66 protein-coding genes and 1 pseudogene (1 of these 67 cut by a window edge) are annotated in these 53038 nt (G+C 63.7%); 48 read left to right on the top strand and 19 right to left on the bottom strand.

Going from position 1 to position 53038, the window contains the following annotated elements:
* The 25 genes from rplD to ACRECS_RS13760 form a co-directional block, all read left to right on the top strand.
* A protein-coding gene (gene rplD / locus ACRECS_RS13880; protein ID WP_431583548.1) for a 50S ribosomal protein L4 crosses the window boundary here: on the top strand, positions 1-364 show its 3' portion. 266 nt of this gene lie to the left of the window's left edge; only the last 364 of its 630 coding nucleotides appear in the window; its start codon lies off the left edge, out of view; the stop codon is at positions 362-364.
* The gene (locus tag ACRECS_RS13875; protein WP_431583547.1) at positions 357-677 is read left to right on the top strand and encodes a 50S ribosomal protein L23; all 321 of its coding nucleotides are present in this window, start codon (positions 357-359) and stop codon (positions 675-677) included. The genes rplD and ACRECS_RS13875 overlap by 8 nt, the downstream gene beginning before the upstream one ends.
* A complete protein-coding gene (rplB, locus tag ACRECS_RS13870; protein WP_431583546.1) occupies positions 677-1528 on the top strand; it encodes a 50S ribosomal protein L2 in 852 nt (283 codons plus the stop codon). Before ACRECS_RS13875 ends, rplB begins: the two co-directional genes overlap by 1 nt.
* Positions 1529-1532: 4 nt before the next feature.
* A complete protein-coding gene (gene rpsS / locus ACRECS_RS13865; protein ID WP_187760302.1) occupies positions 1533-1808 on the top strand; it encodes a 30S ribosomal protein S19 in 276 nt (91 codons plus the stop codon).
* Complete coding sequence (gene rplV / locus ACRECS_RS13860) at positions 1808-2191, top strand: 50S ribosomal protein L22 (protein WP_034161647.1); 384 nt, start codon at positions 1808-1810, stop codon at positions 2189-2191. Before rpsS ends, rplV begins: the two co-directional genes overlap by 1 nt.
* The gene (rpsC, locus tag ACRECS_RS13855) at positions 2191-2886 is read left to right on the top strand and encodes a 30S ribosomal protein S3 (RefSeq protein ID WP_187760301.1); all 696 of its coding nucleotides are present in this window, start codon (positions 2191-2193) and stop codon (positions 2884-2886) included. Before rplV ends, rpsC begins: the two co-directional genes overlap by 1 nt.
* Positions 2887-2898: 12 nt before the next feature.
* Positions 2899-3333 (top strand): 50S ribosomal protein L16, encoded by a 435-nt coding sequence (rplP, locus tag ACRECS_RS13850; protein WP_431583545.1) that lies wholly within the window; start codon positions 2899-2901, stop codon positions 3331-3333.
* A 1-nt stretch (position 3334) separates the two neighbouring features.
* Complete coding sequence (gene rpmC, locus ACRECS_RS13845; RefSeq protein ID WP_183108979.1) at positions 3335-3541, top strand: 50S ribosomal protein L29; 207 nt, start codon at positions 3335-3337, stop codon at positions 3539-3541.
* 11 nt (positions 3542-3552) lie between these two features.
* Positions 3553-3825, top strand: coding sequence for a 30S ribosomal protein S17 (rpsQ, locus tag ACRECS_RS13840; protein WP_034161651.1), 273 nt, complete (start codon positions 3553-3555; stop codon positions 3823-3825).
* 66 nt (positions 3826-3891) lie between these two features.
* Entirely contained in the window at positions 3892-4260 is a 369-nt protein-coding gene (rplN, locus tag ACRECS_RS13835; protein WP_183108978.1) for a 50S ribosomal protein L14, read from the top strand.
* A complete protein-coding gene (gene rplX / locus ACRECS_RS13830) occupies positions 4260-4577 on the top strand; it encodes a 50S ribosomal protein L24 (RefSeq protein ID WP_034161653.1) in 318 nt (105 codons plus the stop codon). Before rplN ends, rplX begins: the two co-directional genes overlap by 1 nt.
* 22 nt (positions 4578-4599) lie before the next feature.
* A complete protein-coding gene (rplE, locus tag ACRECS_RS13825; RefSeq protein ID WP_431583569.1) occupies positions 4600-5160 on the top strand; it encodes a 50S ribosomal protein L5 in 561 nt (186 codons plus the stop codon).
* Position 5161: 1 nt separating this feature from the next.
* Positions 5162-5467 (top strand): 30S ribosomal protein S14, encoded by a 306-nt coding sequence (rpsN, locus tag ACRECS_RS13820; protein WP_431583544.1) that lies wholly within the window; start codon positions 5162-5164, stop codon positions 5465-5467.
* Positions 5468-5477: 10 nt separating this feature from the next.
* Positions 5478-5873, top strand: coding sequence for a 30S ribosomal protein S8 (gene rpsH / locus ACRECS_RS13815; protein WP_034161656.1), 396 nt, complete (start codon positions 5478-5480; stop codon positions 5871-5873).
* Positions 5873-6406, top strand: a complete 534-nt coding sequence (gene rplF / locus ACRECS_RS13810) for a 50S ribosomal protein L6 (RefSeq protein WP_187760299.1) — start codon at positions 5873-5875, stop codon at positions 6404-6406. Before rpsH ends, rplF begins: the two co-directional genes overlap by 1 nt.
* A complete protein-coding gene (rplR, locus tag ACRECS_RS13805; protein ID WP_431583543.1) occupies positions 6406-6765 on the top strand; it encodes a 50S ribosomal protein L18 in 360 nt (119 codons plus the stop codon). The genes rplF and rplR overlap by 1 nt, the downstream gene beginning before the upstream one ends.
* 2 nt (positions 6766-6767) lie before the next feature.
* Positions 6768-7487, top strand: a complete 720-nt coding sequence (gene rpsE, locus ACRECS_RS13800) for a 30S ribosomal protein S5 (RefSeq protein WP_431583542.1) — start codon at positions 6768-6770, stop codon at positions 7485-7487.
* A gap of 5 nt (positions 7488-7492) precedes the next feature.
* Positions 7493-7696, top strand: coding sequence for a 50S ribosomal protein L30 (gene rpmD / locus ACRECS_RS13795; RefSeq protein WP_431583541.1), 204 nt, complete (start codon positions 7493-7495; stop codon positions 7694-7696).
* Positions 7697-7774: 78 nt separating this feature from the next.
* Positions 7775-8317, top strand: a complete 543-nt coding sequence (gene rplO, locus ACRECS_RS13790) for a 50S ribosomal protein L15 (protein ID WP_431583540.1) — start codon at positions 7775-7777, stop codon at positions 8315-8317.
* A 133-nt stretch (positions 8318-8450) separates the two neighbouring features.
* Positions 8451-9797: a preprotein translocase subunit SecY gene (gene secY / locus ACRECS_RS13785; protein ID WP_431583539.1), complete on the top strand. Its 1347-nt coding sequence runs from the start codon at positions 8451-8453 to the stop codon at positions 9795-9797.
* 33 nt (positions 9798-9830) lie between these two features.
* Positions 9831-10481 (top strand): adenylate kinase, encoded by a 651-nt coding sequence (locus ACRECS_RS13780; protein ID WP_431583538.1) that lies wholly within the window; start codon positions 9831-9833, stop codon positions 10479-10481.
* Positions 10482-10576: 95 nt separating this feature from the next.
* Complete coding sequence (locus ACRECS_RS13775; RefSeq protein WP_431583537.1) at positions 10577-11152, top strand: ATPase; 576 nt, start codon at positions 10577-10579, stop codon at positions 11150-11152.
* A gap of 120 nt (positions 11153-11272) precedes the next feature.
* Positions 11273-11428 (top strand): hypothetical protein, encoded by a 156-nt coding sequence (locus ACRECS_RS13770; protein WP_431583536.1) that lies wholly within the window; start codon positions 11273-11275, stop codon positions 11426-11428.
* Positions 11429-11533: 105 nt separating this feature from the next.
* A complete protein-coding gene (locus tag ACRECS_RS13765) occupies positions 11534-12226 on the top strand; it encodes a response regulator transcription factor (RefSeq protein ID WP_431583535.1) in 693 nt (230 codons plus the stop codon).
* Entirely contained in the window at positions 12223-13569 is a 1347-nt protein-coding gene (locus ACRECS_RS13760; protein ID WP_431583534.1) for an ATP-binding protein, read from the top strand. The genes ACRECS_RS13765 and ACRECS_RS13760 overlap by 4 nt, the downstream gene beginning before the upstream one ends.
* On the opposite strand, the gene ACRECS_RS13755 is transcribed toward ACRECS_RS13760, so the two are convergent.
* Both ACRECS_RS13755 and ACRECS_RS13750 read right to left on the bottom strand, forming a co-directional pair.
* A complete protein-coding gene (locus ACRECS_RS13755) occupies positions 13566-14045 on the bottom strand; it encodes an SRPBCC family protein (protein ID WP_431583533.1) in 480 nt (159 codons plus the stop codon). The genes ACRECS_RS13760 and ACRECS_RS13755 overlap by 4 nt on opposite strands.
* A 486-nt stretch (positions 14046-14531) precedes the next feature.
* On the bottom strand, positions 14532-15386 hold the full coding sequence (locus tag ACRECS_RS13750; protein WP_431583532.1) for an AraC family transcriptional regulator N-terminal domain-containing protein: 855 nt from the start codon (positions 15384-15386) through the stop codon (positions 14532-14534).
* A gap of 256 nt (positions 15387-15642) precedes the next feature.
* Between ACRECS_RS13750 and ACRECS_RS13745 the strand changes: the two genes are divergently transcribed.
* The gene (locus ACRECS_RS13745; protein ID WP_431583531.1) at positions 15643-16632 is read left to right on the top strand and encodes an aldo/keto reductase; all 990 of its coding nucleotides are present in this window, start codon (positions 15643-15645) and stop codon (positions 16630-16632) included.
* Between the two features lie 35 nt (positions 16633-16667).
* On the opposite strand, the gene bla is transcribed toward ACRECS_RS13745, so the two are convergent.
* The gene (bla, locus tag ACRECS_RS13740) at positions 16668-17546 is read right to left on the bottom strand and encodes a class A beta-lactamase (RefSeq protein WP_431583530.1); all 879 of its coding nucleotides are present in this window, start codon (positions 17544-17546) and stop codon (positions 16668-16670) included.
* Between the two features lie 96 nt (positions 17547-17642).
* Between bla and ACRECS_RS13735 the strand changes: the two genes are divergently transcribed.
* A complete protein-coding gene (locus ACRECS_RS13735; RefSeq protein ID WP_431583529.1) occupies positions 17643-18515 on the top strand; it encodes a LysR family transcriptional regulator in 873 nt (290 codons plus the stop codon).
* Positions 18516-18696: 181 nt separating this feature from the next.
* Here the strand turns inward: ACRECS_RS13735 and ACRECS_RS13730 are convergent, their stop codons facing one another.
* The 3 genes from ACRECS_RS13730 to ACRECS_RS13720 are packed head-to-tail and all read right to left on the bottom strand — an operon-like array spanning position 18697 to position 22477.
* Complete coding sequence (locus tag ACRECS_RS13730) at positions 18697-19380, bottom strand: hypothetical protein (protein WP_431583528.1); 684 nt, start codon at positions 19378-19380, stop codon at positions 18697-18699.
* Positions 19380-20684, bottom strand: coding sequence for an ABC transporter ATP-binding protein (locus tag ACRECS_RS13725; RefSeq protein ID WP_431583527.1), 1305 nt, complete (start codon positions 20682-20684; stop codon positions 19380-19382). The genes ACRECS_RS13730 and ACRECS_RS13725 overlap by 1 nt, the downstream gene beginning before the upstream one ends.
* Positions 20685-20728: 44 nt before the next feature.
* Positions 20729-22477, bottom strand: coding sequence for an ABC transporter permease (locus ACRECS_RS13720; protein ID WP_431583526.1), 1749 nt, complete (start codon positions 22475-22477; stop codon positions 20729-20731).
* Between the two features lie 259 nt (positions 22478-22736).
* Between ACRECS_RS13720 and ACRECS_RS13715 the strand changes: the two genes are divergently transcribed.
* From ACRECS_RS13715 to guaA, 8 genes are all read left to right on the top strand, one after another.
* The gene (locus ACRECS_RS13715) at positions 22737-22970 is read left to right on the top strand and encodes a hypothetical protein (protein WP_431583525.1); all 234 of its coding nucleotides are present in this window, start codon (positions 22737-22739) and stop codon (positions 22968-22970) included.
* Between the two features lie 155 nt (positions 22971-23125).
* The gene (gene rpsM / locus ACRECS_RS13710) at positions 23126-23494 is read left to right on the top strand and encodes a 30S ribosomal protein S13 (RefSeq protein WP_431583524.1); all 369 of its coding nucleotides are present in this window, start codon (positions 23126-23128) and stop codon (positions 23492-23494) included.
* An 84-nt stretch (positions 23495-23578) separates the two neighbouring features.
* Entirely contained in the window at positions 23579-23968 is a 390-nt protein-coding gene (rpsK, locus tag ACRECS_RS13705; RefSeq protein WP_034161671.1) for a 30S ribosomal protein S11, read from the top strand.
* A 95-nt stretch (positions 23969-24063) separates the two neighbouring features.
* Positions 24064-25128, top strand: coding sequence for a DNA-directed RNA polymerase subunit alpha (locus ACRECS_RS13700; RefSeq protein ID WP_431583523.1), 1065 nt, complete (start codon positions 24064-24066; stop codon positions 25126-25128).
* A gap of 151 nt (positions 25129-25279) precedes the next feature.
* Positions 25280-25702 (top strand): 50S ribosomal protein L17, encoded by a 423-nt coding sequence (gene rplQ / locus ACRECS_RS13695; RefSeq protein WP_187762564.1) that lies wholly within the window; start codon positions 25280-25282, stop codon positions 25700-25702.
* A gap of 150 nt (positions 25703-25852) precedes the next feature.
* On the top strand, positions 25853-28012 hold the full coding sequence (locus ACRECS_RS13690) for a prolyl oligopeptidase family serine peptidase (RefSeq protein WP_431583522.1): 2160 nt from the start codon (positions 25853-25855) through the stop codon (positions 28010-28012).
* An 84-nt stretch (positions 28013-28096) separates the two neighbouring features.
* Positions 28097-28519 carry a hypothetical protein gene (locus tag ACRECS_RS13685; protein ID WP_431583521.1) on the top strand — a complete coding sequence of 141 codons (423 nt, stop codon included), beginning with the start codon at positions 28097-28099 and terminating at the stop codon, positions 28517-28519.
* 65 nt (positions 28520-28584) lie between these two features.
* A complete protein-coding gene (gene guaA, locus ACRECS_RS13680) occupies positions 28585-30165 on the top strand; it encodes a glutamine-hydrolyzing GMP synthase (RefSeq protein WP_431583520.1) in 1581 nt (526 codons plus the stop codon).
* 50 nt (positions 30166-30215) lie between these two features.
* On the opposite strand, the gene ACRECS_RS13675 is transcribed toward guaA, so the two are convergent.
* Positions 30216-30968 (bottom strand): nuclear transport factor 2 family protein, encoded by a 753-nt coding sequence (locus ACRECS_RS13675; RefSeq protein ID WP_431583519.1) that lies wholly within the window; start codon positions 30966-30968, stop codon positions 30216-30218.
* Between the two features lie 88 nt (positions 30969-31056).
* Here ACRECS_RS13675 and ACRECS_RS13670 point away from each other — a divergent pair, with 88 nt between their 5' ends.
* Together ACRECS_RS13670 and ACRECS_RS13665 are read left to right on the top strand one after the other, a co-directional pair.
* The gene (locus tag ACRECS_RS13670) at positions 31057-31893 is read left to right on the top strand and encodes a LysR family transcriptional regulator (RefSeq protein ID WP_431583518.1); all 837 of its coding nucleotides are present in this window, start codon (positions 31057-31059) and stop codon (positions 31891-31893) included.
* Positions 31894-31924: 31 nt separating this feature from the next.
* Positions 31925-32125: pseudogene (locus tag ACRECS_RS13665) on the top strand (glutamine-hydrolyzing GMP synthase); the annotation flags it as partial.
* Positions 32126-32207: 82 nt separating this feature from the next.
* Here ACRECS_RS13665 and ACRECS_RS13660 read toward each other — a convergent pair.
* Positions 32208-32867 carry a TetR/AcrR family transcriptional regulator gene (locus tag ACRECS_RS13660; protein ID WP_431583517.1) on the bottom strand — a complete coding sequence of 220 codons (660 nt, stop codon included), beginning with the start codon at positions 32865-32867 and terminating at the stop codon, positions 32208-32210.
* 102 nt (positions 32868-32969) lie between these two features.
* On the opposite strand from ACRECS_RS13660, the gene ACRECS_RS13655 reads away from it, so the two are divergent.
* Positions 32970-33413 carry a hypothetical protein gene (locus ACRECS_RS13655; protein WP_431583516.1) on the top strand — a complete coding sequence of 148 codons (444 nt, stop codon included), beginning with the start codon at positions 32970-32972 and terminating at the stop codon, positions 33411-33413.
* 54 nt (positions 33414-33467) lie between these two features.
* On the opposite strand, the gene ACRECS_RS13650 is transcribed toward ACRECS_RS13655, so the two are convergent.
* Positions 33468-34313, bottom strand: a complete 846-nt coding sequence (locus ACRECS_RS13650) for an oxidoreductase (protein ID WP_431583515.1) — start codon at positions 34311-34313, stop codon at positions 33468-33470.
* Between the two features lie 48 nt (positions 34314-34361).
* Between ACRECS_RS13650 and ACRECS_RS13645 the strand changes: the two genes are divergently transcribed.
* Positions 34362-35000 carry a TetR/AcrR family transcriptional regulator gene (locus ACRECS_RS13645; RefSeq protein ID WP_431583514.1) on the top strand — a complete coding sequence of 213 codons (639 nt, stop codon included), beginning with the start codon at positions 34362-34364 and terminating at the stop codon, positions 34998-35000.
* Positions 35001-35336: 336 nt separating this feature from the next.
* The gene (locus ACRECS_RS13640; protein WP_431583568.1) at positions 35337-35852 is read left to right on the top strand and encodes a class I SAM-dependent methyltransferase; all 516 of its coding nucleotides are present in this window, start codon (positions 35337-35339) and stop codon (positions 35850-35852) included.
* On the opposite strand, the gene ACRECS_RS13635 is transcribed toward ACRECS_RS13640, so the two are convergent.
* Entirely contained in the window at positions 35831-36556 is a 726-nt protein-coding gene (locus ACRECS_RS13635) for a helix-turn-helix domain-containing protein (protein ID WP_431583513.1), read from the bottom strand. The two genes, ACRECS_RS13640 and ACRECS_RS13635, sit on opposite strands and share 22 nt — an antisense overlap.
* A 137-nt stretch (positions 36557-36693) precedes the next feature.
* On the opposite strand from ACRECS_RS13635, the gene ACRECS_RS13630 reads away from it, so the two are divergent.
* The gene (locus tag ACRECS_RS13630) at positions 36694-38064 is read left to right on the top strand and encodes an amidohydrolase family protein (RefSeq protein ID WP_431583512.1); all 1371 of its coding nucleotides are present in this window, start codon (positions 36694-36696) and stop codon (positions 38062-38064) included.
* Positions 38065-38068: 4 nt separating this feature from the next.
* Here ACRECS_RS13630 and ACRECS_RS13625 read toward each other — a convergent pair whose 3' ends face one another.
* On the bottom strand, positions 38069-38911 hold the full coding sequence (locus tag ACRECS_RS13625; RefSeq protein ID WP_431583511.1) for an SDR family oxidoreductase: 843 nt from the start codon (positions 38909-38911) through the stop codon (positions 38069-38071).
* A 90-nt stretch (positions 38912-39001) separates the two neighbouring features.
* Here ACRECS_RS13625 and ACRECS_RS13620 point away from each other — a divergent pair, with 90 nt between their 5' ends.
* Positions 39002-39940 (top strand): AraC family transcriptional regulator, encoded by a 939-nt coding sequence (locus ACRECS_RS13620; RefSeq protein WP_431583510.1) that lies wholly within the window; start codon positions 39002-39004, stop codon positions 39938-39940.
* On the opposite strand, the gene ACRECS_RS13615 is transcribed toward ACRECS_RS13620, so the two are convergent.
* Positions 39905-41035, bottom strand: coding sequence for an aminotransferase class I/II-fold pyridoxal phosphate-dependent enzyme (locus ACRECS_RS13615; RefSeq protein ID WP_431583509.1), 1131 nt, complete (start codon positions 41033-41035; stop codon positions 39905-39907). The genes ACRECS_RS13620 and ACRECS_RS13615 overlap by 36 nt on opposite strands.
* A 17-nt stretch (positions 41036-41052) precedes the next feature.
* Positions 41053-41688: a helix-turn-helix transcriptional regulator gene (locus tag ACRECS_RS13610; RefSeq protein ID WP_431583508.1), complete on the bottom strand. Its 636-nt coding sequence runs from the start codon at positions 41686-41688 to the stop codon at positions 41053-41055.
* Between the two features lie 114 nt (positions 41689-41802).
* Here ACRECS_RS13610 and ACRECS_RS13605 point away from each other — a divergent pair, with 114 nt between their 5' ends.
* Genes ACRECS_RS13605 through ACRECS_RS13595 form a run of 3 tightly spaced genes read left to right on the top strand, consistent with a single transcriptional unit; the run spans position 41803 to position 43052 of the window.
* Complete coding sequence (locus ACRECS_RS13605) at positions 41803-42135, top strand: ArsR/SmtB family transcription factor (protein ID WP_431583507.1); 333 nt, start codon at positions 41803-41805, stop codon at positions 42133-42135.
* Positions 42128-42592: an SRPBCC family protein gene (locus tag ACRECS_RS13600; RefSeq protein ID WP_431583506.1), complete on the top strand. Its 465-nt coding sequence runs from the start codon at positions 42128-42130 to the stop codon at positions 42590-42592. The genes ACRECS_RS13605 and ACRECS_RS13600 overlap by 8 nt, the downstream gene beginning before the upstream one ends.
* Positions 42593-42635: 43 nt before the next feature.
* Positions 42636-43052, top strand: coding sequence for a GFA family protein (locus ACRECS_RS13595; RefSeq protein ID WP_431583505.1), 417 nt, complete (start codon positions 42636-42638; stop codon positions 43050-43052).
* 8 nt (positions 43053-43060) lie between these two features.
* On the opposite strand, the gene ACRECS_RS13590 is transcribed toward ACRECS_RS13595, so the two are convergent.
* Positions 43061-43960, bottom strand: coding sequence for a LysR family transcriptional regulator (locus ACRECS_RS13590; RefSeq protein WP_431583504.1), 900 nt, complete (start codon positions 43958-43960; stop codon positions 43061-43063).
* A 101-nt stretch (positions 43961-44061) separates the two neighbouring features.
* On the opposite strand from ACRECS_RS13590, the gene ACRECS_RS13585 reads away from it, so the two are divergent.
* Positions 44062-45051, top strand: coding sequence for a zinc-dependent alcohol dehydrogenase family protein (locus ACRECS_RS13585; protein WP_431583503.1), 990 nt, complete (start codon positions 44062-44064; stop codon positions 45049-45051).
* Between the two features lie 4 nt (positions 45052-45055).
* Here the strand turns inward: ACRECS_RS13585 and ACRECS_RS13580 are convergent, their stop codons facing one another.
* Complete coding sequence (locus ACRECS_RS13580) at positions 45056-45673, bottom strand: NAD(P)H-dependent oxidoreductase (RefSeq protein ID WP_431583502.1); 618 nt, start codon at positions 45671-45673, stop codon at positions 45056-45058.
* A gap of 105 nt (positions 45674-45778) precedes the next feature.
* Here ACRECS_RS13580 and ACRECS_RS13575 point away from each other — a divergent pair, with 105 nt between their 5' ends.
* Positions 45779-46378 carry a TetR/AcrR family transcriptional regulator gene (locus ACRECS_RS13575; RefSeq protein ID WP_431583501.1) on the top strand — a complete coding sequence of 200 codons (600 nt, stop codon included), beginning with the start codon at positions 45779-45781 and terminating at the stop codon, positions 46376-46378.
* Here the strand turns inward: ACRECS_RS13575 and ACRECS_RS13570 are convergent.
* Positions 46369-46758: a hypothetical protein gene (locus ACRECS_RS13570; protein ID WP_431583500.1), complete on the bottom strand. Its 390-nt coding sequence runs from the start codon at positions 46756-46758 to the stop codon at positions 46369-46371. The two genes, ACRECS_RS13575 and ACRECS_RS13570, sit on opposite strands and share 10 nt — an antisense overlap.
* Before the next feature lie 92 nt (positions 46759-46850).
* On the opposite strand from ACRECS_RS13570, the gene ACRECS_RS13565 reads away from it, so the two are divergent.
* Positions 46851-47459 carry a TetR/AcrR family transcriptional regulator gene (locus ACRECS_RS13565; protein ID WP_431583499.1) on the top strand — a complete coding sequence of 203 codons (609 nt, stop codon included), beginning with the start codon at positions 46851-46853 and terminating at the stop codon, positions 47457-47459.
* Between the two features lie 497 nt (positions 47460-47956).
* Here the strand turns inward: ACRECS_RS13565 and ACRECS_RS13560 are convergent, their stop codons facing one another.
* The 3 genes from ACRECS_RS13560 to ACRECS_RS13550 form a co-directional block, all read right to left on the bottom strand.
* Positions 47957-48520: a methylated-DNA--[protein]-cysteine S-methyltransferase gene (locus ACRECS_RS13560; RefSeq protein WP_431583498.1), complete on the bottom strand. Its 564-nt coding sequence runs from the start codon at positions 48518-48520 to the stop codon at positions 47957-47959.
* 76 nt (positions 48521-48596) lie between these two features.
* Positions 48597-50003, bottom strand: a complete 1407-nt coding sequence (locus ACRECS_RS13555; RefSeq protein WP_431583497.1) for an efflux transporter outer membrane subunit — start codon at positions 50001-50003, stop codon at positions 48597-48599.
* Positions 49996-52899, bottom strand: a complete 2904-nt coding sequence (locus ACRECS_RS13550; protein ID WP_431583496.1) for an efflux RND transporter permease subunit — start codon at positions 52897-52899, stop codon at positions 49996-49998. Before ACRECS_RS13550 ends, ACRECS_RS13555 begins: the two co-directional genes overlap by 8 nt.
* Positions 52900-53038 lie beyond the last annotated feature (139 nt).

The raw sequence follows: 53038 nt of genomic DNA, 5'->3' as shown, positions 1-53038 counted from the left end.
TCACGGCGCCCGCGTCCGTGACTTCAATCCATCGCTCAACAAGAAGATCCGCGCACTCGGCCTGAAGATGGCACTCTCGACCCACGCTCAGGCGGGTTCGCTGGTGGTCATGGACAGCCTGGCGGTTGCGGAGAGCAAGACCAAGACGCTGATCGCGGATTGGGCCAAGCTCGGCCTCGGCAAGACTGCGCTCGTCATTGACGGCGATGCAGTCGATAACAGCTTCGCGCTGGCCGCGGGCAATCTTCACACGATCAACGTGATGCCGGCCGCCGGCGCCAACGTTTACGACATCCTGAAGCACGACACGCTGGTCCTGACCCGCGCTGCCGTCGAAAAGCTGGAGGCGCGCTTCAATGGCTAAGAAGCAGAAGGCGGACATCGATCTGCGTCATTACGACGTGATCGTTGCTCCCCACATCACCGAGAAGGCGACCTTGCTCAGCGAGAACAACGCCGTCGTGTTTCGCGTTGCTAACGATGCGACCAAGCCCGAGATCAAAGCTGCCGTCGAGGCGCTGTTCTCGGTCAAGGTGCTGGGCGTGAACACGATCGTCCAGAAGGGCAAGACCAAGAAGTGGAAGGGCGTGCCCTACACTAAGTCGGACATCAAAAAGGCGATCGTTACGCTGGCTGACGGCCAGTCGATCGACGTGACCCAGGGGGTTAGCGCGTAATGGCTCTCAAACATTATAACCCGACCAGCCCGGCACGACGCGGTCTTATCCTCGTCGACCGCAGCGGTCTGCACAAGGGCGGCCCGATCAAGGCGCTGACCGAAGGCAAGCGCAAGACTGGCGGCCGCAACAACAAGGGCCATGTGACCTCGCGCGGTATCGCCGGCGGTCACAAGCAGCGCTATCGCATCATCGATTTCAAGCGTCGCAAGTGGGACGTCGAAGGCATTGTGCAGCGGATCGAATATGATCCCAACCGCACCGCCTTCATCGCGCTCATCAGCTACGGCACCGATGATGCAGGCAAGGAAGATGTCGCTTACATCATCGCACCGCAGCGCCTCGGCGTCGGCGACAAGGTGATCGCGGCGAAGAAGACCGACGTGAAGCCCGGCAACGCGATGGAACTGGGTCAGATGCCGGTCGGCACGATCGTCCACAACGTCGAGATGAAGCCCGGCAAGGGTGGCCAGATCGCTCGTTCGGCCGGCACCTATGTGCAGGTCGTCGGTCGCGACAAGGGCATGGTGATGGTTCGCCTCAATTCGGGCGAGCAGCGCTATATCCACTCGAACTGCATGGCGACCGTCGGTGCGGTGTCCAACCCGGACAACGGCAACACCAACCTTGCCAAGGCCGGCCGCAATCGCTGGCTCGGCAAGCGCCCGCTGACTCGCGGCGTCGCCAAGAACCCGGTCGACCATCCGCACGGCGGTGGTGAAGGCCGGACCTCGGGCGGCCGTCATCCGGTTACGCCTTGGGGCAAGCCGACCAAGGGTGCGCGCACCCGTCACAACAAGTCGACCGACAAGATGATCATCCGGTCGCGTCACGCCAAGAAGAAGGGCTAACGCCATGGCTCGTTCCGTCTGGAAGGGTCCGTTCGTGGACCTCCATCTGCTGAAAAAGGCAGAAACCGCGCAGGAAGCCAATTCGCGCGCGCCGATCAAGACCTGGTCGCGTCGCTCGACGATCCTGCCGCAGTTCGTGGGCCTGACCTTCACCGTTTATAACGGTCGCAAGTTCGTGCCCGTCTCGGTCAACGAGGACATGGTTGGGATGAAGCTCGGCGAATTCGCGCCGACGCGCTACTTCCCCGGCCACGCCGCCGACAAGAAGGGCAAGCGCTGATGTCGAAGCCGAAATCCCCCCGCAAGGTCGGTGAGAAGGAAGCTCTCTCGGTCGGGACGCAGATTCGCGGCTCGGCTCAGAAGCTCGGTCTCGTCGCTGCGCTGATCCGCAACAAGCCGGTCGGCGACGCGATGAACATCCTCGCTTTCTCGACCCGTGCGATGGCCGTTGACGCTCGCAAGGTGCTCGCTTCAGCGATCGCCAATGCCGAGAACAACCACAATCTCGATGTCGATGCGCTGGTCGTATCGGAAGCGAGTGTTGGCAAGTCGATCGTCATGAAGCGGTTCGCCACGCGCGGTCGCGGTAAGTCGACGCGCATCCTGAAGCCCTTCAGCCGCCTGCGCATCGTCGTTCGCGAACAGCAAGAAGAAGAAGCCTAATGGGTCAGAAAAGCAATCCGATCGGGCTTCGGCTTCAGATCAACCGCACCTGGGACAGCCGCTGGTACGCGGAGGGCGCCGATTATGGCCGCCTTCTCCTCGAAGATCTCAAGATGCGCGCCTACATCATGAAGACGCTGCCCCAGGCCGCGATCTCCAAGGTGGTGATCGAGCGTCCGGCCAAGCTGTGCCGCGTGTCCATCTTCGCTGCACGCCCCGGCGTGATCATCGGCAAGAAGGGCGCGGACATCGAAAAGCTGCGCAAGACGCTCGGCAAGATGACCAGCTCTGACGTGTCGCTGAACATCGTCGAGATCCGCAAGCCGGAAGTCGATTCGAAGCTCGTCGCACAGGGTATCGCTGATCAGCTCGAGCGTCGTATCGCATTCCGCCGCGCCATGAAGCGTGCGGTGCAGTCGGCCATGCGTCTTGGTGCCGAAGGCATCCGGATCAATTGCGGCGGCCGTCTCGGCGGCGCCGAAATCGCACGGTCGGAATGGTATCGTGAAGGCCGCGTTCCGCTGCACACGCTGCGCGCGAACGTCGACTATGCCGAAGCGACGGCACACACCGCCTACGGCGTGTGCGGCGTGAAGGTGTGGATCTTCAAGGGCGAAATCCTCGGCCATGACCCGATGGCGACCGACCGGATCATGATGGAGGCTCAAACCTCCGGCGTGCGTCCGGCGCGCTAAGGAACATTTGACATGTTGCAACCGAAGAAGACCAAATTCCGCAAGGCGTTCAAGGGCCGGATCCACGGCGATGCGAAGGGCGGCACCACGCTGAACTTCGGCTCGTACGGGTTGAAGGCAATGGAGCCGGACCGGATCACCGCACGCCAGATCGAGGCGGCTCGCCGCGCGATCACGCGTCACATCAAGCGCCAGGGGCGTTTGTGGATCCGCATTTTCCCGGACGTGCCGGTCACGTCGAAGCCGGCCGAAGTCCGCATGGGCAAGGGCAAGGGTTCGCCTGAATATTGGGCAGCACGGGTCAAGCCCGGCCGCATCCTGTTCGAGCTGGACGGGGTTCCCGGCGACATTGCAGCGGTGGCGTTCAGCCGCGCGGCGATGAAGCTGCCGATCAAGGTAAAGGTCGTTGCCCGTCTCGGCGACACCTCGCACCTGGGAGTTGCATAAGATGGCTCGCATCGACGATTTGAAGGCGAAGACCGAGGACCAGCTGGGCGAAGAGCTCGGCAACCTGAAGCGCGAGGCGTTCAACCTCCGTTTCCAGGCCGCGACCAACCAGCTCGAAAAGCCGAGCCGGGTTCGTGAAGTCCGCCGCGACATCGCTCGCATCAAGACCCTGCAGACCGCGCGTTCGCGCGACGCTGCGGCTAAGTAAGGAACGATATCATGCCGAAGCGCGTGCTGACGGGGCTGATCGTCTCGGACAAGGGCGACAAGACGGTGGTCGTGAACGTGGAACGCAAGGTTAAGCATGCGCTCTACGGCAAGATCATCCGCCGTTCGAAGAAGTACCACGCCCATGATGAGGCGAACGAGTTCAAGCAGGGTGAAACCGTGCGGATCGAAGAGACCGCACCGATCTCCAAGCTGAAGACCTGGAAGGTGATCGATCGGGTTAACACCCATGCGACGCCGGAGCGGGTCGACGTCGACGCGTAAAGCGTCGCCATTGTTTTAGGCGGGGTCCGGTCGGAATCGGCCCCAGAGTGAGAAGGAACCGGATCGATGATCCAGATGCAGTCCAATCTCGAGGTCGCTGACAACAGCGGCGCGAAGCGGGTGCAGTGCATCAAGGTGCTTGGCGGGTCCAAGCGCCGCACCGCAGGCGTAGGCGACATCATCGTCGTCAGCGTCAAGGAAGCAGCCCCCCGTGGCCGCGTGAAGAAGGGCGACGTGCACCGTGCCGTCATCGTGCGCACGGCGAAGGACATTCGCCGCGCCGATGGCTCGGTGATCCGCTTCGACGGTAACGCAGCCGTGCTGGTCAACAAGAATGAGGAGCCGATCGGCACCCGTATCTTTGGCCCAGTGGTGCGCGAGCTCCGCGGCAAGAAGCACATGAAGATCATCAGCCTGGCGCCGGAGGTTCTGTAATGGCCGCAGCGAAGATCAAGAAGGGTGACCGCGTCATCGTCCTGTCCGGCAAGGACAAGGGCAAGACCGGTGAAGTGACCCAGGCCCTGCCGCGTGACGGCAAGGTTATCGTGTCGGGCGTGAATGTCGCGATCCGCCACACCAAGCCGAGCCAGGGCGACCCGCAGGGTGGCCTGGTCCGTTCGGAAGCGCCGCTGCATGTCTCGAAGGTTGCTCATGTGACCGCTGACGGCAAGCCGACGCGCGTCCGGTTCGAAACCCAGGACGGAAAGAAGGTCCGCGTGGCCGTCAAGACCGGGGAGAAGATCAGTGGCTGAAGCCGCCAATACCAAGCCGCGCATGCGGCAGATCTATGACGACAAGATCGTCAAGGCGATGACCGAGAAGTTCGGTTACAAGAACGCGATGGAGGTCCCGCGCCTCGACAAGATCGTCCTGAACATGGGCGTTGGCGAAGCGACGCAGGACAAGAAGAAGGTCGAGCAGGCCGCTGGCGAAATGGAGCTGATCGCAGGTCAGAAGCCCGTCGTCACCAAGGCGAAGAAGTCGATCGCGCAGTTCAAGCTGCGTGAGGGCATGCCGATCGGCGTGAAGGTCACCCTTCGTCGTGAGCGCATGTATGAGTTTCTCGACCGCTTCATCACGATCGCGCTTCCTCGCGTTCGCGATTTCCGTGGCCTGAACCCCAAGAGCTTTGATGGACGCGGCAACTATGCCTGCGGCCTGAAGGAGCAGCTGGTGTTCCCGGAAATCAACTATGACCGGATCGACAAGGTGCGCGGCATGGACGTGATTGTCACCACCACCGCCCGGACCGACGATGAAGCGCGCGAGCTGCTTCGCCTGTTCGGTTTCCCGTTCCCGCTGGAAGCGGCTGACGACGAAAAGAAGGCAGCGTAAGATGGCTAAAGTCAGTTCTGTAAACAAGAACGAGCGCCGCAAGCGGATGGTGAAGAAGTACGCCCCCGCTTATGCGAAGCTGAAGGCGATTGCGGGTGACGAGTCGCTTGACGATGGCGAGCGTCTGATCGCCCGCCTGAAGATGGCGCAGATTCCGCGTAACGGTAACCCGACCCGCGTTCGCAACCGTTGCGAAACCACCGGGCGCCCGCGCGCTTATTATCGCAAGTTCCGTCTCTGCCGTATTCAGCTGCGCGATCTGGCCAACAAGGGCCTCATCCCCGGCGTTACGAAGTCGAGCTGGTAAGGATCACGAGATGGCATTGACCGATCCCCTGGGTGATATGCTCACCCGCATCCGTAACGGCCAGCGCGCGCGCAAGGACTCTGTCCTTTCGCCGGCGTCGAAGCTGCGCGCTCGCGTGCTCGACGTGCTTCAGCGCGAAGGCTATATCCGCGGATATTCCGAAGAAGAGATGGGCCCAGCAAAGGGCATCCGTATCGAGCTTAAGTATTTCGAGGGCCAGCCCGCGATCAAGCACGTTGCGCGCGTCTCGAAGCCTGGCCGCCGCGTCTATTCGGGTTCGCAGGATCTGCCCCGCGTGATGAACGGCCTGGGCATCACGATCGTCTCGACGCCGCGCGGCGTTCTGTCCGACGCCGAAGCGCGTGAGCAGAATGTCGGTGGCGAAGTGCTGGCGGAGGTATTCTGATGAGCCGCATCGGTAAAAAGCCGATCACGATCCCAAGCGGTACCACCGCGACGATCGAGGGTCAGCAGCTCAGCGTGAAGGGCCCCAAGGGCACCCTCGCAATGCCGCTGCGCGAAGAGATCAGCTACACGCTCGAAGACGGCGGCATCTCGGTGCAGCCGGCCAATGCGACCAAGCGCGCTCGCGCGTTCTGGGGCATGCAGCGCACGCTGGTTCAGAACCTCGTCACGGGCGTGTCGGAAGGCTTCACCAAGAAGCTGCTGATCAACGGCGTCGGCTACCGCGCCGCCGCTTCGGGTCGCACGCTCAACCTGAAGCTCGGCTACAGCCACGACGTCAACATCGACGTGCCGGAAGGCATCGAGGTGAAGACGCCGGACAACACGACGGTTGAGATCTCGGGTTCGGATAAGCAGAAGGTCGGCCAGCTGGCCGCCGAAATTCGCCAGTGGCGCAAGCCTGAGCCGTACAAGGGCAAGGGCATCAAGTACGACGGCGAGTTCATCTTCCGCAAGGAAGGGAAAAAGAAGTAATGAGCACCAAAGGTCTCTCCCTTTTCGCGAAGCGCCGTCTTCGCAACCGTACCGCGCTGCGTGGTCGTGCCGCTGGCCGTCCCCGTCTCTCGGTGCATCGTTCGGGCAAGCATATCTATGCCCAGATCATCGACGACGCAGCGGGCAAGACGCTCGCTTCGGCATCGACGCTGGAAAAGGACGTGCGCGGCACGTCCGGCGCGAACATCGACGCGGCGAGCTCGGTCGGCACGCGGGTGGCAGAAGCAGCCAAGGCAGCGGGCGTGACCAAGGTCGTGTTCGATCGCGGTGGCTTCCTGTTCCACGGTCGAGTCAAGGCGCTGGCGCAGGCCGCGCGTGAAGCCGGATTGGAGTTCTAAGAATGGCTGACGAAATCATCCCGACCGAAGCCGCTGCATCGCCCGAGGGCGCACCGCAGGACGCTCCTGGTCGTGGCCCGCGTGGCGGCCGTGGTCGTGGCGGCCCCGGTGGCGGCGGTCAGAACCGTGGTGGTCGTGACAATCGCGGTGGTCGTGACAATCGTCGCGGCGCACCCGGTGGCGACGATGGCGGCGAAGAGCTGATCGAGAAGCTGGTCCACATCAACCGCGTCTCGAAGACGGTGAAGGGCGGCAAGCGCTTCGGCTTTGCGGCACTGGTCGTCGTCGGTGACGGCAAGGGCCGGGTCGGCTTCGGTCACGGCAAGGCGCGCGAAGTGCCGGAAGCCATCTCCAAGGCGACTGCCGCCGCGAAGAAGGCTATGGTTCGCGTTCCGCTGCGTGACGGCCGTACGCTGCATCATGACGGCAAGGGTCATTTCGGTGCCGGCCTCGTGACCGTGCGCTCGGCACCGCAGGGGACCGGCATCATCGCCGGCGGCCCAATGCGCGCCGTGTTCGAATCGCTCGGCGTTGCCGATGTGGTGACCAAGTCGGTCGGCACGTCCAACCCGTACAACATGATCCGTGCGACCTTCGAAGCGCTGACCTCGCAGGTCTCGCCCAAGTCGGTCGCGCAGCGTCGCGGCAAGAAGATCGCCGACCTGCTCGGCCGTGGTGGCTCGCAGGCCGCCGAGGCTGAAGCCGCAGCGATCGCGGAGTAAGACAGATGCCGACGAAGAAGAAAGAAGCCGCTGGCGGCACGATCAAGATCACGCAGACCGGTTCGCCGATTCGTCGTGAGAAGGATCAGCGCGCCACGCTGATTGGTCTGGGCCTCAACAAGATGCACAAGACCCGTGAGCTGCAGGACACGCCCGAAGTTCGTGGCATGATCCGCAAGGTGGCGCACATGCTGTCGGTCGAAGGCTGACAATCCTATCCGGCCCTTCCTCGCTAGCGGGGAAGGGCCATTTCCTTAGCGCGACAAAAGCGAAAGCGAGTGCACGACATGAAACTGAACGAACTCCGCGACAACGAAGGTGCCCGTAAGTCCCGCATGCGGGTCGGCCGTGGTATCGGTTCCGGCAAGGGCAAGACCTCGGGCCGTGGTATCAAGGGCCAGACCAGCCGTGAGGGCGTGTCCATCGCCGGCTTCGAAGGCGGCCAGATGCCGCTGCACATGCGCCTGCCGAAGCGCGGCTTCAACAACATCTTCGCCAAGGATTTTGCCGAGGTAAACCTGGGCGCGATCCAGAAGGCGCTCGACGCCGGCAAGATCGAAGCTGGTGCCACGCTTGACCATGCCGCGCTGAAGGCCGCTGGCCTGGCACGTGGCGGCAAAGACGGCGTCCGGCTGCTCGGCAAGGGCGATTTCTCGGCCAAGCTGAACTTCACCGTGGCCGGTGCGTCGAAGGGCGCGATCGAGGCGGTCGAGAAGGCCGGCGGCAAGGTCGAGGTGATTCACGTCGTGCCGGCAGCCGAGAAGGCCGCCGCCAAGAAGGGCGTGAAGTACAAGGAACGCCAGGCTCACAAGGCCTCTTTCAAGGCATAACCGAGCTTTCCCCGGCGATCTGCCGGGGAACATGCTAGGCAAGCCCGCTTGCATGACTATATGAGCGGCGGGGCGGTAAAACGTTTCCCGCCGCTTTTGTTTCCCCGTTTCGTTTTTGGGACGATAAATCATAATGGCATCCGCAGCCGATCAGATGGCCTCCGGCCTCAGCCTGTCGAAGTTCGCGCAGGCGACCGATCTCAAGAAGCGCTTGTGGTTTACGATCGGCGTGCTGATCGTTTTCCGGATGCTCAGCTATGTGCCGCTGCCCGGTATCGATCCCACCGCGCTCCATACGTTGGTGCAGAAGACCAGCGGCGGCGTGCTCGATTTCTTCAACGCGTTCTCGGGCGGCTCGCTGTCGCGCGCCAGCATCATCGCGCTCGGCGTCATGCCTTATATCACCGCCTCGATCGTGGTGCAGCTCGCGACCTCACTGTCGCCGACGCTGGCAGCGATCAAGAAGGACGGCGAAAGCGGACGCAAGCGGCTCAACCAGTACACCCGCTACGGCACGGTCGGCCTGACCGCGGTTCAGGGCTATTTCCTCGCTGTCGGATTCGAGAGCCAGAATGTCGTGGTCGATCCCGGGATGCTGTTTCGCCTCGCGGCGGTGCTGAGCCTGGTCGGCGGCACCATGTTCTTGATGTGGCTGGGTGAGCAGATCACCAGCCGCGGCATCGGCAACGGCATGTCGCTGATCATCATGGCCGGCATCGTCGCCAGCCTGCCGCGTACCCTGGTAAATCTGTTCGAGGGCGGTCGTTCGGGTTCGCTTGATTCGTTCAAGCTGATCGGCATCATCGCCGCGGTGGTGATCCTGGTGCTGTTCATCTGCTTCATGGAGCGTGCGCAGCGGCGCATCCTGATCCAGTATCCCAAGCGACAAACGCAGCGTGGGATGCAGGCGGACCGCAGCCATTTGCCGCTCAAGATCAACACCGCCGGCGTGATCCCGCCGATCTTCGCGTCGTCGCTGCTGCTGATGCCGCTGACCATCTCGCAGTTCGCCGGCCAGCGCGTTGCGGGCGAGAGCACCTGGGGTGACATCATCATCACCCTCAACCAGTATCTCCAGCACGGCAGCCCGGTGTACATGCTGCTGTACGGTGCGGGGATCATCTTCTTCTCGTTCTTCTACACCGCGGTCGTGTTCAACCCGGAAGAGACAGCGGACAATCTGAAGCGCTATGGCGGTTTCATTCCCGGCATCCGCCCGGGCAAGAACACCGAGACCTATTTCGATTATGTGCTGACGCGCATCACCGTGATCGGCGCGGCCTATCTGACGGTCATCTGCCTTTTGCCGGAATATCTGGTTTCGGCGCTATCGATCCCATTCTATCTCGGTGGCACCAGCTTGCTGATTGTGGTCAACGTGACGATGGATACGGTAACGCAGATCCAGAGCCATTTGCTGGCTCATCAATATGGTGACCTGATCAAGAAGGCGAAGCTGAAGGGCGGACGCCTCCGTTAAGACGGGTGATATGAAGTCTAGGGGAGTGCGGCCGTGAATATCATCCTGCTCGGGCCCCCGGGGGCGGGGAAGGGCACGCAGGCGAGCCATCTGGTGGCGGACCGCGGTATGCTTCAACTGTCGACCGGTGACATGCTGCGCGCGGCGCGCGACGCGGGGACGCCGGTCGGCCTCAAGGTCGCCGCGATCATGGCGGCGGGCGAACTCGTCTCCGACGATATCGTCTCGGCATTGATCGACGAGAAGCTGGCGACGATGCCGGCCGACCAGGGCGCGATCTTCGACGGCTATCCGCGCACCGCGGCACAGGCGCATTCGCTTGACGATATTCTCACCAATCATGGCCGCACGCTCGACCATGTGATCGAACTGGAAGTCGATGAGGACGCGCTCGTCGAGCGCATCACCGGCCGCTATACCTGCGCGAAGTGTGGCACCGGCTATCACGACAGCTTCAAGCAGCCCAAGGTGCCGGGCGTGTGCGACGTGTGCGGCTCGACCGAGTTCAAGCGCCGCGCCGACGACAATGAGGAATCGGTCCGTACCCGCATGGTCGAGTACCGCGCCAAGACCGCGCCGATCCTGCCGATCTACGAAGCGCGCGGGCTGGTCCGCCGGGTCGACGGCATGGCCGATATCGAACATGTGACTCAGGCGATCGAAGCGATCCTCGACGGGAAATAGCTTCCAGCACGTCATCCCGCCGATGCGGGATGACGGCAGAGGTTGCGGATCATCGGCGGGGGCATATGATGCGGCGATCCATCGGGGGCCGCCACATGAACCGCTTCGTCCTACTCTCTGCGCTGGCCATTCTGCCGTTCGCCACGCCCGCCGCCGCGGACGTCGTCCAGGCCACGCCCGCCGGGTTCGAGATCAAGCAGGTGGTCACCGTCGACACGCCGATCGCCCAGACCTGGTCCACGCTGATCGCGCCGCAGCGATGGTGGAGCAAGGAGCACACCTATTCGGACGATTCGGCCAATCTCTATCTCGACAGCCAGGCAACCGGCTGCTTCTGCGAACGGCTGAAGGGCACCGATCGGGGCGGGGGCAGCGTCGAGCATGCCCGGATCGTCTATATCGCGCCCGGCCGGATGATCCGGCTGAGCGGCGCGCTCGGCCCGCTTCAGGCCGAAGCGGTGACCGGCACGCTCACCTTCAAGCTCGACCCCGAAGGATCGAACGCGACGCGGGTGACGATGACCTATATCGTCGGCGGCTATGTCCGTGCCGGTGCCGACACGCTGGCGCCCAAGGTCGATGAAGTGCTGGCGGTGCAACTGCTCGGGCTGAAATCCGCCGCCGAATCCATGCCGGCCGCGGAGCCGGAAAAGAAAGAGAAGAAGAAATAGGCCCGGCGCCAATGCTTCATGACGCGCTTTTCATGTGGGCGTCATCGGAAAGCACCGGGTGCACCGGCTAATGTCCTGACTGTGGCTGGCGAGAGCGCCGGCCCGATCAGGAGAAAGCCGATGACCCTCCGCATTCTGCTCCCCGCCGCCGCAATGGCGATGATCGCCATTCCCACCGTCGCGTCGGCCACGACTGCGCACGCCGCGCCGAAACACGCCCATCATGCCAAAGCCACCACCGTCGTCAAATCGAGCACGGTGAAAAAGGCCCACTGATCCGTCACCATATTCCCGGTGGTGTCGGAAGAGCCGGCGGAAGGCGAGGCTTTCCGTCGGCTCGCTTCGTTCGTACAGTCGGGAACAGACATCGGATGCCTGCTCATGACCCGCAAGATTCTCATCGTCGAAGACGACCATGCGACGGCAAGCTATATCGCCAAGGGGCTGGCCGAGGCCGGCTATTCGGTCGAGACCTGTCATGATGGCCGCGACGGCCTGTTCCTGGCCAGCGAAGGCATCTTCGACGTGATCGTCGCCGACCGTATGATGCCGGGGCTCGACGGGCTTGCCATGCTCGCTGCGATCCGTGCCGCGGGGATCTCGACGCCGACTTTGATCCTGTCCGCGCTTGCGACGGTCGACGACCGGATCGATGGGCTGCAGGCCGGCGCGGACGATTATCTGGTCAAACCTTATTCCTTCGCTGAGCTCCATGCCCGGATTGAAGCGCTGCTACGGCGCACCGACCGTGTCGCGTCCGACCAGCAGACCGTGAAGCTGAATGTCGGCGACCTCGAGATCGACCTGCTCGCGCGCAGCGTGTCGCGGCAGGGGCGGACGATCCTGCTCGGCGCGCGCGAGTTCAACCTGCTCGAATATCTTGCCCGCCATGCCGGTCAGGTCGTCACCCGCACGATGATGCTGGAGAAGATCTGGAACTATCATTTCGATCCGGGATCGAATGTGGTCGACGTCCATATCGGGCGGCTGCGGCGCAAGCTTGAGGAGGGCTTTACCGTGCCGATCCTTCACACCGTGCGCGGTGCCGGGTACCGGCTGTCTGTCGACGGGTGACGCGGCTCTCGGTCACTGCGCGCATCGCGCTGCTCGCGATCGCGCTGGCGCTTGTTTCCAACCTCGCCCTGGTCGGGTTCGTCTGGCAGCAGATCCATGACGATGCGGTCGGCGCGTTGCGGCGCAATACGCTCGAACAATCCGATGCGCTGGTGGCAGTATGGCGCGGCGGCGGCATGCCCGCACTGACCCAGGCGATCGAGGTTGCCCGCGCGCCGGGCGATGAATCGCTGATTCTCGCAGTGATCGACCGGTCCGGCCGGCGCATCGCCGGCATCGGGCCCGATCGGGTTACGATCGAGAGCGACGGTACCTCGTTCCAGATCGGCAGGGCCGGGACGTCGGCCCCCTGGTCGGAACGCGATGCCGGCTATGCGATCCGCACGATCGGCGCCAACCGGCTGATCAGCGGCCGTCTTCTTGACGATTGGGAGCAGGAGCAGCGCGACCTGGAGGGCGCGCTGGCGCTCGCCGTCCTGCTGTCGCTGGCGCTCGGCATCGGTGGCGGGCTGGTGGTCGCGCGCTATGTCGGACGCCGGCTCAACGGCGTGGCGAGCGTGATCGAGGGCGTCGCGGACGGTGACCTGTCGCGCCGGGTGGTGACGCTGACCGGCAGCGGCGACCCGTTCGACCGGCTTGCCAGCCAGCTGAACGCGATGCTCGACAAGGTCGAACGGCTGATGGGCGAGCTGCGCCTGGTCACTGACAGCCTCGCGCATGACCTGCGCTCACCGCTGAGCCGGCTGCGCAGCAAGACCGAGGGCGCCGTGCTGATGGAGGACCCGATGCAGCGCGAAGCGGCGCTGGGTGGCCTGATCGCCGAAACCGATATCGTCATGCGTATGCTCACCACGCTGATCGAGATCAGCCGTGCCGAGTCCATTTCACGCGATCGCTTCAGCCCGGTCGATCCAGCCGAGCTGATCGAAGAAATTGCCGAGCTTTACGCGCCGGTCGTCGAGGATGCCGGCATGCGTATGATCGTCGCGCTCGATGCCCGCCCGCCCGCATTGCTCCTCCACCGCGAGCTGATCTCGCAGGCGGTCACCAACCTGGCCGACAACGCGCTGCGCCACGGCGCCGGGGGCGGATCGATCACGCTGCGTGTGTCGGCCGGCGCGGGAGAGGTGCGGCTGCAGGTCGAGGATCATGGCCCCGGCATTGCCGCCGAAGACCGTGCCCAGGCACTGCGCCGGTTCGGCCGGCTCGATAGCGCGCGGACCACACCGGGGGCGGGGCTTGGCCTGACGCTGATCGAAGCGGTGGCGCGGCTGCATGGCGGACGGTTCGAGCTGGGCGACAATGCGCCGGGGCTGATCGCGGCGATTGTGCTGCCCGCCTAAACGCCTTGCAAATAATGCGCCTTTTGCGACGGGTAGTAATCGTCGAATGACGGCCGCGCCGTGCCCTCGCGCGCGGCGACCAGCATGTCGAGATAATATTCCCAGCCCGGCCCGACATCGCCCGCGAGCTTCGGGTCGCTCAGGTAATGTACCAACGACAATTCGGTCGTCTCGTCGATCTGCGTCAACGTCAGCGCGATGCGCCACTCGCCATAATCGTCCTTCATCGCGACGACCAGGCGGCGTGACGCCTCGCATTCCTCGATCGTCAGGTTCGTCCAGGGCTGATCCTTCTCATGGGTCAGCTGCAGCCGCACGACCTTGCCCGGGCCGGCATCGCCTTCCCAACGGCCGAACCAGCGCGCGGTGCTCTCGGACTTCGTCACGCTCGCCCAGACGTCATTGATAGGCGCGCGAAAGGTGCGCGTGAGGATCAGGTCGTTGCCGCGAACATGGCCGGTAGGCTTGGCGCTCATGCCGTCTCCTTTTCCCCGTCGTTGCGTCGCTGTGCACGATCGTCACCCGTAAAGACGGAGGCCGTCTGAGAATTCCGGACGCGTCGCGATCATGGGGTGTCGCGACGCGATGACGGCGCATAATCCGGCCAAAGACATTTGATGCCGGGAGGTGTTTTCCTGGCTGTTTTCGGCGAATGTTAATTTTCTGGCTGTTATGTTGGATTCAAGGCGCGATTCCTCTTTTATTTTCAAGGGGTTGTATATGGCTGGCTGTTAATTCGGAACAGCCAGCTATCAGCCAAGATAACAGCCAGCATAACAGCCAGGAACAGCCAGCAGGCTGGCTGTTAATCCCGGAACAGCCAGTAACGGGCAGATCCAATATCCAACGATGAGAAAGAGCGTGGCGAGGCCCCGGGGGGCAGGGCTTCGCTCCTGACTGTGCTGCCATGATCTTCACAGGCATTGAATCGACATAGCAACAAACAATGCGGCCGCGCTGCGCTACAGCGGCACAGCCGGTTCGAACCGGCGCAGGCCCTTCACGTCGCGCAGCGGCGGCGCGCCGAACAAGCGCCGATATTCGCGGTTGAATTGCGTCGCGCTCTCATAGCCGACCTGGAATGCGGAACTGCTCGCCTCCACGCCCGTCAGCATCAGCCGCCGCGCCTCATGCAGGCGCAGATGCTTTTGATACTGCAGCGGGCTCATCGTCGTGACGTCCTGGAAATGACGATGCAGCGTGGAAATGCCCATGCCCGCCAGATCGGCCAACTGCTCGATCGAGAGCCGCTTCGCGTAGTTCGAGCGCAGCCAGGCAATCGCACGCGCAATACGCTGGCTGGGCGAGCCGAGCCGTACGATCTGCCTCAGCCGATCGCCGCTGGATCCGCTGAGCAGCCGGAACAGCAGTTCGCGCTGGATCAGGTCGCGCATGATCGGGATGTCCTGCGGGCGTTCGATCAGCCGGACCAGGCGTAGCACCGCATCGAACAGATCGGCGGTGATCCGGCCATAGGCCATGCCGGTTTCGACCTGCGGCGCGGCCTCGATCCGGTTCATGTCGATGTCCGCCATCACCTGACGCGCCAGGTCGAGGTCGAGATTGATCAGCATGGCGGTATAGGGTTTTTCCGGGCTCGCATCGTCGATCGTTACGATCGCCGGCATGTCGGCGCAGAAGAGCAGAAAGCTGTCCTCACCATGGGTGAAGCGCTGTTCCCCGACCACCATATGCTTGGAGCCGCGGATGCACAGGCACAGGCTCGGGTCATAAACCAGCGGCGTCGGTGGCACCGGCGCAGTGAGCCGGCCGACATGGAGGCCGGTAACCGGCATTGCCTCTGAATTGTCTCTCATGGAAAATCGGGCAATTATTGCCTCAATTTCGAGACGAGTTTCTGCTTCCCGATCCATAGATTGCACCTGATTTACGAAGGATTTCCTATGATACTCCGTATCGGGCTATGATGGTGCGCGCTTCAGAAAAAATCAATGATGAGAGAAAAAGGCAATTTTTAGGGAGGATCAGGCTGACGGTGCGCACGCTGCGCGGCCTAAAGGTTCACCAGAAGCTGCGGTCGGGCTGCAGCGACAGTGTGAAAGGATAAGAGACATGGCGACCAGCATCATTGAGCGCATCCCAACCGTACAACTGGGCAAGACCGGTCCGGTCGTCGGTATTCAGGGCCTTGGCTGCATGGCGATGGCCACCGGCTATTATGGCGGGCAGGACGATGCCGAGACCTATGCCACGCTTGACCGGGCGCTGGACCTGGGCGTGACCCTATTCGACACGGCCGATGCCTATGGCGACGGCAAGAATGAGGAATTCCTCCGTCCGTTCGTGCGGGCGAACCGTGACCGCATCGTCATCGCAACCAAATTCGGGCTGGTGCACAAGGACGGCGGCGTCGCGATCGACAATCGTCCCGCGCATATCCGTAGTGCCGTCGACGCGTCGCTGCGCCGGTTGGGGATCGACGTCATCGACCTCTATTACATGCATCGCCGCAACCCGGAGATTCCGCTTGCTGACTCGATCGGCGCGATGAGCGACCTGGTGACGGCGGGCAAGGTCCGGTACCTCGGCCTGTCCGAGGTGAACGCGGCGGAATTGCGTGAAGCGCACGCCATTCACCCGATCAGTGCGGTCGAAACCGAATGGTCGCTCTTCTCGCGGGAGGCCGAGAACGAGATCGTGCCGGCTGCGGCCGAACTCGGGGTCGGCTTTGTCCCCTATTCGCCGCTCGGGCGCGGGCAATTGACTGGCGGTCATGATGCCAAAAGCCTGGAGGCAGGCGATGTGCGGCAGGCGATGTCGCGCTTCAGCGACGAGCACCACGCCGCCAACAGCGCCCTGATTGCCGGGATCGGCGATCTCGCGGCAACGCGCGGGGCAACGCCGGCGCAGATCGCGCTTGCCTGGCTGCACCATCAGTCGAAGGTCTTCAACCTTGCCGTCGTGCCCATTCCCGGCACGCGCAAACCCGCCCGGATCGAAGAGAATGTCGGTGGCGCGCATCTCGAACTCAGCGATCGCGAGATGGAGGAACTCAGCCGGCTCGCACAGGCCGTTCGGGGCGACCGCAGCCGGCAGATCTGACCTGATCCGGGCAAGAGGAGGTGTGGCGATCCGCCCTAAAGCCTCGCGATGCTGAGGGCGAGGCGGGCATGGATCGCTTCACCCTCGGCGGTCGAAAGCGGGCTGCCGGTGAGGTAGCTGGTCACCAGCAGCGGCGGGCGCTTCGGCGGCCACAGGATCGCGATGTCATTGGTGGTGCCATGGTCGCCGGTGCCGGTCTTGTCGCCGACCCGCCATGTCGCGGGAAGGCCGGCGCGCAGGCGCCTGTCGCCGGTCCGGTTGTCGATCATCCACTGCGTCAGGCGCGTGCGCGAGGGGTTCGACAGGACGGAGCCGAGCAGGATGCGGTCGAGCAGGCCAAGCGTCGCGAGCGGGGTGGTGGTGTCGCGCGGATCGCCCGGCGTGCAAGTGCCGAGGTCGGGCTCGTAGCGATCGAAGCGAGTCGCCGTGTCGCCGAGCGCGCGGGCGAAGCGAGTCAGGCCGGCCGGGCCGCCGATCACCGGCAACAGCAGATTGGCGGCGGCGTTGTCGCTGTTCGTCATGGTGGCCTCGCACAAGTCGCCAAGCGAGGCGTTGCCGCCGACGCGCGTTTCGCTGAACGGCGAATGGTCGAGAATGTCGCGCGCGCTGACCGACACCTTGTGGTCAAGGCTGGTCCGGCCGCGATCGACATCGCGCAGGATGGCGGCGGCAAGGGGCAGCTTGAAGGTGCTGCACATCGGGAAGCGCTCGTCGCCGCGATGCGCGAAGCGGGCGCCGGTTGCGGTGTCGAGGATCGCAACGCCGAGCCGTCCGCGGCTGGCCGTCTCGCAGGCCTGCACGGCCATGGCCAGAGTCTCTCCGCCCAGCGGTGCGACCTTGTTCCGGGCCGCGGGCAGACTGGTCGACACCAATGTCGCGCCGGTAACGATGAGAAATTTGCGCCTGTCCAACATGATCACCTCCTGAGGCGCCCCGGATATCCGAGGGAAGGGCGTGGCGGCAAAGCATATGATCTCGACAGAAGCATGAATTGAATTCATGGGGAGCGCATGGATCGATCGCGACTGCCGCTGAATGCCCTGCGCTCGTTCGAAGCGGCGGCCCGGCATTTGAGTTTCACCCGCGCGGCGATCGAGCTGTGCGTCAGCCAGGGGGCGATCAGCCATCAGGTCAAGGCGCTGGAGGATTTGCTCGGTACGCCCTTGTTCCGTCGCCTGCCGCGCGGGCTGGCGCTGACCGATGAGGGGCAGGCGCTGATTCCGGTGGTGGCCGATTCCTTCGACCGGGTCGGGGCGATGCTTGACCGGTTTTCCGAAGGGCGATTCCAGGAAGTGCTGACGATCGGCGCGGTGGGGACGTTCGCGACCGGCTGGCTGCTTGGCCGGCTGCCGGATTTTCTCCAGGCGCATCCTGAGATCGACTTGCGGCTGATGACCAACAACAATCGGGTCGACCTTGCCGGCGAAGGGCTCGATATGGCGATCCGCTTTGGCGAGGGCGCGTGGCACGGCACCCATGCCGAGCGGATCATGGCGGCGCCGATGACGCCACTGTGCGCGCCGGGCGTCGCGGTGCGGCTGAGTGATGCCGCCGACCTGGTCCGCGAACCCCGGCTGCGCTCCTATCGCGCCGACGAATGGCCGCGCTGGTTCGCGGCCGCCGGGCTGCCGCCGCCGGGGATGCGCGGGATCGTGTTCGACACGTCGCTGGCGGCGGCCGCAGCCGCTGTGTCGGGTGTCGGCGTGGCGCTGTTGCCGTCGGCGATGTTCGCACGCGAACTCTCGGCCGAGCAACTTGTCCGGCCCTTCGCGTGCGAGGTCGATGTGGGGCAATATTGGCTGACCCGGCTGCAGTCGCGCGCCGACAGCCCGGCGATGACTGCCTTTCGGCGCTGGATTGTGGCGGCGGCCGGGGAGGATTGAGGTTGCCGGCCGGGCTGGCTGTTTGGATATCCTCTCTACGCCTCTGTCTTCTTCCCCGGCGAAAGCCGGGGCCCAGTTGGAAGATAGAAGGTAACGGGCGCAGCGCGTCACCGCAGACGTTCCTCGACTGGGCCTCGGCCTTCGCCGGGGAAGCAATTGAAAGTTACTGAGACAAACCCCTTTATCGCCTCAGCGTCACCCCAAAGGTGATCGCAATAGGCGTCGTACCATCGACATAGCGACCGACCAGCAAGTCGATATCGATCCGGCCTTTGCCCGTAGTCCAGCGCACACCGGTCTGGCCGCCAGCCTTGCCCCGATCCCGGGTGAAGGTTTCGGCCATCAGGCTCAGCGACGGTTTCAGCGCAACCATCATCTGGCCGCCGACGAACAGATCGGCACGGTGGCCGGCCCGCGACCATTGCCAGCCGCTGTTGAGGTTCAGCGTCACCTGCCGGTCGACCGGAATGGTGACCGGCACGATCAGCGACACTTCGTGGAAATGACCGCGATCGACCTGATAGGCGGCGCTGGTCGCGATGCCGAGGCCGAGGCCGCGTGTTGCGGAGCGCAGCTCGATCTTCGGTGACAGGCCGACCAGCGTGTCGTGCGATTCCGGCGACCAGCCATGGGTGACGAACCCGCCAAGCTCGAGATTGGGCCAGGCTTTGCGGGTGCAGGCCGGCGCGCTGTTGATCAGCCGGCCGTCACCGCTGCTCAGCGTGACCCAGCTTTCGAGATGGCAGGTGCCGGGCGTTTCCACGCCCGAGCCGTCGATCACATGTGCGCCGCCATCGGCCAAGGCCGGGCTGGCGGCGAGCAGTGCGGTGGACAGGGCGGCGACGGCGAGACGCAGCCAGCGCATCAGCTTGGATCGTCAAGGCTGAATTGATCGGCATCCTCGTCATAGGCGAAGATTTCGGCATAGCGGCCCCAATGCGTCACCGTGCCTAATGTCTCGGCGGCATAATCCGGCGACATATGATCCTCCAGCTCATCGCGGAAGCGGCGGGCCGGCGCGACATGGTTGGCACGCTCGTCAAGGATGCGGCGGATATGATGCGCCAGCGGGACATGAGCGAGCAGAGCCTGGGCGAAGATCGCCTTGCGCGCATCGACATCGGCCTGAGCATAGCGCCGCGCCGCCGGGGTCAGTGCGATGTCGGCGCCGGTCAGTTCGGCGAAACGCATCAGCTGCAGCGTTTCCGCCATCGGGAACAGCTGATCCACCTCGAGCTGCAGCTGATCGGCGAGGTCTGCCATGCTGGCGCGCCCGTCATACGGGGCGGAATCGACCTCCTCGATCAGGCCGGCGAGCGCATTGGTCGACACGCGCGGTAGCACCATGGTGATGCCGCTGCCCGGGAACAGCCCGTCATTCGGCGATGTCGGGGCGGCGCGTGCCGTCATCAGCGCATAGATGTCGTCGACCAGTGCGCGGAACGCCGGATCGTCCCGGTCGCGCGGCTGCGGCAGATCGACCTTGATTTCGGCCGCCACCCGGCCGGGATTGGACGAGAAGACGAGGATGCGGTCGCACATCAGCACGGCCTCCTCGATATTATGAGTGACGATCAGGATCGACTTGATCGGCATCCGCCCTTCGGACCAGAGGTCGAGCAGATCGGTGCGCAGCGTTTCAGCGGTGAGCACATCAAGCGCGGAGAAGGGCTCGTCCATCAGCAGCAATGACGGATCGACCACCAGCGCACGGGCCAGGCCGACGCGCTGGCGCATCCCGCCCGACAGCTCCTTTGGATAGGCATTCTCGAAGCCGTCGAGGCCGATCAGATCGATCGCGGCGAGCGCACGGGTGCGGCGCTGTTCGGCCGGCACGCGCTGCGCCTCCAGGCCAAGTTCGACATTCTGCAGTACGGTGAGCCACGGGAACAGCGCGAAGGTCTGGAACACCATGCTGACGCTGGGCGCCTGGCCGTCCATGCCGGGCACGAACTGCACATCGCCCTCGGTCGGCGCGATCAGGCCGGCGATCGAGCGCAGCAAGGTGGATTTGCCCGAGCCGGAGCGGCCGAGCAGGCCGACGATTTCATTTTCATTGAGGGTCAGGTCGACATTGTCGAGCACCAGCATTTGCCCATGCCCCTTGCCGTAATGATGGCGCAGGCCGGAAACGGTGACGAGCGGACGGATATCAGCGATGGTGGCCATGGTCAGGCTCCTTTTCGGGTGTCAGTTCAGATTTTCAGAAGGGGTCAGGCGAGGCGCAGGCGGCGCTCGGCAAAAGTGTAAAGCGGTCGCCAGAGCAGCCGGTTGAAGGCGATCACGAAGATCGACATGACCGCGATACCGAGCGCGACGCGGGGATAATCCCCGGCGGCGGTGGCATCGGCGATGAAGGCGCCAAGCCCCGATGCGGTGAGCTTCTCATTGCCCCAGGAGACTGCCTCGGCGACGATGCTGGCGTTCCATGAGCCGCCCGACGCGGTAAGGGCGCCGGTGACATAATAGGGGAAGATCCCCGGCAGCGCGACTTGCCGCCACCATTGCCAGCCCCTGATGCCGAAGATGTCGGCGGCTTTGCGCAGGTCGGTCGGGATCGCGCTGGCGCCGGCGATCACGTTGAACAGGATGTACCACTGCGTGCCCAGCACCATCAGCGGCGACAGCCAGATATCCGGGCTGAGCTTCCAGTGCACGATCGCGATCACCGCGAACGGGAAAAGGACATTGGCCGGGAAAGCCGCGAGGAACTGCGCGACCGGCTGGAGCCGCTCGGCCCATTTCGGGCGCAGGCCGATCCACACGCCGATCGGGACCCAGATGAGGCTGGCAATGGCGATCAGCGCGAGAACGCGGGCCATGGTCAGGCAGGCCAGGCCGAACACGGTGACCGCATCCTCCCAGTGCAGCGTGCGCGCCACATAAGTGGCGATGGTCCAGACCGCGAAGAGCGAGGCGATGGCGAGCAGGGCAGTCCAGACCAGATTGCCGATCCGGCTGCCGGTGCGGTCGCGGTTGGCCACCGGACGTGCCGGACGGCCGCGGTCGAACCTGATCAGCATCTGGCCGATCATGGTCACCGGGGCGAACAGCACGGGCAGCAATCTGGTGCGGCGGAACAGGTCATAGGCCCAGGAGCGCGGCCGGTCGCTGCTGGCGGTCTGTTCGAAGCGGAAGCGGTCGGCCCAGGCGACCACCGGGCGGAAGACGAGCTGATCGTAAAGCAGGATCACCACTGCCATCGCGCCGACCGCCCAGCCGATGCTGACGAAATCACGGTGCTCGATCGCGATCGCGAGCCAGGAACCGATGCCGGGCAAGGTGACCGTGGTGTTGCCGACCGTGATCGCTTCCGATGCGACGACGAAGAACCAGCCGCCCGACATCGACATCATGGCGTTCCACACCAGAGCCGGGGTGGCGAACGGCAATTCCAGCCGCAGGAAGCGGCGCAGTGGCGACAGGCCGAAGCCACGCGATACCTCTTCGAGATCGGACGGGATCGAACGCAGCGACTGGTAGAAGCTGAACGCCATGTTCCAGGCCTGGCTGGTGAAGATGGCGAAGACCGCGGCGCATTCGACGCCGAGCTGCTGGCCCGGGAACAGGCCCATGAAGAAGGTGACGGTGAAGGTGAGGAAGCCGAGGATCGGCACGGACTGGAGAATGTCCAGCGCGGGCACGATGATCTGCTCGGCGCGCCGGCTGCGTGCCGCCAGGGTGGCGATGACCAGGGTGAAGATCAGCGACGCGCCGAGCGCCGCGAACATGCGCAGCGTGGTGCGCAGCGCATAGCCGGGCAGGTTCCACGGATCGAGCGTCACCGGCGCGGTACGCAACTGCGACAGCGGTTCGGCAACGCCTTCCGCACCGCGGATGACCAGCACCGACAATCCCGCCAGCAGCAGGAAGGCGATCACGTCGGCGCGGTTCGGCCGCGTCAGGCGCAGGATGCGCGAGAAGGGGCGTACGCCCCGGGCAAATGGGGGTAGTGTGTTCATGTCTCACCTCATCGAATGCCGCTGGCGGCACCCGGGGCGAGACTGATCGGATCAGGCTCGGTCGGAGACCGCCAGCAGCATTGGCAATCGACTACTGTCGCTTGGCATTGTCCGTTTGCTTTCCTGATCGTCAGCGAATCGGGCTGACTGGCGGCCGACTGCTCCCGCAGTGCAGCATTGTCAAGCGACCGCGGCCTGCCGGTCCGACTACCGGCGTTCCCGGCTGGCGCGGCACAGTCAAACGCGGCATAGGCCGGCGGTGGATTTGCTCACCGCCTTCGGCCTGTTCGCCGTCATCGTCATGCTGATCTGCTATATGCTGGAAGGGCGGAGCCCATGGTGGACGCTGGGCTTTGCCGCGGGGTGTGCGCTGGGTTCGGCCTATGGTTTTCTCCAGGGCGCATGGCCGTTCGGGCTGGTCGAGGGCGTCTGGGCGCTGGTCGCGCTGAAAAAATGGTGGTCGATCCATCAGAAGCGGGAACCTGCCGGTTGACTCCGCGTTTGCGCGCGCTTATCTGGCCCTATTCCGAAACCCCGGTTTCCCGGCGGCGCTTGTCTGCGCTCGCCGCTATCGTGCGTTTCGGAACGTTTAACGCTATGAGATGGGGTGACTGCCATGTCGCCCTGTGGAGCAGGAGAATTTAGTTCATGGCTCGTATCGCCGGGGTCAATATCCCGACCAACAAGCGCGTTGTTATCGCGCTCACCTATATCCACGGCATTGGCAACACCAAGGCCAAGGCAATTGTCGAAAAGCTGGGCATCGCTTCCGAGCGCCGCGTCCAGGACCTGACCGATCAGGAAGTGCTGCAGATTCGCGAGACGATCGACGCCGATCACACCGTTGAGGGTGATCTCCGTCGCGAAGTCGCGATGAACATCAAGCGCCTGATGGATCTGGCCTGCTATCGCGGCCTGCGTCATCGCAAGGGCCTCCCGGTCCGCGGCCAGCGCACGCATACCAATGCGCGCACCCGCAAGGGCAAGGCCAAGCCGATCGCCGGCAAGAAGAAGTAAATCGTCCGGGGGATGATTTACGCCGCCGGTGGCAGCGCTCCGCAAGGACCTCGCCGGCGTCAGCTTTAGGGTTAGGAAGATATAATGGCACGCGAACCTCAGCGCATTAAGCGGCGTGAGCGCAAGAACATCACTTCGGGCGTCGCCCATGTGAATGCGAGCTTCAACAATACCATGATCACGATCACGGATGCCCAGGGCAACGCGATTTCGTGGTCGTCGGCCGGCATGATGGGCTTCAAGGGCTCACGCAAGTCGACTCCCTATGCGGCGCAGGTCGCAGCGGAAGATGCCGGCAAGAAGGCCGCCGAGCACGGCGTCCGTACGCTCGAAGTGGAAGTAAAGGGTCCGGGTTCGGGTCGTGAGTCGGCGCTTCGCGCGCTGCAGGCGGTTGGTTTCCAGATCACTTCGATCCGCGACGTGACCTCGATCCCGCACAACGGCGTTCGCCCGTCCAAGCGCCGCCGCGTCTGACTTTTGTCTCGACCGCGCGCGGTTGATCGCGCCGCGCGGCCGATTCTCTCATGGCCGAAGCTCCCCCGCTTCGGTCCAAAACCAAGGGGAAGCCCATGTCCGTCAATGCGAAAAATTGGCAGGAACTCAAGAAGCCCAACGGTCTCGAGAAAAAGGCCGGTGGTGATTCGAAGCGCAAGGCGACCTTCGTCGCCGAGCCGCTCGAGCGTGGTTTCGGCCTGACGCTCGGTAACGCGCTGCGGCGCGTTTTGCTGTCCTCGCTGCAGGGCGCGGCGGTGACCTCGATCAAGATCGAGAATGTCCTTCACGAATTCTCGTCGCTGGCGGGTGTCCGTGAGGACGTGACCGACATCGTCTTGAACGTGAAGCAGATTGCGCTTCGCATGCAGGGCGAAGGCCCGAAGCGCCTCCAGCTCTCCGCGACCGGCCCGGCCGACGTGAAGGCCGGCGACATCGCGGTGTCGGGCGATATCGAAGTGCTCAACCCCGATTTGCTGATCTGCCATCTCGACGAGGGCGCGACGCTCAACATGGAACTGACCGCGGATGTCGGTAAGGGCTATGTCGCGGCGGTCGCCAACCGTCCGGCGGACGCGCCGATCGGCCTGATCCCGGTCGATGCGCTCTACTCGCCGGTCAAGCAGGTTAGCTACAAGGTCGAGAATACCCGCGTTGGGCAGGAACTCGATTACGACAAGCTGACCCTGACGATCGAGACCGACGGCACGGTGACTCCTGAGGACGCAGTGGCCTATGCCGGCCGCATCCTGCAGGACCAGCTCGCACTGTTCGTCCACTTCGACGATTCGGCGATGACCCGCTCTGCCCCGATCGGCCATGCGGCGCCGGCGGCGACCGGCGACTCCTCGGGCGACACGCAGCAGATCAACCGTTACCTGCTCAAGAAGGTCGACGAGCTCGAACTGTCAGTGCGTTCGGCGAACTGCCTGAAGAACGACAACATCATCTATATCGGCGATCTGGTTCAGAAGACCGAAGCGGAGATGTTGCGCACGCCGAATTTCGGCCGCAAGTCCTTGAACGAGATCAAGGAAGTGCTGTCGAGCATGGGTCTGCGTCTCGGCATGGAAATCCCGGGCTGGCCGCCTGAGAATATCGAAGAGATGGCCAAGAAGCTCGAACAGGAAATCATGGGCTAAGCGGTTTCGGCCCGGACTTGCGGGTTCGGGCCGGACGCCCCTCATGGAGATCCCTGCTTGTGCTGGGATGACGGCAAATTGGGTGGGCTCACCGTCCCCACCTGGTCTGGGGTTCCGTGAAACGGCCCCTTAACGAACGAAGGATGAAATCATGCGTCATGGTGTTGGCGGTCGTAAACTTTCGCGGACTTCGGCCCACCGCATCGCGCTGTTCCGCAACATGTCGGCAGCGTTGATCAAGCACGAGCAGATCACGACCACGGTCGCGAAAGCCAAGGAGCTTCGCCCCTATGTCGAGAAGCTGATCACGCTGGCGAAGAAGGGTGGCCTGTCCAACCGTCGCCTCGCGCATGCCCGTCTGCTCGACGATGCGCAGCTGCAGAAGCTGTTTGACGTGCTGGCGGCGCGCTATGCCGATCGCAACGGCGGCTATACCCGCATCATCAAGGCCGGCATCCGTGCATCGGACGCAGCGCCGATCGCGATCATCGAGTTCGTCGACCGCGACGTCAGCGCCAAGGGCCAGGATTCGGGTCCGGTGATCACCGACGAGGATTATGATCAGGCCGCCTGATCTGCGTTCTCGACCGCAAAATTGAACAGGGGCTCCGCGAAAGCGGGGCCCCTTTCATTTGTGCTGGCCGGATTAGGCCTGAATGCCGGGGTTGAGTGATGTCCGATGGCTGATAGGGTGCCGTCATCCAGTCCTTCCCGGGAGCTCTCCATGCGCCGTGCGCTACTCACGCTTTTGCCGCTTCTCTTCACCACGCCGGTCTTTGCCGCCGGCCAGACCACGGAAACCGCTGCCCCCATGCCGAAGCTGACCTATCCCGAAACCCGCAAGGTCGATCAGGTCGATGAGCAGTTCGGTGTGAAGGTTGCCGATCCCTATCGCTGGCTCGAAAATGACGTGCGCACCGATCCCGAGGTCGCCGCGTGGGTCGCCGCCGAGAACAAGGTCACCAGTGCCTATCTCGCGACCTTGCCCGGTCGCGACATCTTCAAAGCGCGCCTGAAGCAGCTGACGGATTATGAGCGCTTCAGCCTGCCGCACAAAAAGGGCGGGCGCTATTTCTACAACCATAATAGCGGTTTGCAGAATCAGGCGGTGCTATTCGTCCGCGACGGCGTGAACGGCGAGGGGCGGGCCCTGATCGATCCCAATAGCTGGTCGAAGGATGGTGCGACCGCGCTCGGCGAGTGGGTGCCGTCGGAGGACGGCAGCAAGCTGCTCTATTCGATCCAGGATGGCGGCACCGACTGGCGCACCCTCAAGGTTATCGACGTTGCGACCGGCGCGATTGCGAGCGACACGATCGAATGGGTGAAATTCTCCAACTTCGCCTGGGCGAAGGATGGATCGGGCTTCTATTATTCGCGCTTCCCCGAGGCGACAGGAGAAAAGAAATTCCAGGCGCTGAACGAAAACCAGAAGGTCTATTTCCACAAGCTCGGCACCGCGCAAAACACCGATAAACTGATCTACGCGACGCCCGAAACTCCCAGGCGCAACCATCAGGTGCAGGTCACCGACGACGGCAAATGGCTGGTCATCACGACCACCGAAGGGACCGACAACCGCTTCGAGATCACGGTCATCGACCTGACCGCGCCCAGGCCCGCCCCGCGCACGATCTTCAAGGGGCTGGAGAATGAATGGAGCTATGCCGGCAATCAGGGCTTCAATTTCTTCTGGGTGACCAACAAGGATGCGCCGCGCTCGCGGATCGTATCGACCAATCTCGCCGCGCGTTCGGCGGTGCCGCCGATCCATGAGATCGTACCGCAGGATAAGGCCGTGCTTGACGGCGCGGCGATCGTCGGCGGCAAGCTGATCGCGACCTATCTTGCCGATGTGAAGACCGAAGTTCGTCGCTACGCGCTGGACGGCAAGCCTGACGGCACGGTGACCCTGCCCGGCATCGGCACCGCGGCCGGGTTCGGCGGCGAGCCCGACGATCCCGAAACCTTTTATTCCTTCACCAGTTTCGCCACGCCGACCACGATCTACCGTTATGATATGAAGACTGGCCAATCCACGCCCTGGGCCGCGCCCAAGGTCGCGTTCGACCCGTCGCTCTATGACGTGTCGCAGCGTTTCTATGCCTCCAAGGACGGCACCCGCGTGCCGATGTTCGTGGTACGCCGCAAGGATGTGACGGGGCCGGCGCCAACCCTGCTCTACGCCTATGGCGGCTTCAACATCTCGATGATGCCGGCCTTTTCCGCGTCGCGAATCGCGTGGGTCGAACAGGGCGGCGTGCTGGCCGTGGCAAATATTCGCGGCGGCGGCGAATATGGCAAGGAATGGCATGACGGCGGGCGCCTGGCCCATAAGCAGAATGTGTTCGATGATTTCATCGCCGCAGGCGAATATCTGAAGGCCCAGGGCATCACGTCAAAGGATGGGCTGGCGATCCAGGGCGGCTCCAATGGCGGCTTGCTGGTCGGCGCGGTGACCAATCAGCGGCCCGATCTGTTCCAGGCGGCGCTGCCTGCGGTCGGCGTGATGGACATGCTGCGCTTCGACCGCTGGACCGCCGGGCGCTACTGGGTCGACGATTATGGCTATCCGTCGAAAGAGGCCGATTTCCGGACGCTCTACACCTATTCGCCCTATCACAATGTGAAGGGCGGCAAGGCGTATCCGGCAATTCTGGTGGCGACCGCGGACACCGACGATCGCGTGGTGCCGGGACATAGCTTCAAATATACCGCCGCCCTGCAGGCTGCCGATATCGGCGACCGGCCGCATCTCGCCCGGATCGAAACCCGTGCCGGCCATGGCAGCGGCAAGCCGACCGACAAGATCATCGAGGAGGCCGCCGACAATTGGGCGTTCGCGGCGAAATGGACTGGATTGACGGTTAAGCCGTTGCAATAATCGTCGTCACGCCGCAGCATCCGCCAACATGGCTATGCTGCGGCTGAACGATCGCGGCGCGTTAAAGAGTAAAGGGCGGCGACGATGCGCAATTTCAGCAAAATTGGTGTGACGTTGGGGCTGGCGGCAATGGCGATCGGCACGGCGCCTGTTCAGGCACAGCGCGGCGGCGAGCGCTCCTCGCCGCGCGAGCCGTATAATGAGGAAGAGGAGGGCCTGTCCGGGGACGAACCTTCCGAGTCCAACGGCGGCAGCGCCAAGGACAATGCGATCACCGAGTGCGTGGCAGCGGCGAAATCCGAAGGTCGCCGCTACGCCCGGATCGCTGAGATCAGCAAGGTCGATTCGGTCAGGCGCGCGGACAATGGCTGGGATATCCGCGGTACGCTGATCCTGCGTAGCCGTTACCGTCACCTCAGCCGCGACGAATATGGCTTTCGCTGCCGGGCCGACGAACAGGGTGTCGAAGACGTATTCCTTGATGACCTGGTCTATGTCGTAGACTGATCCGACCGATCCTCTCTCGTCGGGAGAGGGGTTCACTCCGGCGGCCCATCTGCTATCGGCTCGCCATGACACAGTCTTCGCACAGCCCCGATTCCATCCTGCCCGACTCGATCCTGATCGTCGACTTCGGCAGCCAGGTGACTCAGCTCATCGCGCGCCGCGTGCGCGAAGCGGGGGTCTATAGCGAGATCGCGCCATTCCAGTCTGCCGAAGCGGCGTTCGAACGGATGCAGCCCAGGGGCATCATCCTGTCGGGCAGCCCGGCCTCGGTGCTTGACGCCGACAGCCCGCGCGTGCCGCAGGTCATTCTCGACAGCGGCTTGCCGATCCTCGGCATCTGTTACGGCCAGCAAGTGTTGATGGCGCAGCTCGGCGGTATCGTCACGCTGGGCGACAGCGGTGAGTTCGGCCATGCGGTGATCGAGGTGAGCGACCGTTGCTCGCTGTTCGACGGCCTCTGGGCCGAGGGCGAAAGCCATCAGGTCTGGATGAGCCATGGCGACAAGGTGACAGCGCTCGCTCCGGGCTTCCGCCCGGTCGCGGCGAGCCCCGGCGCACCCTTTGCGGTGATCGCCGACGATGACCGGCGCTATTATGCGATGCAGTTCCATCCCGAGGTGGTGCACACGCCCGATGGCGCGAAGCTGATCGCCAATTTTGCCCGCCATGTCTGCGGCCTGACCGGCGACTGGACGATGGCCGAATTCCGCGCGACCAAGATTGCCGAAATCCGCGCGCAGGTCGGCAAGGGCAGGGTGATCTGCGGCTTGTCCGGCGGCGTCGATTCGGCGGTTGCGGCGGTGCTGATCCATGAGGCGATCGGCGACCAGCTGACGTGCGTATTCGTCGATCACGGCCTGATGCGCTCGGGTGAGGCGGATCAGGTCGTCGGCCTGTTCCGCAACCATTACAATATCCCGCTGGTCCACGTGAACGCCGAGACATTGTTCCTGGGCGGCCTGGCCGGAATCACCGATCCGGAAGCGAAGCGCAAATTCATCGGCGCGACCTTTATCGACGTGTTCGAGGATGAAGCGAGGAAGATCGGCGGCGCGGAGTTCCTTGCGCAGGGCACACTCTATCCCGATGTGATCGAAAGCGTCAGCTTCACCGGTGGCCCGTCAGTGACGATCAAGAGCCATCACAATGTCGGTGGCCTGCCCGAACGCATGAACATGAAGCTCGTCGAGCCGCTGCGCGAGCTGTTCAAGGACGAGGTGCGCGCGCTGGGCCGCGAGCTTGGTCTGACCGAGGCGTTCGTCGGACGGCATCCTTTCCCGGGACCCGGTCTCGCGATCCGCATCCCCGGCGAGGTGACGCGCGAGCGCTGCGACATCCTGCGCAAGGCCGATGCGATCTATCTCGAGGAGATCCGCAATGCCGGGCTCTATGATGCGATCTGGCAGGCCTTTGCCGTGCTGCTGCCAGTACGCACGGTGGGCGTGATGGGCGACGGGCGGACTTATGACTTTGTCCTCGCGCTGCGTGCTGTCACCTCGACCGACGGCATGACCGCGGCTGCCTATCAATTCCCGGGCGACTTTCTGCCGCGCGTGGCGACGCGGATCGTCAACGAGGTCAAGGGCATCAACCGCGTCACCTATGACTATACGTCGAAGCCGCCCGGCACGATCGAGTGGGAATGATCCTTACCCTCCGGCAATATCCGTCTGAAATTTGGTCATACCGTCGCGGCTCAAGGCTTCTCCTTGCTGAAGACCAACGCCATCATGCGCCATCCGTCCGGCGTTCGCATGAGTAGCGCGCGATCGGTCCAGTCACCACTTGCAGACCGGAAGGACCAACGGGCGATGGCGATGTCACCCCGAGACTCTACAATCCGGCTCGTGACGTCGAAGGTATTACCAGACGAGGTACGCTTCCGATCGCGGTAGCGCGCCTGCCATTCCGCGGAGGTAGCGGCTACGAATTCCCCTTCTTCGACCGTCATGATCAACGCGCGCGGATCGATGCTCGTCCCCAGCAAACGATCGTCCCACGTCCGGTCAGCTTCCAGCTTCATGTCTATGACGCGATCCGCGGCCGCACGTCCCGCGCCATCTTCCCGTGCTCCGGCCTGGCAGAGCTTTCCGACGATGCGCCAATCAGCACCGATCCGCGCGAGCAGTAGATAGTCGATGAACAATCTATCGCCTCGCACTGCCTGGACCCGTGCAACCGCCGTTGTTTCGCCGGCATCGAGCCATTCCAGGCGAGTTGATGAGGACGCAGGCCTTGGGGTGCCGGCTAGTCGGGTCTTCCATTGAGCCTGGCTGGTCGCGCTGATGACCCCATTGTTAGTGCAATACATGATGGCGCTCGGCTGAAAGGCGCGCGCGAGGGCAGACGGGCTGCTTGCTTCGATAGCCTCGGCATAGCGTGCCACCGCATCGGCAGGAGCGACGTTCGTGGCTGTTGCTGCAGCAGCTATCAGAAGCGGGATAAACATGGGCGGCTCCTCTCACTTGAGGGCTAGCAGCCAAACTGCTCTTCACAAATTCGTAAATGACGTGCAGATAATTCGCTCAGGATGAACGATGAAACTTGATCTCCGTCGCGCGGCAACATTCCACGCGGTCGCACGCGCGGGCGGTATTACTGCGGCGGCGCGCGCGGAGGGACGGTCGCCACCCGCTGTTCATGCGGAGCTCCGACGGTTCGAGCGCGATGCGGGTGTGGTGCTCACGGAACGAGTGGGTCGGCGGCTTCGACTCACTCCTGAAGGCCGAAGCATTTATGCGGCTATCGATAGCGCTCTCGCCGAGATCGCGCGTGCGACTGAGAGTGTTCTCTCCGGCGTACCGGCCGAACTGCCCCTGCGACTCGGCTGCGTAACGGCATTCGGCCGCTACCGGTTGGCACCATTGCTGCTCGGTTCGATCGAGAAGACGCGCCCGGTGCGACTGCATACGGACAGTCATGATCAACTCCTCGCTAAGCTAAGCGGAGGACAGCTCGATTTCGCCCTGACATACCGCTCCGTTGTTTCAGCGCCGATAGAGAGCCGTGTGATCGCCACCGAAATGCTTTGGCTTGTCGGTGACCTCCCCGAGGATTTATCGCCGGCAGCGCTCAGCCGATTTCCATGCAGCGTTTACGAGGAGCATGAATATGTCTTCGCGCGATGGTTCGACGGTGCGTTTGGCAGGCAACCTAAGGCGCTCCTGCCGTTAGATCGCACCAACGAGCTTGAGGAGGCGCTGCTCTCGGTACGAGCGGGACGCGGTTTCACGATCGCTCCTAAAGAGGCGTGTCTCGCACATGGTCTGCACCCTCAAGGGCCAGAAGTGCCCAACGACATAATCCTGTGCGCTGTCGGGGGGCGATTGCTGTCGGAAGATGCCAAGTGGCTTACCAAACTGGCTGGACAATAGGAGCTGGGAGACTGGCCCTTCGTCTGCGTCGCTTGCCGACGGGCGGACGCACGACTTCGTCCTCGCGCTGCGCGCCGTCACCTCGACTGACGGCATGACGTCGGCCGCCTATCAGTTTCCCGGCGACTTCCTGCCGCGCGTCGCGACGCGGATCGTCAATGAGGTCAGGGGCATCAACCGCGTAACTTATGATTATACCGCGAAGCCGCCGGGCACGATCGAGTGGGAGTAGGGGTAACGACTGCTCCTGAAGACGAAAGGTGCGAAGAGTGTGGCTCGCTCGATGTCAGGCTTAGCCCGCCGCATTCCTGTAATTAGCTGCCAAGCGACGGTGGCGACGCCATCTGGCCGATAAAGAGGCGCAAAGATTTCCGTACGGCGATGGGCGGCGGCTCCGACGGATGCCATTCCGCGAAATGGCCATCGATCACCATCCGGGCCAGGCCGTACACCAGCGCGCGGGCACCGAGTACAAGATGTTCAAAATCCACGTCAGATTGGAGTTGGCCTTGCTGCAGCGCCTGCGTGAGCAGTTCAACCATCCTGCTGCGGATTGCCTCGTTCTGGGCGCGAAGACTGTCTGATCCGTTGAAATCGATCAGCGTGCGGGAACTGATGATCTGGAAATGCGTGGGGTTGGCAATCGCCCATTGCAGATAACCCTGGCCAATTGCCTCAAAGGCGGCGATCGGATCTGCGCTGCCGACCTTGGATTGCGCGTCGGCAACGGCCTTCGTCAGCCGGTCCATGGCCTGTTCGGCGACTGCTGTCAGCAATGCCGTTTTCGACCGAAAATGCCGAAAAGGCGCACCAGGCGAGACCCCGGCCCGTTTGGCAGCCTCCCGTACCGAGACATATTCCACGCCACGCTCTTCAATGATCTCAACGGTCGCGTTGATCAAAGCCTCGACCAGATTGCCATGATGGTAAGGCTTGGAGTGGCCTGATTCCTCTGCGCCGCTTTTTCTGGTCATGCCGGCAAACTAGCATGGTGCTGCGATGTAATCACCGATTATTTCCTTGCGCGCGAGTCTTTCAAGATGTAATCGCTGATTACATACTCAATGGAGGTTGCCATGTTTCGCATCGCCGCGATCGGTCTGGCATTTGCCGCATTTCCCCACGCATCCGCACAAGCCCAGGACCGGCCAACGCTTGAAATACTCTGGCCAAGGGCCGGCTCGGCTATTGAACTCGGTGCCGATCCGGAAAAAGCGGTCGGCGTGATCGTAAGGAGCAACTTCACGCTGCTCCCGGCGGGCCGGTGCGGAGACAATCGTCAATGCGGCCATGTTCACATGAAGATCGATCCGAACGGAGACACCTGCAATATCCCCGGCAAGCCCTATAACAGTATGAACAGCGACGTTGGCGGTGATCTTATCAAGGCTCGCTTTGGCCATTGCCCAAGCCCCGCCGGGCAACATGTGATTGGCGTCTTACTCGCAGATGATCACCACCGGCCCATTCTCGTGGACGGCAAACCTATTACCGCCCTTGTGACTGTGACAACAAAATAGGGCTATGCGAAAGAGCAGGCGCGCAGGCCGTGCGAAGGCCGCTGACCGTCTCGTTCATGCGGGGAAATTGGTAGAGCGGGAGAGTGCGTCCCAATCACCCATTTCATCCCTTATTTGCTCGAGCTTCTGTTCCACCAGGCCCATAGCGTCATCACCGAGAAACAGCCGCGCTGGCGGGTTTTTCGCCTCGATAAGGGCAAGCACCGCTTGAGCGGCCTTTGCCGGATCGCCGGGCTGGTAGCCGTTCTTCGCCGTTCGGGCTGCGCGGATCGGGTCCATGACATCGTCATAATCGGCGATGCTGCGCGGTGTGCGGTCCATCGATCGGCCGGCCCAATCCGTCCGAAATTGTCCCGGTGCGAGCGCTGTCACGCGGATGCCGAAAGAGGCGACTTCCTTGCCGAGCGACTCCGAAATGCCTTCCAGTGCGAACTTGCTGCCGCAATAGAAGCTGATCCCCGGCATTGTGATGAAGCCGCCCATCGAGGTTACGTTGATGATGTGGCCACGGCGGCGCTCACGCATGCCGGGCAGGACGGCTTTGATCATCGCCACAGGGCCGAACACGTTGGCGGCAAATTGCCGGTGCAGATCCTCCATCGAGGATTCCTCCAGCACGCCTTCATGCCCGTAACCGGCATTGTTCACGAGCACGTCGATCGTGCCCATGCGCCGCTCCGCCGCCGCCACGGCGTCCGGGACAGCATCATAAGCGGTCACGTCGAGCATGACGGGATGCGCGAGGTCAGGTGCGAGCGCAGCGAAGGCGTCGGCGTCGCCCGCTCGCCGCACTGTACCGATCACGCGATGCCCGGCCTCGATCGCCGCTTGTGCGAAGGCTCGGCCGAGGCCGGAACTGACACCGGTAATGAGCAATGTCCTGGGTACGACAGTCGACATCGGGTAACTCCATCTTGCGAATGATATATATCATGATATATTTACGGCATGATGTCAGACAAGAGTGTTTCGAGATCCGTCAGGGGTGAACCGGTTCGCCAGCGCGTACTGGACGCCGCCGAACGTCTGTTGCGGCAGGGCAAGGCGGATTTTTCCATGCGAGACCTTGCGGCTGAGGCCGGCGTCAGTTTCGCCACGCCGTTTAACCGGTTCGGCAGCAAGATCGCCATCATGCACGCGCTCTCGGCGCGGCGCATTGCCTCGATGGAGGCGCGGCTGAGCAGCGCCGCCCTGACCGGTGACGCGATCGATCGGATATTCTTCACTGCTGAAATCGCGGCGTCGGTGATGTTGCTGGAGCCGGTGGTGAACCGGGCTGTCATGGGATCGCTCGGCGCGCCCGGCTCCGCACCGGGCGCCGTCATGGAACAGTCCGCGCGGCTCTGGTCGGCGGCGCTCGATCGTGGCGAGGGTCTGGCCGATGCCTGGCGGAGTCGGGGACTCGCGATCTTGCCGGCGCAACTCGCGTTCGGATTTCGGGGGATCCTGTCCTTCTGGACTGCGGGCGAATTGACGGACACCGATCTCGCGCCAGCGGCCAGACGCATGGTTGCGACGCTGATGCTCGGCTTTGCGGATCGACGCCGACGACCGGCATTGATCGAAGCGGTCTCGCCTATCTTTTGAATAAGTGTTTGATATATAACATATTATATGGGCTCCCCATCGGGCAGCGGCGAACAAGATATGGAACAATAGGTGTCCCATATCTCCCTCTACCCCTCCCTGCAGTCCGAACACTGGCGAAACGTTCAAGACCTACGCGCCTCGGATGTGGGACTTTCCGAGGCCGCAGTTCATGCGGCGCGGAGGAATATCATGGATGCCGATCAGAAATTCGTACCGGCCCTGGGCAAATCAAGCCTGACGGGCAGTTACGACCGAGTGGTTGCGGTGATGAGCCGCGAGCGTCGCTGGCGATCGGCGTTCATGGACTTGATAGGGCCCTAGCATGGGGACTCGATCGTCGATTTCGGTGCCGGAACCGGGACCCTTTGTATTGGGCTGAAGCAGCGCGCAGCCGATTGCCGGCTCGTCGGCATCGACCCGGATCCCCAAGTGCTCGCAATCGCCAGGGCCAAGGCCGAAGCGTCAGGAATGACGATCGACTGGCGTCAGGCCATGGGCGACCGGGCCGGAGAGGTCATAGCGGACGGATCAGCGACCAAGGTGGTCTCGAGCCTGGTTCTCCATCACTGCGATCTTCCGATGAAGCAGAATATGCTTCGCGCCATGGCCAGCGCCCTGCAACCCGGAGGCCGCCTGTTCATCGCCGATTATGGACGGCAACGCACGCTGAGGATGAGGGCCGCGTTTCTGCTGGTACAGGCGGTCGATGGTTTCACGACAACCGGCCAGAATGCTCGGGGGATCTTGCCCGAGCTGATCGCTGACGCCGGTTTCATTCAGGTTGCGGAGGATCTGGTCGTTCCGACGCCGACGGGGTCGATCTCGCTTTATACCGCGCGCAAGCCATGAGCTTTGCGCAATGAGGTGGCCGCCACGCGCGGTGTGATGCCGAAAAATCGCCCCATGATCCTGGTCAGATGCGCCTGGTCGCTGAAGCCCGCCTCGGCGGCAGCGTCGGCCAGTGATTGGCCCGTCGCGATGATGGCGGCCGCCTTTGCAAGCATGCGCCACTGACGCCATTGGGCGAGCGGCGCGGCCAGCGCCTCGGCTGCCAGTGCGCGCAGGCACGATACCGAAACGCCGGCCGTCAAGGCTGCGCGGCCGATGGCGCCCGACCCGCCCGGATTTTCCGCGAGTGCCGTCAGGACTCGGGCGAGACGATCGTCGAACACGCGGTGCGGACACGCGTCTGTCAAGCGGCGCATTGCCGCCGCGACGTCTTCGCCTGCCCGAAATTCGTGCGCGAGATCCGCTGGAGCCTGGAAGATATCGTCGTCGATCGTTGCCGACTGCCACGCCTGGCCGGCCCGGCTGTCGACCTCCACGAAAACGCATCGGACCCCGCCCGGGGCAGGAAGGAGCCGGTGGCGTGCCCCGGCGCGCACCAGAATGGCGGGGGCCATGACCGTGCCACGATCGCCGGCGATGGCAACCGGCTCTTTCAGGCCGATCGCCAGCTGAATGGCGAGATGGCGATGTGGCCTGGAATCGGCGGTCGGCCCCTCATAGGCCGCCCAGCCGTCGCCAAGCCTTGTTTCCCCGTCCCAATCCATAAGGCCCCTCTAGATATGCGAGCGAGGAGCAGCAAATGTTGAAGCCGCTGTCGCGGCGCGCTGTCGGTAGTGGCAACCGCAGACGGTCTTGCGTAGGCTGAGCGCCGCGACCAATCGAAAGCAGTCTTATGCGTTGTATGAAGCTCCTTGGCCTGGCGATCGCGCTGTTCCTGCCGGCGAACGCGCGTGCCGATGCGCCCGGGACGGATGTCATTGCCTTCATCCACGTCAATGTGCTGCCAATGGACCGCGAACGGGTCCTGCGCGATCAGACCGTTATCGTCGAAGTGGCGACAATCAAGGCGATCGGTCCTGAGCTGAAGCCGCCCGCCGGGGCGAGGATCATCGATGGGCACAAAACGGCCTATCTGTCGCCGGGGCTGGCCGACATGCATATCCATTCGGATACGCGCAACGACCTGGCCATGTATCTTGCAAGCGGCGTGACGACGGTGTTGCACATGGGGGGCGCTCGCGCGGGTTTTGTCGATACGATCGTACCCGAAGCGAATGGCGGCAAGATCCCGGCGCCGCAAGTCTATACCGGCTTCCTGGTCGACGGGACGACGGCTTATAATGCATTCGTCATCAAGACGCCTGACGAAGCGCGCGCGATTGTCGGTCTGGCCAAGACCAATGGCTATGATTTCATCAAGGTCTATGTCGGCCTGACACCGGATGTTTATGAAGCACTGGCCGCAGAGGCGCTGAAGCAGAATATCCCGCTGGTGGGGCATGGGGTCTATGCGGTTCGGCTCGACCGGCAGCTGGCGGCAGGCCAGGCGATGGTCGCTCATGCCGAAGAATTCTTTTACTCATACTTCACGCCCGCGGGTGTGAAGGAGAAGGATGCGCCGCCGTCGCTGTCCCGGATCCCCGAGGCCGTGGCGCTCGTACAGCGCTATAAGCCAGCCATTACCGCCGACCTGCTGACCTATGGAACGATCACGAGATTGATTGGGCATCCCGAGACGCTGGCGCCGATCATGAGTCGTCCGGAGATCGCATATCTGACGCCGGCGGATCGGATGGCGTGGCGCAAGAGCGATTATTTCACCAAGACCGTCAATCTGAATGCGAAATTCGCCTTTCTGCAGCGCTTCGTGAAGGCGCTTGCGGATGGCGGGGTCGAGCTGATCGCCGGGACCGATGCCCCGACGATCCCAGGACTGTTCCCGGGACGCTCATCGCATGATGCATTGGATGCGCTCGAAACTGCCGGGCTGTCGCGCTTCCAGGCACTGTCCACCGCCACCCGCGCGCCGGGTGCTTTCATCCACAGGACCAAGGGCGGCAGACGCTTCGGCATTGTCGCGCCGGGCTATGCTGCCGACCTGATCCTGTCGGACTCCAATCCCTTGGACGATCTGGCGACATTGCGGACGCCCATCGGTGTGATGGCGCAAGGGAGATGGCGCGATGCCGCGTCGCTGGACAAGATTCGCGAGGATGTCCGCACGTCCTATGAAGCCATCATCTCTCCCAGCAAGAATGCCGCAGCGCGCTAGGCGATCAACTGCTGACGCGGGACTGAACATGGGGACCGAACATATCCCGCATCCTCGCCAGATAATGTTCCTCCGAGGTCGTCCAGCGCAGATCGGCAAGAAGCTTGGTGTCTGCACCGGCCAGATAGCGGATCCTTACGCTGTCGTCGGTCGCTGCTGCGAAACTCGCCTCGGCCACTTCGGCTTCCGAGCAATAGGCGGTCGGATAATTGGCCATTTGGGCGAAACAAGCTTGCGCGAACGGCTCATACTCCGCTGGGATCAGGCCCTGCATGCGCGGGCCGCCATTGGCGGTGAAGTTGGTGGTCGGGGCATAGCCCGGCTCGACCAGCCGTGCCTTGATGCCGAACGGATCCAGTTCATAGGCCAGCGATTCGGTGAACCCCTCCACTGCCGACTTGCTGGCGGTGTAGATCGCCACCAGTGGCATGACGCCGAGCGTACAGCTCGACGTGACGTTGATGATGGTGCCGTGTCCCTGCCTGCGCATCTGCCGAATGATCGCGCGGCACGTGGCGAACACGCCGAAGCTGTTGGTCTCGAAAATCTCGCGGATTGTGCTGTCCGGTGTAGCCTCGACGACTGAGGCCATGCCGATCCCGGCATTGTTGACCAGCACGTCGATCGCGCCAAACGCCTCGACGCCCGCGGCGATTGCCGTATCGATGCTGCCGCTGTCTGTGACGTCGAGCGGCAGGACCTTCAGCCGAGCCGAAGATGTCGCGAACACGCCCGGATCCGGGCGCCGCATCGTCGCGATGACATTCCATCCACGATCGAGAAAAAGCTCCGCGATCGCCTTGCCATAGCCCGACGACGTGCCGGTGATGAGAATCGTCCTGGTCATTGCTGTCTCCGTTTCTTCTGGCGTCAGGATAGACAGAGTTCTGGGACGGTATATAATTGGAGATCCATAAATTATTATCGATCGTCCAAAATGGATCCGCTCAGCGACATCATCTCCTTGCTTCGTCCGCACACGGTGCTTTCCAAGCCGATCACCGGGCGTGGGGATTGGGGTGTCCGCTATGCCGCCTATCGGCAGCCGGGATTCGCTATCGTTCTTGACGGGCAATGCTGGCTCGCGATCGACAAGGCGCCGCCGGTGCTGCTGGCGCGGGGCGATTTCGTGCTGCTGCCGTCCACGCCGGCCTTTGCGATGTTCAGCCGGCCGGGTGTCGATTGCGTCGCCGGTACGCCGTCAGACACCGAAGTTCGCCACGGCGACCCGGAAGGCGAATCCGATTTCCGGATGCTTGGTGGCGCGTTTCAGATCGAGCCGGTCAATGCGCCATTGCTGCTCGCGCTGCTGCCGGGGATCATCCATGTCCGTGCGGCCAATGGCGGTACGGGGCGGCTGTCGCGCGTCATCGACTTGATCATGGAGGAATGCAGGGCGGACCGGCCGGGCCGGGACATGATCCTGGCGCGGCTGCTGGAAATCATGCTGGTGGAATGTCTGCGCTGGCAGGGCATCGATGGAGATAGCCTGCCAGCCGGGTTGCTGGCGGGCATGCGGGACCCGGCTCTGGCCAAGGTTCTGGGTGCGATCCATGCCGATGTTCGGGCCGGATGGACGGTGGGTGACCTCGCACAACTGGCCGGCATGTCGCGCTCGGCCTTTGCGGTCCGCTTCGTCGAAACGCTTGGCTGCGCGCCGATCGAATATCTTGCGCGCTGGCGCATGGCCTTGGCGCAGGATGCCCTGAGCCGCGGTGGAAAGCCGCTCGATCGCCTGGCCGAAGAGATTGGCTATGAGTCCGCCAGTGCCTTCAGCACCGCGTTTCGCCGGCGGATCGGTGTTTCGCCAGGTGCGTTCGCCCGATCGCGTCGAACCGGATCAGAGCTGGGCAAGATGGCCGCGAAAGGCGGCTAGGCCTTCCGGGAGGCCAGCGCGGCCGAAGCCGATACGGAAACGATCGGTTGGCGTCGGTCCCAGATCGGATCGGTAGATGCTCGATGGCAGCACCAGCACGCCGGCTTCCTCGACCAGCTTGGTGGCGAAGGCATCGACTGACCCGGGACCGGTCCAGCGCGGATAGCCGACGCAGCCGCCATCGGGGCGGGTCCAGTCGAACAGGTGCCGGTGATCGTCGAAAAAGGCGTCGAACAGGGCGAGATTGTCGCGCACCAGCGCGTTGTTGCGGGCGAGGATGCGGTCTCGCGCGCGCAAGCCGATGACCGCCAGGCGTTCGCTTGGTCCCGAATTGCAGATCGACAGATAATGCTTCATCCGCTCCAGGCGGACCAGCAGGTCGCGGTCGGCACAGGCGATCCACCCGATACGCAGGCCGGGCAGGCCATAGGCCTTCGACATCACGTTGAGCGACAGGCCGCGTTCGTACAGGTCGGCGACCTGAGGCAAATGCCGGTCGCTATCGGGGCCGAGCAGGCGATAGACTTCATCGCTGAACAGCCAGATGCCGTGCCGGCGGCAGAGCGCGATCAACCCGTCGAGCGTGTCGCGTGCGATGATGCGGCCGGTCGGGTTATGCGGGAAATTGATCGAGATGAGCTTTGTGTTCGGTCGGATCGCCGCGGCGACCCGGTCGAGGTCGAGATTCCAGCCGCTCGCCGGATCGAGCGGTACGCCGGTCACGGCACAGATCGAGAGCGGGACGGTCTCGGCCGCCTGATAATTGGGAGTCACCACGATCGCATGGTCGTCGCGCGCGAGCAGGACATTGGCCGCGACGTAAAGCCCTTCCTCGGCACCGGCGAAGCACAGAATATCGTCGGCCGCGCGGACGTCATAGGTCCGCGCGATCTCGGCGCGCAGGTCGGGCGCGCCGAACGTCTCGGTATAGCCGAGCCACATCGCATCAAACGCGGCCACATCCTGCGGATCCGCCAGGTCGAGCAGCTCGCGCAGCGTCATGCTCTGCGCATCCGAAGCAGTGAGATGGAAGCGCGCCCTGAATTCCCATTTGGAGAAATAGGTTTCGAGGCGGAAATCCTGCAGGGCGGGCATTGTCGATCCTCGATTGGCTAGCGGCACGATGTCGGGGCGGGCGCAGTGTCGCGTGCGGCCTTCAGCGCCTTGTAGAGTGTGGCACGCGACAGGTTCAGCAGCTGCGCGATGTATGGCACGGCGGTGCGCACATCGAACAATCCCCGACCGTCGAGTTCGCCGATCAACGTCAGGCGCTGGTCGGCGCTCAGCGCACCGGGCGTGGCGCCGCGTATCGAGACGAAATGCCCGACCAGCTCATTGGCCTCTTCCCGCCAGTCGCGATGGAAAAGGGCGGCGGGGCGTTCGGCGGTTTCCTGGTAGGAGAGAAAGTCTCGCGTCAACGCCCGAAGCGTCTCGAGCATCGAGATATCGACATTGATGCACAGCAGACCAATTGGCCGCTTATCCTTGCCGGGAAGAACGGCAGTGATCGATTTCAGCTTCCGGCCATCCCAATTGGTTTTGAGATAGGGGCCGATGACCGGTCGGTCGAGGATCTCGATGTCACTCAGGTCAGTCAGGGAATCGCCCAACGGTGCCCGGCCGGACAAGCCTCCCGCGACATGATGCACGGTTCCTTTGGCCAGATCGTGGATGACCGCCTCGACATGCGGTTGGAAAACCATGGCGATCGCATTGGCGACGGGAATGAACGAATCCAGATTGGGCATTGAGCGGCGGTATAACGGTTGAGACAAACTGTCTATTAGGAAGACGGAATGTATTATCGGTGGAGGAAACAAATTAGTATTGACTAATCAATTAGCATTCACTAATTGGTTGGCATGACTGAAGCCGCCTCCATCGACGCCATCATGCGCACGCTCGCCGACCCAACCCGGCGTGCCGTGTTCGAACGTGTCGTCAGCACCGACGAGATCAGCGTCGCTGAACTGACTGAAGGCAGCGGCGTAACGCAGGGCGCGATCTCGCAGCATCTCAAGTCGCTGAAGCTGGCCGGCCTGGTGGTCGAGCGGCCGGAAGGGCGGAAAGTCTTTTATCGCGCTCAGCCCGACGGGCTCGCGCCGCTGGCCGAATGGATGCGCCATTACGGCGTCTTCTGGCGCGAGCGCTTCACCAATCTCCGCACGCTTTTGAAGGAAATCGATGATGAGTGACATTTTGCAGAAATCCGACACGCAGGAGATCGTGGTCGACGAGGTTTTTCCGCATCCGCCGGAAAAACTGTGGAAGACCCTGGCCAGTGGCGACCTGATGGGCCGCTGGCTGATGGTGCCGACCGGGTTCGAGCCGGTGAAGGGCACCCAGTTCACGTTTCAGACCACGCCGGCCGGTGCGTGGGATGGTCTTATCCGCTGCGAAGTGCTGGCGGCGATTCCCAACGAATGCCTCGTCTTTGCCTGGAAGGGCGGGGATGAAGGCAATAGCGGCTATGGATCGAAGCTCGATACCGTGGTGTCGCTGACACTGTCGCAAGCGGAGGGTGGGACGCGGCTTCGTCTGGTCCATTCCGGCTTTGTGACGCCGAAGAACGACTCCGCTTTCGCCAGCATGAGCAATGGCTGGAAGGGCGTGATCCGCAATGTCGGCGCGATCGCGGGCGAGCCGGAATAAGCGCCGACCCGGCGCACCCAAGATCCACCCCAGGAGAGAAAAGATGAGCGACGCCTATACCGGCGGCTGCGCGTGCGGCGCGGTTCGTTATGAAATCTCGGCCGAGCCGATGGTATCGAACCATTGCCAGTGCCGCGACTGCCAGCGCAAGAGCGGGACCGGGCACGGATCCTATCTGACCTTCGCCCAGCGCGATGATGTGACGCTCGCCGGCGAAGCGGCGCACTGGGATATCGTGGGCGACAGCGGCAATGTGAAGACGCGCAGCTTCTGCCCAACCTGCGGCTCGCCGGTCTATCTGACCTTCTCGGCCATGCCCGACTTCTTCACGATCCACGCCGCGAGCCTTGATGACCCGAGCCGGTACGTGCCGCAAATGGTGACCTATGCCGTCCGCGGGCATGTCTGGGATCAACTCGATCCGGCGCTGCCGACGTTCGACAAGATGCCGCCGATGTGAGCCGTCTTTCAGGCCGTAACGCCGGGTAAGGCAGCCGCCAGCGCGTCGACGGCCAGGCGGACCTTCAGCGGCAGATGCGGAGTCTGCAGCCATAGCGCATGGCAATCATACGGAAATTCCGGCTGTTCCGGCAAAAGCTGAACCAGCGTGCCGGCGCGGATGCGGTCGCGCACCAGCCAGGAGGGCAGCCAGGCCAGCCCCATGCCGATGACCGCCGCATCGGCGATGGCGTCGAGGTCGTCGAGCTGCAGCCGGCCGGCCGGCATGATCTCGACCGGCGGCTGATCGCCTTGCGGAAACAGCCAGGGGCGGACCCGGCCCGAGCGGCGATAGATGATCGCGGCGTGACTGCCGAGCTCGTCCAGCCGCTGTGGCGTGCCATGCTGGTCGAGATAGGATGGCGATGCGCACACGATCATGCGCTGGCGCGCGACGCGGCGGGCGATTAATCCCGCCTTGTCCTCCAGCTCGCCGGTGCGGATAGCGAGATCATATTCGTCCTCCGCAAGGTCGGCGAAGCGGTCGTTCATCGACAGATCGAGCTCCAGCGCCGGATAGCGCCGCGCAAGGTCCAGCAGGATCGGCGCGACGCAGCGCCGCCCGAAATGGACCGGCATGGTGACGCGCAGCTTGCCGCGCGGTTCGGACAGCTGGTCGGCCGCCAGCGCATCCGCGGCCTCTGCCTCGGCGAGGATCATGCGGCAGCGCTCATAATAAGCGCGTCCGAACTCGGTCAGATTCTGGCGGCGCGTGGTGCGGTTGAGAAGGCGCACGCCAAGCCGCTCTTCGAGAAACCGGACATGCTTGCCGACCATTGGCCCGGACAGATCCAGCGCATCGGCCACGGCAGCGAACGAGCCAAGATCGACCGCTTTGACGAACACCGCCATGCTGGTGAGTCGATCCATATTCGGAACCCCTGGTTACTACTGTTGAGCTTTAGCCACCATTTATCCAATCATGCTCCCATATCATATCCAATTCAGTTCATCTGATTTGGAGTTGCCCAATGGCGCGCGTGGTTCGCTTTCACGAATATGGTGGTCCCGAGGTGCTGCGGATCGAGACTGCCGATATCCCCGCGCCCGGCCCGGGCGAAGTGCAGATCCGCGTCAGGGCGCTGGGCCTCAACCGCGCCGAGGCGCTGATGCGCGCGGGCACCTATATCGAATCCCCGACATTGCCGTCCGGTCTCGGCCTCGAAGCGGCAGGGGTGGTTGAGCGGGTCGGGGAGGGCGTCGAGGGAGTCGCGCCCGGCGATGCCGTCAGCGTCATCCCGCCCGTGTCGATGGTGCGCTGGCCGGCTTATGGTGAGGTGATCACCTATCCGGCCAACCTTGTCGTCAAGCATCCGTCATCGCTGGGCTGGGAAGAGGCGGCGGCGGTGTGGATGGCTTATCTTACCGCCTATGGCGCACTGATCGACATCGCCAAACTCGGCTGCGGGGAGTTTGTCGTGATCACCGCGGCGTCGAGCAGCGTCGGGATCGCCGCGATCCAGATTGCCAATCGGGTTGGCGCCACCGCCATTGCGGTCACACGGACATCCGCCAAAAGACAGGCCCTGATCGACGTCGGGGCGGCGCATGTCATCGCTGCTGCCGAGGAGGATCTGGAGGCCCGTCTGAGGGAGATCGTCGGCCCCGGGGGAGCAAGGGTCGTGTTCGACCCGGTCGGCGGGCCGATATTCGAACCGCTGACGGTGGCGATGTCACCGGGCGGGATCCTCCTCGAATATGGCGGCCTGAGCTCGGAGCCGACCCCGTTCCCGCTGTTCACCGTGCTGGGCAAAAGCCTGACGCTGCGCGGGTATCTGGTTCACGAGATCCTTGGCGATCCGGCGCGCCTCGCGGCGGCCAAGGCGTTCATTCTCGATGGCCTGGCATCGGGGGCGTTCAGGCCGGTCATCGCCAGGATCTTCGCGTTCGACGAGATCGTCGAGGCGCATCGCTATCTCGAATCGAACGCGCAGTTCGGCAAGATCGTCGTGACGATCTGACCGGTCAGGCTGCCCTGGCCGTACTGTGTTCGGGCAGATCGAACAGCGTGCGGCCAATGGCGCGCGCGACGTTGAGATGGGCCAGAGGATCGCTCGTTTCCGAATCGAGCAGCAGCTCCGAGGTCACCACGCGGGCGCCGCAATAGTCGAAGATCCCGTGGTCAATCTGGGTCGCCATCGCGTCGGCATAGCCGTGCCGGCCATAGGTTCCCGTATCGGCGCCCCCGACGCCGATGAGGTGAACGCGCAGGCGGCCGAGTTTCTTCTCGAGTGGCTGGTCCAGGTTGAAGTCGAACGCCCAGCCATTGGCGAATACCCGGTCGATCCAGCCCTTGAGCAGCGCCGGCATCGACCACCAATAAACCGGAAAGACCAGCACCAGCGCATCGGCACGATCGATCCGCGCCTGCTCCGCCGCGACATCGGCAGGGGGCGGCGCTTCGCGGCGATGTACCGCGAGATCGGCCGCGGTGAAGCGCGGATCGAACCCTTCCGCCATCAGGTCGGCGATGTCGACCGAGTGATCAGGGCCGGACAGCGTCACACCCTGCGCGACATGCGCGGCGACACTGTGGCTGAGCGAACCCGGATCGGGATGAGCGACGACGATGAGCGCGTGCATGACGGATACTCCTGCTTGCCGATCGCAGGCGACCGGTCTAGTGTAATATACCTTTAGTAAGTTACCGTTGGTATATTATCAATGCCAAGCAATCAGGCTGGAGAATTGGCTGCCGATGCGCCCCGGCGGCGTTTGTCGCGCGAAGACCGGCATCGCCAGCTGCTCGACACGGCGTGGCGGCTGATCAGCGATGAAGGGACCGAGGCGCTGACACTTGGCCGGCTTGCCGAGCAATCCGGCGTCACCAAGCCGGTGGTCTATGACCATTTCGGCACGCGTGGCGGGTTGCTCGCGGCGCTTTACCGCGAATTCGATGCGCGCCAGACGGCATTGATGGATGCCGCGCTTGCCGCCAGCGAGCCGAGCCTGAGGAGCAAGGCGGCGGTGATTGCATCGTCCTATGTCGAATGCGTGCTGCTGCAGGGGCGGGAGATCCCCGGCGTGATCGCGGCGCTGGCCAGTTCGCCCGAACTCGAGCGGATCAAGCGCGATTACGAGGTCGGTTTCATCGAGAAGTGCCGGATCGTCCTCGCGCCCTTCGGCGGCACCGGAACCATCGCCTTGCCAGGCCTGTGGGCGATGCTCGGTGCGGCCGAGGCGCTGTCCCATGCCGCGGTGACCGGGGAGATCAGCGCGGCTCAGGCGCGGGACGAGCTGTTCGAAACGATCGTTGCGATGGTCGTAAGAAACGCGCGTCAGGCGTAACGCGACGCGGCCATCGATATTGTCGTGACCGCAAGCAAGATGGCCGCGAGCCGGCAGGCCGCCGTGATGCGCGACCGCGCGGCCGGATCACCACCCTCGGCCTTGCGCAAGGCCCTGACCGCCGAACCGACGCCGAACCCCTGCACGGCAGCGGCGACGAGTGCACAGACGGCGCCGACCGCCAGCCAGGTTTCCGCCGTCCCGAACGTTCCTTGATGCACGCTGTGCCAGAGATAGATGCCCGACAGGACGGCGACGGTCGCCGCGCCCATTTGCGGGCGGAACAGCTGCTCGGCCCCGACGCCCCCGCTGCGCGCCAGCGTGAAGGTGGAACCCGCCCAGAAGACGGCGGCGAGAATGTGAAGGGACAAAGCTATCATCAGAATTTGCTGCATGTCATGACTCCGCTTGGGCTGTGGCTCGTGCTTAAATTATCTATACAGTGTGTATAGTAGAATTCCAAGAGGCAGCAATGTCGACGCGTTCCTATGTCAGTTTGGTGCGGACCGCGGCGGCGGCCGAGAAGCGCGACCGTGTGATCGAGGCTGCGGCCGGCTTGTTGCGTGAAGAATCGGGCGTGGCCGGCTTCTCACTGGAGGCGGTGGCCAAGGTGGCGGGGGTGACGCGGTTGACCGTCTATCATCAGTTCGGGTCACGACGCGGGCTGCTGGAGGCCGTGTTCGACGAGATTGCGCAACGCGGGCGGCTGTCCCGGTTGCGGGAGGTCAGGACCGATGCTGATCCCAGGCGCGGGCTCAATCAGCTGATCGGGATTTTCTGCGAATTCTGGAGCGGCGATCCCGCGGTTGCGCGGCTGCAGGATGCGGCCGTGCTTGATGCCGAATTCGATCAGATACTGACCGAGCGCCATGGCCGCCGACGGAAATCGTTAGAAATACTCGTCTCGCGCATCGCGCCCGCTGCGTCTGCCGAGATGCAATGCGAGACGGTCGATCTGATTTTCGCGCTGACCAGCTTCGCCATGTTCCGGATGCTCATCCCGGCGCGATCGGCTGAGGCGGTCCGTACGCTGATCGAGGATATGGCCGGCGCAGCGATTGATCGCATTGCACCAAACTGATCAGGCGCGAGAGCCTGGCACGATGGTGCCGCGGCAATGCTGTTTTTTTTCCGACAATAAGAAAGAGCGTGCCGGTTCAGTCCGGCAAGAGATGAGATGCCCGATCCTGTGTCGTGGTTGAATCGCCGACGGTGACGGCGCTGCCGGGACGGGCCTGAAGGGGCGGCGGTGAGAGATATGGGACACCGGTTCCGGCATATCCGTCCGTCGCTGCGAAACTGCAGGATCGGGCAGAAAGAGGTGGGCGGTGAGAGATATGGGACACCGGTTGTGCCGTATCTTTTCGCCGCCGCGTCACTGCATGACCGGGCAGAAAAGGGGGTGGGCGGCGAGAGATATGGGACACCGGTTGTGCCATATCTTTTCGTCGCCGTTCGGCTGAACGTGCTAGTAATATCATTATATATCAATTAGTTAATGATATCTCACCCGCGTATGTCGCGAAGGACCTCTCGCTCATGAAGTCGGCAGAGGCGCGCAACCTGGGTGGGAGATGGCTAGAGATCGAATGATTGCTGCGCCGGCGGCGGCGGCCCGAGATGCACGCCCTCCAGCTCAAGCATGTGCGCTTTCGCCACCGAGCCGCCCGGCGCCGAGAAGCCGCCGACCTTGCCGCCTGCCGCCAGCACGCGGTGGCACGGGATGATCAGCGGCACCGGATTTCGCGCCATCGCCTGACCGACATCGCGCGCGGCCTCCGGCCCGGCGCCAAGCTCTTTCGCCAGCGTGCCATAAGTGGTCGTCTCGCCCCAGCCGACCTGCCGCGCGGCGGCATAGATTTGCTCGAAGAACGTCTCCTGCTCGCCGATGTCGAGCGTGACGCCGGAAAAGTCGATTTCCTCGCCCTCGAAATAGCGCTTCACCGCGGCGACCAGATCGAGCAGTTTCGGCGAGGCGATGCCGCGTTCGGCACGGGGGAGGCGGCGCAGCAGATTGCGCTCGGTTGCCTCCGCACTGGAGTCCGGGAGCTGGAAGCGGGTGATGCCGACCTGATTCCACGCAATGCCGCAATAGCCGGCGGCGGTTGCGAAGATCAGATAATGATGCCCATTCCCGTCCATGACCGGCTCCCGCGGCGCTGATGTCCGTTCACGGTTCGTACGCCATGCCTGACGTGTCAAGCCCGGCGCGCGATCGTCAGCCCGCCGGGGCCTGCCAGCCTCCGCCCAGTGCCTTGAACAGATCGACCCGTGCCGAGCTCAGTTGCTGGGTGGATTGCGCCAGCGCCGCGCGCGCGTCGATCAGGTCGCGCTGCGAGACCAGGCTGTCCAGCAGCGAGATCGATCCCGACCGATAGCGCGCTTCGGCCATGCGATAGGCATTCTCCGCCCGGGTCCTGGCCTCCACCAGCGCGCGGTTGCGGTCGCCTTCGGCAGCATAGCTGGCCAGTGCCTGTTCGGTTTCCTTGAGCGCGGTCAGCACCGTGCCGTCAAAGGCGGCGAGCGAGGCGTCGCCCTGCGCCTTTGCCTGGGCGATGCGCGACCGCGCGACGGTCATGTTGGGAAAGCTCCAGGACAGGAGTGGCCCAAGCGAGAAGGAGAAGGAATTGCTGCCCTTCACATCGTCATTGCGGAAGAAATTGCCCGATCCGCCCAGCGTGACTCGCGGGAACAGGTCGGCGGTGGCGACCCCGATCCGCGCGGTGTCGCCGGCCAGCCGTCGTTCGGCCTCGCGAACGTCCGGGCGGCGCCGCAGCAATGCCGCGCCGTCACCGACCGGCAGGGCGGCGATCGGCGTCGGCACCTGAACACAGGCGGCGGCCGCCGCCGGAATGCCCGACGGTGTTTCGCCCATCAATGCGGCGAGTTCGAACAAAGCGACGCGGCGCCGGCCCTCGAACGGTGCGATCGCCGCGCGGGCGTTGGCGGCCGTGGTTGCCGAACGCTCGACATCGAATTTGCCGACTGACCCGGCCTTTTCCTGCGCCGTCACCACGCGCAGGCCGTCCTCGGCAGTCTTGAGCGAAGCGCGGGCGATCGCGGCGGCATCGCCATAGGCACAGGCATCGAGATAGGCGCGGGTGGTTTCCGCGGCGATGGTGGCCCGCACGCTGTCGCGCACCGCCTCGATCGCCTGGGCATCGGCGCGGGCCGCCTCGATCGTGCGGCCGACCCGGCCGAACAGATCGGCCTCCCACGCAACCGACAGGCCGGCATTGTAGGAGAATTGCTCGCTTTGCTGCCCACCGCCTGCCTGACCGCCACCGCCCTGGATGGCGTCGCCATAGGAAACGCCGCCCGAGACATTGGTGCCCGGCAGGCGTGCCGATCGCGCTTCGCCGAGGATCGCCCGCGCCCGCGCCAGATTGGCGACCGCGACGCGCAAATCGGTGTTCGCCGCAAAGGCCTGGCGGATCAGGCCGTCAAGCACCGGATCATTGTAGAGCCGCCACCAGTCATCGGGCAGCGCTGCGCCGGCATCGACCCCGGCGGGACTGGTGACGAACGGCCCGGCGGCGGCCACCGGCGATGGCGGCGCGATATAATGGGGGCCGACCGCGCAGGCCGCCGTCAGCAGCGGCAGCATCAGGATCAACTTACGCATGGGCCACCTCCGCTGCCGCCAGTTCGCGCTCGCGCGCACTTATCGCCTCGGCACGGTGATCGCGCGCGATCAGGCTGTAGACCGTCGGCAGGACGAACAGCGTGAACAAGGTGCCGATCAGCATGCCCATCACCACCACGATCCCGATCGCGAAGCGGCTCGCCGCGCCGGCGCCGGTGGCGAACAGCAGCGGCAACAGGCCGGCGACCATTGCCGCCGTGGTCATCAGCACCGGCCGCATCCGGACCGCGGCGGCGCGGCGGATCGCGGCGACCCGGTCGAGCCCGTCATGCTTCTGGATCTCGTTGGCGAAGGTCACCATCAGGATGCCGTGTTTCGAGATCAGGCCGATCAGCGTGACCAGGCCGATCTGGGTATAGATGTTGAGCGTGGCATAGCCGAGATAGAGCGGCACCAGCGCACCGCATACCGCCAGCGGCACGGTGACCAGGATGACCAGCGGGTCGCGGAAGCTTTCGAACTGCGCGGCGAGCACCAGGAAGATCACCACCAGCGCGAAGGCGAAGGAGATGGTCAGCCGGTTGCCCTCGGTGACGTACTGGCGGCTGTCGGCGAGCCAGTCGACCGTCGCGCCGGGCGGCAGTTCCTGTGATTTCAGGAAGGCGACCGCCTGGCCCATGGTCACGCCGGGCGCGAGCACGGCAGACAAGGTCGCCGCATTCATCTGGTTGAACTGCGGCAGCATATTGGCCTGGGGCCGCATATCGACGCGCACCACGGTCGAGAGCGGGACCAGCGTGCCCGACGCCGCCTTGACGTAAAAGCGGCCCAGGCTGTCGGGGGTCAGGCGCTGCCCCTGTGGCACCTGAGTGATCACGTCATAGGAGCGGTCGTGCCAGTTGAAGCGGTTGGTGTAATTCTCGCCGACCAGCACGGCGAGCGTGTCGGCGATCGCCTCCATCGTCACGCCGACCTGGCCGGCCTTGGCGCGATCGATCGTGATGCGCGCCTCCGGGCTGTCAAAGGCGAGATCGCTGTCGACAAAGGCGAACAGCCCGCTGCCCCAGGCCGCGCCCTTGATCTTCTCCAGCGCGCCGTAGAGTGCCGGGAATTCGTCGGACGAGCGCAGTACCATCTGCACCGGCAAGCCGCCGCTCGAGGCGGGCAGGGGGGCGGGCTGGAACGCGGTCGCGTAAATGCCGGTGATGGCCGAGCCTTGCGCATTGAGCTTCGCCTGCACGGTATCGGCATTTTCGGCGCGGTCGCTCCATTCCTTGAGGATCACGCCGCCAAAGCCGTTATTGACGCTGCTGCCGCCATTGTCGAACCAGCTGCTGACATAGTCGGGGAGGGCGCGGAACAGGCGTTCGACATCCGCGGTGTAGCGCGAGGTGTACTCGATATTGGCATATTGCGGCGCCTTGGTCGCGACGAAGACATAGCCCTGGTCCTCCTGCGGTGCGAGTTCGCGCTGCGCGCCGGTGAACAGGACGACGATCGCCACCAGCACCGCGGCACCGACTGCCAGCACCGCCGGCCGTGCGGCAAGGGTGCGGCCGAGCAACCGGTCATAGCCCTGAGTCACGCGGCTCATGCGGTGCTCGATCGCCTGGGCGAAGCGGCCTTCGGCCAGTTTTCCGTGCAGCAGCCATGAGCTCATCATCGGCGACAGAGTCAGTGCGACCACACCGGAGACGATCACCGCGCCGGCCAGCGTGAAGGCGAATTCGCGGAACAGCGCGCCGGTCAGGCCGCCCATCAGGCCGATCGGCGTATAGACCGCAGCGAGCGTGATGGTCATCGCGATCACCGGCGTGACGATCTCGCGCGCGCCGACCAGGGCCGCCTGCACCGGCGACAGGCCTTCCTCGATATGGCGGTGGATATTCTCCACCACCACGATCGCGTCATCGACCACCAGCCCGATCGCCAGCACCATCGCGAGCAAGGTCAGCAGATTGAGCGAGAAGCCGAAGGCGAGCATCAGCGCCGCCGTGCCGACCAGCGACAAGGGGATGGTGAGCACCGGGATGATCACCGCGCGGACCGAGCCGAGGAACAGGAAGATCACGATCACCACGATCACGATCGCCTCGATCAGCGTGTGCGTGACCTCATCGATCGCCGCATTGACGAAATGCGCGACGTCGAACTGGCTGAACACTTTCAATCCCGGGGGCGCGACACGCTGTACGCCGGGGATCAGCGCGTTCACCGCCTTGACGATCTCCAGCGGATTGGCGTCGGGGGTGGGCGAGATCGCGATCGTCACCGACCGGTGCCCGCTAGTGACCGATTTGCTGTCGTAATTCTGCCCGCCAAGCTCGACCGTCGCGACATCGCCAAGCCGGACCGGGCCGGTCGGGGTGCTCTTGACCACCAAGGCGCGGAAATCCTCGATCCCGGTCAGGTCAGTGCCCGCGGTGATGTTGACCGCGGTGTCGGCGCCCTTGAGCTGGCCGGGCGCGGCCTGGACATTGTTCGCCCGGAGCGCCGCCGAGATATCGCTCGCCGACAGGCCGCGCGCGGCGAGCCGGCCGGGATCGACCCAGATGCGCATTGCCAGCGTCTGCCCGCCGCCGATTTCGGCCGAGGCGACGCCGGGCACGGCAGTGATCTGCGGCTGGGCGATGCGGGTGGCGAAATCGGTGATCTGCGGAATGGTCAGCGTGTCGCTGACGAACGCCACATATTGGATGCCCGACGCGCCATCGGTGATCTTGGTGATCACCGGGTCGTTGGCGCCGGTCGGCAGCCGGTATTTGACCTGCTGGATCTTGGCCAGCACCTCGGTCATCGAGCGGTCGGCATTGGCGTTGAGCACCAGCTTGGCCTGGATATGGCTCTTGCCCTGAGTCGAGGTGGAGGTGAGATATTCGATGCCGTTGGCGGTCGCGATCGCCTGCGCGATCGGGGTGGTGACGAAGCCCTGCATCACGTCCTGAGTTGATGGGGTGGATGCCCCCTTCGCCCGGCATCGTATGATGCCTGACCGGCGCGACAGTGCGCTGGAGAAGGAGGAGCACATGACTGACGTTCACATTCTCGCGATCGATCTTGCCAAGCGCAGCTTC

This window comes from Sphingomonas sp., assembly GCF_050725575.1.
GTDB lineage: Bacteria > Pseudomonadota > Alphaproteobacteria > Sphingomonadales > Sphingomonadaceae > Sphingomonas.
This window is presented reverse-complemented; position numbering and strand designations above follow the sequence as displayed.

Excerpts from the sequence above, each read along its gene's own strand:
- ACRECS_RS13875 (WP_431583547.1), top strand. The coding sequence starts at position 357 with ATGGCTAAGAAGCAGAAGGCGGACATCGATCTGCGTCATTACGACGTG.
- rplB (WP_431583546.1), top strand. The coding sequence starts at position 677 with ATGGCTCTCAAACATTATAACCCGACCAGCCCGGCACGACGCGGTCTT.
- rpsS (WP_187760302.1), top strand. The coding sequence starts at position 1,533 with ATGGCTCGTTCCGTCTGGAAGGGTCCGTTCGTGGACCTCCATCTGCTG.
- rplV (WP_034161647.1), top strand. The coding sequence starts at position 1,808 with ATGTCGAAGCCGAAATCCCCCCGCAAGGTCGGTGAGAAGGAAGCTCTC.
- rpsC (WP_187760301.1), top strand. The coding sequence starts at position 2,191 with ATGGGTCAGAAAAGCAATCCGATCGGGCTTCGGCTTCAGATCAACCGC.
- rplP (WP_431583545.1), top strand. The coding sequence starts at position 2,899 with ATGTTGCAACCGAAGAAGACCAAATTCCGCAAGGCGTTCAAGGGCCGG.
- rpmC (WP_183108979.1), top strand. The coding sequence starts at position 3,335 with ATGGCTCGCATCGACGATTTGAAGGCGAAGACCGAGGACCAGCTGGGC.
- rpsQ (WP_034161651.1), top strand. The coding sequence starts at position 3,553 with ATGCCGAAGCGCGTGCTGACGGGGCTGATCGTCTCGGACAAGGGCGAC.
- rplN (WP_183108978.1), top strand. The coding sequence starts at position 3,892 with ATGATCCAGATGCAGTCCAATCTCGAGGTCGCTGACAACAGCGGCGCG.
- rplX (WP_034161653.1), top strand. The coding sequence starts at position 4,260 with ATGGCCGCAGCGAAGATCAAGAAGGGTGACCGCGTCATCGTCCTGTCC.
- rplE (WP_431583569.1), top strand. The coding sequence starts at position 4,600 with ATGCGGCAGATCTATGACGACAAGATCGTCAAGGCGATGACCGAGAAG.
- rpsN (WP_431583544.1), top strand. The coding sequence starts at position 5,162 with ATGGCTAAAGTCAGTTCTGTAAACAAGAACGAGCGCCGCAAGCGGATG.
- rpsH (WP_034161656.1), top strand. The coding sequence starts at position 5,478 with ATGGCATTGACCGATCCCCTGGGTGATATGCTCACCCGCATCCGTAAC.
- rplF (WP_187760299.1), top strand. The coding sequence starts at position 5,873 with ATGAGCCGCATCGGTAAAAAGCCGATCACGATCCCAAGCGGTACCACC.
- rplR (WP_431583543.1), top strand. The coding sequence starts at position 6,406 with ATGAGCACCAAAGGTCTCTCCCTTTTCGCGAAGCGCCGTCTTCGCAAC.
- rpsE (WP_431583542.1), top strand. The coding sequence starts at position 6,768 with ATGGCTGACGAAATCATCCCGACCGAAGCCGCTGCATCGCCCGAGGGC.
- rpmD (WP_431583541.1), top strand. The coding sequence starts at position 7,493 with ATGCCGACGAAGAAGAAAGAAGCCGCTGGCGGCACGATCAAGATCACG.
- rplO (WP_431583540.1), top strand. The coding sequence starts at position 7,775 with ATGAAACTGAACGAACTCCGCGACAACGAAGGTGCCCGTAAGTCCCGC.
- secY (WP_431583539.1), top strand. The coding sequence starts at position 8,451 with ATGGCATCCGCAGCCGATCAGATGGCCTCCGGCCTCAGCCTGTCGAAG.
- ACRECS_RS13775 (WP_431583537.1), top strand. The coding sequence starts at position 10,577 with ATGAACCGCTTCGTCCTACTCTCTGCGCTGGCCATTCTGCCGTTCGCC.
- ACRECS_RS13770 (WP_431583536.1), top strand. The coding sequence starts at position 11,273 with ATGACCCTCCGCATTCTGCTCCCCGCCGCCGCAATGGCGATGATCGCC.
- ACRECS_RS13765 (WP_431583535.1), top strand. The coding sequence starts at position 11,534 with ATGACCCGCAAGATTCTCATCGTCGAAGACGACCATGCGACGGCAAGC.
- ACRECS_RS13755 (WP_431583533.1), bottom strand. The coding sequence starts at position 14,045 with ATGAGCGCCAAGCCTACCGGCCATGTTCGCGGCAACGACCTGATCCTC.
- ACRECS_RS13750 (WP_431583532.1), bottom strand. The coding sequence starts at position 15,386 with ATGAGAGACAATTCAGAGGCAATGCCGGTTACCGGCCTCCATGTCGGC.
- ACRECS_RS13745 (WP_431583531.1), top strand. The coding sequence starts at position 15,643 with ATGGCGACCAGCATCATTGAGCGCATCCCAACCGTACAACTGGGCAAG.
- bla (WP_431583530.1), bottom strand. The coding sequence starts at position 17,546 with ATGTTGGACAGGCGCAAATTTCTCATCGTTACCGGCGCGACATTGGTG.
- ACRECS_RS13735 (WP_431583529.1), top strand. The coding sequence starts at position 17,643 with ATGGATCGATCGCGACTGCCGCTGAATGCCCTGCGCTCGTTCGAAGCG.
- ACRECS_RS13730 (WP_431583528.1), bottom strand. The coding sequence starts at position 19,380 with ATGCGCTGGCTGCGTCTCGCCGTCGCCGCCCTGTCCACCGCACTGCTC.
- ACRECS_RS13725 (WP_431583527.1), bottom strand. The coding sequence starts at position 20,684 with ATGGCCACCATCGCTGATATCCGTCCGCTCGTCACCGTTTCCGGCCTG.
- ACRECS_RS13720 (WP_431583526.1), bottom strand. The coding sequence starts at position 22,477 with ATGAACACACTACCCCCATTTGCCCGGGGCGTACGCCCCTTCTCGCGC.
- rpsM (WP_431583524.1), top strand. The coding sequence starts at position 23,126 with ATGGCTCGTATCGCCGGGGTCAATATCCCGACCAACAAGCGCGTTGTT.
- rpsK (WP_034161671.1), top strand. The coding sequence starts at position 23,579 with ATGGCACGCGAACCTCAGCGCATTAAGCGGCGTGAGCGCAAGAACATC.
- ACRECS_RS13700 (WP_431583523.1), top strand. The coding sequence starts at position 24,064 with ATGTCCGTCAATGCGAAAAATTGGCAGGAACTCAAGAAGCCCAACGGT.
- rplQ (WP_187762564.1), top strand. The coding sequence starts at position 25,280 with ATGCGTCATGGTGTTGGCGGTCGTAAACTTTCGCGGACTTCGGCCCAC.
- ACRECS_RS13690 (WP_431583522.1), top strand. The coding sequence starts at position 25,853 with ATGCGCCGTGCGCTACTCACGCTTTTGCCGCTTCTCTTCACCACGCCG.
- ACRECS_RS13685 (WP_431583521.1), top strand. The coding sequence starts at position 28,097 with ATGCGCAATTTCAGCAAAATTGGTGTGACGTTGGGGCTGGCGGCAATG.
- guaA (WP_431583520.1), top strand. The coding sequence starts at position 28,585 with ATGACACAGTCTTCGCACAGCCCCGATTCCATCCTGCCCGACTCGATC.
- ACRECS_RS13675 (WP_431583519.1), bottom strand. The coding sequence starts at position 30,968 with ATGTTTATCCCGCTTCTGATAGCTGCTGCAGCAACAGCCACGAACGTC.
- ACRECS_RS13670 (WP_431583518.1), top strand. The coding sequence starts at position 31,057 with ATGAAACTTGATCTCCGTCGCGCGGCAACATTCCACGCGGTCGCACGC.
- ACRECS_RS13660 (WP_431583517.1), bottom strand. The coding sequence starts at position 32,867 with ATGACCAGAAAAAGCGGCGCAGAGGAATCAGGCCACTCCAAGCCTTAC.
- ACRECS_RS13655 (WP_431583516.1), top strand. The coding sequence starts at position 32,970 with ATGTTTCGCATCGCCGCGATCGGTCTGGCATTTGCCGCATTTCCCCAC.
- ACRECS_RS13650 (WP_431583515.1), bottom strand. The coding sequence starts at position 34,313 with ATGTCGACTGTCGTACCCAGGACATTGCTCATTACCGGTGTCAGTTCC.
- ACRECS_RS13645 (WP_431583514.1), top strand. The coding sequence starts at position 34,362 with ATGATGTCAGACAAGAGTGTTTCGAGATCCGTCAGGGGTGAACCGGTT.
- ACRECS_RS13635 (WP_431583513.1), bottom strand. The coding sequence starts at position 36,556 with ATGGATTGGGACGGGGAAACAAGGCTTGGCGACGGCTGGGCGGCCTAT.
- ACRECS_RS13630 (WP_431583512.1), top strand. The coding sequence starts at position 36,694 with ATGAAGCTCCTTGGCCTGGCGATCGCGCTGTTCCTGCCGGCGAACGCG.
- ACRECS_RS13625 (WP_431583511.1), bottom strand. The coding sequence starts at position 38,911 with ATGACCAGGACGATTCTCATCACCGGCACGTCGTCGGGCTATGGCAAG.
- ACRECS_RS13620 (WP_431583510.1), top strand. The coding sequence starts at position 39,002 with ATGGATCCGCTCAGCGACATCATCTCCTTGCTTCGTCCGCACACGGTG.
- ACRECS_RS13615 (WP_431583509.1), bottom strand. The coding sequence starts at position 41,035 with ATGCCCGCCCTGCAGGATTTCCGCCTCGAAACCTATTTCTCCAAATGG.
- ACRECS_RS13610 (WP_431583508.1), bottom strand. The coding sequence starts at position 41,688 with ATGCCCAATCTGGATTCGTTCATTCCCGTCGCCAATGCGATCGCCATG.
- ACRECS_RS13605 (WP_431583507.1), top strand. The coding sequence starts at position 41,803 with ATGACTGAAGCCGCCTCCATCGACGCCATCATGCGCACGCTCGCCGAC.
- ACRECS_RS13600 (WP_431583506.1), top strand. The coding sequence starts at position 42,128 with ATGAGTGACATTTTGCAGAAATCCGACACGCAGGAGATCGTGGTCGAC.
- ACRECS_RS13595 (WP_431583505.1), top strand. The coding sequence starts at position 42,636 with ATGAGCGACGCCTATACCGGCGGCTGCGCGTGCGGCGCGGTTCGTTAT.
- ACRECS_RS13590 (WP_431583504.1), bottom strand. The coding sequence starts at position 43,960 with ATGGATCGACTCACCAGCATGGCGGTGTTCGTCAAAGCGGTCGATCTT.
- ACRECS_RS13585 (WP_431583503.1), top strand. The coding sequence starts at position 44,062 with ATGGCGCGCGTGGTTCGCTTTCACGAATATGGTGGTCCCGAGGTGCTG.
- ACRECS_RS13580 (WP_431583502.1), bottom strand. The coding sequence starts at position 45,673 with ATGCACGCGCTCATCGTCGTCGCTCATCCCGATCCGGGTTCGCTCAGC.
- ACRECS_RS13570 (WP_431583500.1), bottom strand. The coding sequence starts at position 46,758 with ATGATAGCTTTGTCCCTTCACATTCTCGCCGCCGTCTTCTGGGCGGGT.
- ACRECS_RS13565 (WP_431583499.1), top strand. The coding sequence starts at position 46,851 with ATGTCGACGCGTTCCTATGTCAGTTTGGTGCGGACCGCGGCGGCGGCC.
- ACRECS_RS13560 (WP_431583498.1), bottom strand. The coding sequence starts at position 48,520 with ATGGACGGGAATGGGCATCATTATCTGATCTTCGCAACCGCCGCCGGC.
- ACRECS_RS13555 (WP_431583497.1), bottom strand. The coding sequence starts at position 50,003 with ATGCGTAAGTTGATCCTGATGCTGCCGCTGCTGACGGCGGCCTGCGCG.
- ACRECS_RS13550 (WP_431583496.1), bottom strand. The coding sequence starts at position 52,899 with ATGCAGGGCTTCGTCACCACCCCGATCGCGCAGGCGATCGCGACCGCC.